This is a genomic window from Pseudomonas sp. 21615526 (assembly GCF_013386245.1).
GTDB lineage: Bacteria > Pseudomonadota > Gammaproteobacteria > Pseudomonadales > Pseudomonadaceae > Aquipseudomonas.
On record NZ_JACAOM010000051.1, the window covers coordinates 1 to 43530 of the forward strand.

At 63.3% G+C, this 43530-nt stretch carries 30 protein-coding genes; 13 read left to right on the forward strand and 17 right to left on the reverse strand.

The window, feature by feature from the left end; all coding sequences use genetic code 11:
- Positions 1-42: 42 nt before the first annotated feature.
- The 5 genes from HX786_RS15735 to HX786_RS15755 all read right to left on the reverse strand — a co-directional run bounded on the left by HX786_RS15735 (position 43) and on the right by HX786_RS15755 (position 6325).
- Positions 43-816 (reverse strand): enoyl-CoA hydratase/isomerase family protein, encoded by a 774-nt coding sequence (locus tag HX786_RS15735; protein WP_008431696.1) that lies wholly within the window; start codon positions 814-816, stop codon positions 43-45.
- On the reverse strand, positions 813-1970 hold the full coding sequence (gene atuD / locus HX786_RS15740) for a citronellyl-CoA dehydrogenase (protein WP_177081317.1): 1158 nt from the start codon (positions 1968-1970) through the stop codon (positions 813-815). Before atuD ends, HX786_RS15735 begins: the two co-directional genes overlap by 4 nt.
- A gap of 71 nt (positions 1971-2041) precedes the next feature.
- A complete protein-coding gene (gene atuC / locus HX786_RS15745) occupies positions 2042-3658 on the reverse strand; it encodes a geranyl-CoA carboxylase subunit beta (protein ID WP_008431693.1) in 1617 nt (538 codons plus the stop codon).
- Positions 3659-3661: 3 nt separating this feature from the next.
- Positions 3662-4534 carry an SDR family oxidoreductase gene (locus tag HX786_RS15750; protein ID WP_102605695.1) on the reverse strand — a complete coding sequence of 291 codons (873 nt, stop codon included), beginning with the start codon at positions 4532-4534 and terminating at the stop codon, positions 3662-3664.
- 12 nt (positions 4535-4546) lie between these two features.
- Entirely contained in the window at positions 4547-6325 is a 1779-nt protein-coding gene (locus HX786_RS15755; RefSeq protein ID WP_178912314.1) for an acyclic terpene utilization AtuA family protein, read from the reverse strand.
- A gap of 154 nt (positions 6326-6479) precedes the next feature.
- On the opposite strand from HX786_RS15755, the gene HX786_RS15760 reads away from it, so the two are divergent.
- The 3 genes from HX786_RS15760 to HX786_RS15770 all read left to right on the forward strand — a co-directional run bounded on the left by HX786_RS15760 (position 6480) and on the right by HX786_RS15770 (position 9071).
- Complete coding sequence (locus tag HX786_RS15760) at positions 6480-7103, forward strand: TetR/AcrR family transcriptional regulator (protein ID WP_087695088.1); 624 nt, start codon at positions 6480-6482, stop codon at positions 7101-7103.
- Between the two features lie 99 nt (positions 7104-7202).
- On the forward strand, positions 7203-7991 hold the full coding sequence (locus HX786_RS15765) for an ABC transporter substrate-binding protein (protein ID WP_083853176.1): 789 nt from the start codon (positions 7203-7205) through the stop codon (positions 7989-7991).
- A 66-nt stretch (positions 7992-8057) separates the two neighbouring features.
- Positions 8058-9071 (forward strand): GNAT family N-acetyltransferase, encoded by a 1014-nt coding sequence (locus tag HX786_RS15770; RefSeq protein ID WP_178912315.1) that lies wholly within the window; start codon positions 8058-8060, stop codon positions 9069-9071.
- A 138-nt stretch (positions 9072-9209) separates the two neighbouring features.
- Here the strand turns inward: HX786_RS15770 and HX786_RS15775 are convergent, their stop codons facing one another.
- Positions 9210-9761 carry an RNA polymerase factor sigma-70 gene (locus HX786_RS15775; protein ID WP_003209024.1) on the reverse strand — a complete coding sequence of 184 codons (552 nt, stop codon included), beginning with the start codon at positions 9759-9761 and terminating at the stop codon, positions 9210-9212.
- A 278-nt stretch (positions 9762-10039) separates the two neighbouring features.
- Between HX786_RS15775 and HX786_RS15780 the strand changes: the two genes are divergently transcribed.
- The 3 genes from HX786_RS15780 to HX786_RS15790 all read left to right on the forward strand — a co-directional run bounded on the left by HX786_RS15780 (position 10040) and on the right by HX786_RS15790 (position 26520).
- Entirely contained in the window at positions 10040-10798 is a 759-nt protein-coding gene (locus tag HX786_RS15780; protein ID WP_177023348.1) for a thioesterase II family protein, read from the forward strand.
- A 62-nt stretch (positions 10799-10860) separates the two neighbouring features.
- The gene (locus tag HX786_RS15785) at positions 10861-23799 is read left to right on the forward strand and encodes a non-ribosomal peptide synthetase (RefSeq protein ID WP_178912316.1); all 12939 of its coding nucleotides are present in this window, start codon (positions 10861-10863) and stop codon (positions 23797-23799) included.
- Between the two features lie 132 nt (positions 23800-23931).
- The gene (locus tag HX786_RS15790; protein WP_178912317.1) at positions 23932-26520 is read left to right on the forward strand and encodes a hypothetical protein; all 2589 of its coding nucleotides are present in this window, start codon (positions 23932-23934) and stop codon (positions 26518-26520) included.
- Positions 26521-26581: 61 nt separating this feature from the next.
- Here the strand turns inward: HX786_RS15790 and dsbG are convergent, their stop codons facing one another.
- Genes dsbG through dsbD form a run of 3 tightly spaced genes read right to left on the reverse strand, consistent with a single transcriptional unit; the run spans position 26582 to position 29918 of the window.
- Positions 26582-27343, reverse strand: coding sequence for a thiol:disulfide interchange protein DsbG (gene dsbG, locus HX786_RS15795; protein WP_003209017.1), 762 nt, complete (start codon positions 27341-27343; stop codon positions 26582-26584).
- Positions 27319-28188 (reverse strand): TlpA disulfide reductase family protein, encoded by an 870-nt coding sequence (locus HX786_RS15800; protein ID WP_087695093.1) that lies wholly within the window; start codon positions 28186-28188, stop codon positions 27319-27321. Before HX786_RS15800 ends, dsbG begins: the two co-directional genes overlap by 25 nt.
- Positions 28188-29918: a protein-disulfide reductase DsbD gene (gene dsbD, locus HX786_RS15805; protein ID WP_177081327.1), complete on the reverse strand. Its 1731-nt coding sequence runs from the start codon at positions 29916-29918 to the stop codon at positions 28188-28190. The genes HX786_RS15800 and dsbD overlap by 1 nt, the downstream gene beginning before the upstream one ends.
- Before the next feature lie 175 nt (positions 29919-30093).
- Here dsbD and HX786_RS15810 point away from each other — a divergent pair, with 175 nt between their 5' ends.
- The 5 genes from HX786_RS15810 to HX786_RS15830 all read left to right on the forward strand — a co-directional run bounded on the left by HX786_RS15810 (position 30094) and on the right by HX786_RS15830 (position 34846).
- Positions 30094-30774 (forward strand): response regulator, encoded by a 681-nt coding sequence (locus HX786_RS15810; protein ID WP_003209011.1) that lies wholly within the window; start codon positions 30094-30096, stop codon positions 30772-30774.
- On the forward strand, positions 30774-32093 hold the full coding sequence (locus tag HX786_RS15815; RefSeq protein ID WP_008431673.1) for an ATP-binding protein: 1320 nt from the start codon (positions 30774-30776) through the stop codon (positions 32091-32093). Before HX786_RS15810 ends, HX786_RS15815 begins: the two co-directional genes overlap by 1 nt.
- 123 nt (positions 32094-32216) lie before the next feature.
- Positions 32217-32990, forward strand: a complete 774-nt coding sequence (locus tag HX786_RS15820) for an N-acetylmuramoyl-L-alanine amidase (protein ID WP_003209007.1) — start codon at positions 32217-32219, stop codon at positions 32988-32990.
- Between the two features lie 150 nt (positions 32991-33140).
- Positions 33141-34541: an aspartate aminotransferase family protein gene (locus HX786_RS15825; protein WP_178912318.1), complete on the forward strand. Its 1401-nt coding sequence runs from the start codon at positions 33141-33143 to the stop codon at positions 34539-34541.
- 80 nt (positions 34542-34621) lie between these two features.
- Positions 34622-34846, forward strand: coding sequence for an MbtH family protein (locus HX786_RS15830; protein ID WP_003209001.1), 225 nt, complete (start codon positions 34622-34624; stop codon positions 34844-34846).
- 149 nt (positions 34847-34995) lie between these two features.
- On the opposite strand, the gene HX786_RS15835 is transcribed toward HX786_RS15830, so the two are convergent.
- From HX786_RS15835 to HX786_RS15870, 8 genes are read right to left on the reverse strand one after another with little or no spacing between them, the layout of a single operon-like run.
- On the reverse strand, positions 34996-35943 hold the full coding sequence (locus HX786_RS15835; protein ID WP_178912319.1) for a metal ABC transporter solute-binding protein, Zn/Mn family: 948 nt from the start codon (positions 35941-35943) through the stop codon (positions 34996-34998).
- Positions 35943-36842, reverse strand: a complete 900-nt coding sequence (locus tag HX786_RS15840; protein WP_003208998.1) for a metal ABC transporter permease — start codon at positions 36840-36842, stop codon at positions 35943-35945. The genes HX786_RS15835 and HX786_RS15840 overlap by 1 nt, the downstream gene beginning before the upstream one ends.
- Positions 36839-37585, reverse strand: coding sequence for a metal ABC transporter ATP-binding protein (locus HX786_RS15845; RefSeq protein ID WP_177036847.1), 747 nt, complete (start codon positions 37583-37585; stop codon positions 36839-36841). Before HX786_RS15845 ends, HX786_RS15840 begins: the two co-directional genes overlap by 4 nt.
- A complete protein-coding gene (locus HX786_RS15850; RefSeq protein WP_023659272.1) occupies positions 37582-38502 on the reverse strand; it encodes a metal ABC transporter substrate-binding protein in 921 nt (306 codons plus the stop codon). The genes HX786_RS15845 and HX786_RS15850 overlap by 4 nt, the downstream gene beginning before the upstream one ends.
- 26 nt (positions 38503-38528) lie before the next feature.
- Entirely contained in the window at positions 38529-39089 is a 561-nt protein-coding gene (locus HX786_RS15855; protein ID WP_178912320.1) for a DUF6162 family protein, read from the reverse strand.
- Positions 39086-39415 carry a hypothetical protein gene (locus HX786_RS15860; RefSeq protein ID WP_177047770.1) on the reverse strand — a complete coding sequence of 110 codons (330 nt, stop codon included), beginning with the start codon at positions 39413-39415 and terminating at the stop codon, positions 39086-39088. The genes HX786_RS15855 and HX786_RS15860 overlap by 4 nt, the downstream gene beginning before the upstream one ends.
- Complete coding sequence (locus HX786_RS15865) at positions 39412-39951, reverse strand: hypothetical protein (protein WP_008431660.1); 540 nt, start codon at positions 39949-39951, stop codon at positions 39412-39414. Before HX786_RS15865 ends, HX786_RS15860 begins: the two co-directional genes overlap by 4 nt.
- Positions 39948-41150 (reverse strand): PepSY domain-containing protein, encoded by a 1203-nt coding sequence (locus HX786_RS15870; protein ID WP_087695105.1) that lies wholly within the window; start codon positions 41148-41150, stop codon positions 39948-39950. The genes HX786_RS15865 and HX786_RS15870 overlap by 4 nt, the downstream gene beginning before the upstream one ends.
- Positions 41151-41401: 251 nt before the next feature.
- Between HX786_RS15870 and leuC the strand changes: the two genes are divergently transcribed.
- Together leuC and leuD are read left to right on the forward strand one after the other, a co-directional pair.
- Positions 41402-42823 carry a 3-isopropylmalate dehydratase large subunit gene (gene leuC / locus HX786_RS15875; protein WP_003208986.1) on the forward strand — a complete coding sequence of 474 codons (1422 nt, stop codon included), beginning with the start codon at positions 41402-41404 and terminating at the stop codon, positions 42821-42823.
- Positions 42820-43434, forward strand: coding sequence for a 3-isopropylmalate dehydratase small subunit (gene leuD, locus HX786_RS15880; protein WP_003208984.1), 615 nt, complete (start codon positions 42820-42822; stop codon positions 43432-43434). The genes leuC and leuD overlap by 4 nt, the downstream gene beginning before the upstream one ends.
- Positions 43435-43530 lie beyond the last annotated feature (96 nt).

Here is a 43530-nt window from a genome sequence, read left to right on the forward strand (position 1 = left end):
ACCCATAGTCGCCATTACAAAAATAACGGATATGCCCCCGATTCATCGCGCCCACCCCGGCCTGCGCTTCTGCACAAACGCCTGAGTCCCCTCAACCCCTTCCTCACCACAAACCGCCTCGGCAAACCACTCGGCAGCCTGGTCCAACAACGGCCCCAAAACCTGCTCACCACTGGCCAGCAGCAAAGCCTTGGTCCGCGCATTAGCCCCCGGAGCGCACCGCAAAACCTGCCCCAACACCTCATCCAGCCGCTCCGCCAACGCCTGCGGATCGTGCTCCACAAAATGCACCAACCCCAACCGCAGCGCCTCAACCCCATCAAACCGCGCCGCCGTCAAAGCCAGCCGCCGCGCCTGGGTCAGCCCGATACGCTTCACCACGAACGGGGCAATCTGCGCCGGCAACAACCCAAGGCCGGTCTCCGGCAACCCAAACTGCGCCTGATGATCCGCAATCGCCACATCACTGACACACACCAACCCAAACCCGCCGCCCAACACGGCACCCTCAAGCACCACAATCACCACTTGCGGCAGCGCCTCCACTTCCTGCAACAGCGTACCGAACGCCCGGTTCAACGCCTGCAAGCCACCCGCGGCTCCCGCGCGAGCCATGTCCTTCACATCGCCACCGGCCGAAAAATGCCCACCCGCGCCGCTGATAACCAACGCCCGCACGCTCTTGTCCCCAGCCACATCGGCCAGTACCGCACGCAGTTCGTTGACCATTTCCAGGCTCATGGCATTGCGGCTGTCCGGCCGATTGAGGGTCACATGCAGCACCCCGTTATGCGGTTCCAGCAACAACGTGTTCACGACTTCTTCCCCGGCAGGGTGCCCATCAATTTGCAGATGATCCCCAGCATGATCTCGTCCGCCCCACCACCAATCGACACCAGCCGCACATCGCGATAAGCCCGGGCCACCGGGTTGTCCCACATGAACCCCATGCCGCCCCAATATTGCAGGCAACTGTCGCTGACTTCCCGGCCCAGGCGGCCGGCCTTGAGCTTGGCCATGGAGGCCAGGCGCGTCACGTCCTGGCCCTTGATGTACTGCTCGGTGGCCTGGTACACCAGCGCCCGCAGGCATTCGATTTCGGTGGACAGTTCGGCCAGACGGAAGTGGATCACCTGGTTGTCGATCAGCGCCTTGCCGAAGGTCTTGCGTTCCTTGCAGTACTCGATGGTGCTGTCGATGCAGTACTCCAGGCCCTTGACCATATTGGCCGCGCCGAACAGCCGCTCTTCCTGGAACTGCAGCATCTGCATCATGAATCCCGCACCTTCATGGCCGATGCGGTTGCGCTGGGGGATGCGCACGTCGTCGAAAAACACCTGGGCGGTTTCCGAGCTGTGCATGCCGAGCTTTTCCAGGGGCGGGCTGACGCTGATGCCGGGGGTGTTCATCGGCACCATGATCAGCGACTTGTTGATGTGCGGCTTGTCGTCCGAGGTGTTGGCCAGCAGGCAGATGAAGTCGGCGCTCGGTGAGTTGGTGATCCACATCTTGCTGCCGTTGATCACGTAGTCAGTGCCGTCCTTGCGGGCATGGGTTTTCAGCCCGGCCACGTCGGAGCCGGCGCCGGTTTCCGAAACGCCGATGCAGCCCACCTGTTCGCCGCTGATGGCCGGGCGCAGGAATTCTTCGCGCAATTCATCGGAGCCGAAGCGGGCGAGGGCCGGGGTGCACATGTCGGTCTGCACGCCGATGGACATCGGGATGCCGCCGCAGCGAATGCTGCCGAACTCTTCGGCGGCGACGATCGAGTAGCTGTAGTCGAGGCCCATGCCACCGAATTTTTCCGGCTTGGAAATACCCAGCAAACCGAGGTCGCCGGCCTTGCGGAAGATCTCGTGGATCGGAAAGCGTCCGGCCTTTTCCCACTCATCCACATGCGGGTTGATCTCGCGCTCGACAAAGCCACGGACGGTGCGACGCAGTGCTTCGTGTTCCTGGGTGAAGATCATTTTTATTGTTCTCCCTATGGGGACGCGGGGCGTCCCGGGCTGCATTCCCACGCGGGGCGTGGGAACGATCATCAAAACCGCGCTGCACCAAAGCTGTTGGGCTGTAGTTGCCGCACCTCGGCCTCGTGGCAGATGTCCAGCAGAAACCCGAGCAAGGTTCGTGTATCCCGTGGGTCAATCAGCCCGTCGTCCCACAGGTTTGCGCTGCCGTAGAGGGCGGTGGACTGGCTGTCGAGTTTCTGTGCGGTGACCTGTTCGAGCATGTCGAGCACCTTGGGGTCGGGCACCAGGCCGTCTTTCAGTTGCTTGGCTTCGGTGACGATCCGCAGCACCTTGCCCGCCTGGGCGCCGCCCATCACGGCGGTGCGACTGTTGGGCCAGGCGAAGATAAAACGCGGGTCGAGCCCACGGCCGCACATCGCATAGTTGCCGGCACCATAGGAGCCGCCGACGACGATGGTCAGTTTCGGCACCCGGGCATTGGCCACCGCCTGGATCATCTTCGCGCCGTGCTTGATCACGCCTTGCTGTTCCGACTCGGTGCCCACCATGAAGCCGGTGGTGTTGTGGAAGAACAGCAGCGGTGTCTGGCTCTGGTCGCACAGCTGGATAAATTGCGCGGCCTTGCTCGCACCCTTCGGGGTGATCGGCCCGTTGTTGCCGATAAAGCCACAGGCGCGGCCCTGGATATGCAGGTGGCCGCAGACGGTGTGCGGGTCGAACTCGCCCTTGAATTCGAGGAAGTTGGAAGCGTCCGCCAACCGCGCGAGGATTTCGCGCACGTCGTAGGGCTTTTTCGGATCGTCGGGGATCAGCCCCAACAGCTCGTCAATCGGGTACAGCGGCTCGCTGTAAGCGCGCTTTGGCACAGGCGGCAAGCGGTCATCCCACGGCAACAGGCTGACAATCTCACGCACGATGCGCACGCCGTCAGCGTCGTTTTCCGCCAGGTATTCAGCGGTGCCGGCGGTTTGTGCATGCATCTCGGCGCCGCCCAGTTCTTCATCGGTGGCGACTTCGCCGGTGGCGGCCTTGAGCAGCGGCGGGCCGGCCAGGAACAGCTTGGCCTTGCCACGCACCACCACCACGTAATCCGAAAGGCCCGGCTGATACGCGCCGCCCGCCGTGGCCGAGCCATGCACCACGGTGATCTGCGGCAAGCCCATGGCCGACATCCGCGCCTGGTTGGCGAAGCTGCGTGCGCCTTCGACGAAAATCTCGGCGGCGTAGTTGAGGTTGGCGCCGCCGCTTTCTGCCAGCGTCACCACCGGCAGTTTGTTTTCCATGGCGATCTGTTGCAGGCGCAGGGATTTTTTCAGGCCCGAGGGGGAAATGGTCCCGCCCTTGATCGCGCTGTTGTTGGCCACCACCAGCATGCGCACGCCGCTGACGTAGCCGATGCCGGCGATCAACCCGCCCCCAGCGGCGCTGCCGTCTTTGTCATCGTGCAGTTTGTAGCCGGCCAGGCTCGCCAGTTCGAGGAACGGCGCGCCGGGGTCGAGCAATAAATTCAGGCGTTCCCGTGGCAGCAGTTGCCCGCGCTTGTCGAACCTGGCCTTGGCTTCGGCGGCCTTGCCCAGCAGGTTTTGCTCCAGCTGGCGCAATTGATTGACGCCCGTGAGCATCGCTTCGCGGTTCTGCGCGAATTGCGGGCTGTGGGCGTCGAGTTGCGAGTCGATCACCGGCATGGCTTATTTCTCCTCCTTGAGCACGTCCGGCAAGTAAGCCCGGTGGAAACCATTAAAGGACACGCTCGGCGGTTGCGCCTTGTGCAGCGGCCAGGCGCGGCTGCCCAGGCTGGCGGCGCCGTCGATGCGCAAGGTGCTGCCGCTGACGAACGCGGCGGCGGGGCTGAGCAAGAACACAATCGCCGCGCTGACTTCCGATTCGGTGCCGATGCGCTTGAGCGGTACATGCTCGCGCAAGGTCGGGATCACCGCCTTGAATGCGCCTTCGTAGGTGTCCATGCCGCTGGAGGCAATCCAGCCCGGCGCCACGGCGTTGACCCGCACCCCCGCGTAACCCCATTCAAAGGCGGCGGTCTTGGTGAAGTTGTCCATGCCCGAACGTGCCGCACCGGAGTGCCCCATGCCGGGCATGCCGCCCCACATGTCGGCGAGCATGTTGACGATGGACCCGCCGTGCTTGCTCATGCTCTGGTTGAACACTTCCCGGGCCATCAGGAAACCGCCCACCAGGTTGGTGCGCAACACGGTTTCAAAGCCCTTCTGGTTGATCGACGCGAGCGGCGAGGGGTACTGGCCGCCGGCGTTGTTCACCAGGCCATGAATCGGGCCGTGCTCCTGCAGGACCTGGCCGACCAGCGCCTTGACCGCTTCTTCATCACGAATATCGCAGGCCTGCCAGCTGGCGCGACCGCCGTCCTCACTGATCTCCGCGGCCACCGTTTGCAGTTTTTCCGGCTTGCGCCCCACCAGGATCACATGGGCGCCGAGGGCTGCCAGCTCGTGGGCGGTGCAACGGCCAATGCCACTGCCGCCGCCGGTAACGATGATGGTCTGCCCCTGGAACAGGTCGGCTTTGAAGATCGAGTCGAAGGCCACGGCGCGGGTCCTTTAAGTGAATTGATCGGCAATGTGCTGCGGCACGGCAATCGGGATTTCCAGCAGTTGCTGGGCGAAGGCCTTGCCTTGGGGATCGATGCGCAGGCTGGCAATCCCGCCGCCACCCAGGGCGTTTTCCAGCAGGAAGTTCAGGCTGTGGCTGCCGGGCAAATACCAGCGCTCGACGCGGCCGTGGATCGGGTCGAGCACGTGGCTCATCCAGTCGACGATCACTTCGGGCGTCAGTGCCTCGGCGATCCACGGCAAGTAGTCGGGCTCGCGGGCGATCACCCCGATGTTGCTGTGGTTGCCCTTGTCGCCGGAGCGGGCCACGGCCAGCTTGACCAGCGGCACGTTGGCGTCGGCGCGGCCTTGGGGTTTGGGCGGGTCGATCAATGCGATCGAGGTGTTCAGCGGTTTGGTGACGGGCAATTCGCAGGCATACCGTTCGCCAAGGAAGTCGACCTGCAATTGGCAGGCGCTTTTATCGATCAGGAATGAAAACAACCGAATCAGCGGGTACACCGTGGGTCGCCCGCCGACGATCCCGGTGAGCCCCGGCGCCATGCCGGTGGCCGCCTGGGCAATCTCCCGGGCGAACAGCACCAGCGCCTGTTTGCTGGGGTGACGCACCGCCAGTTTCACCACCACTTCGCGGCAGTCCTGGCGTTGGGCATGGGGGCCGTAGGTGGCTTCGCTGCCCAGCAGTTCGATGTTGATGTCGGTGTAGGGCGCCCAGCCGCGCTGGCTGAACAGCTCTGAGGTCTTGTTGATGATCGCCTGGCTGACCCGTTCGGCCTTGGCCACCGCGTCGATCCCGGCGATCAGGCAACTGGCGGTGCAGCGAAAACCATCCGGGTAGGTGGCGCTGACCTTGTATTGGTCGGTGGGCGGCAGGCCTTTGGCGCCGTGCAGGTGCACGCGGTTTTTGCCTTGTTGCCGGAGCTTGACCTGGCTGAAGTCGCAGATCACGTCGGGCAACAGGTAGGCGCGCGGGTCGCCGATTTCATACAGCAGTTGCTCGGCGACGCTCAGTTCGCTGATCAGTCCGCCGGTGCCCTCGACCTTGCTGACGGTGAACTGGCCGTCGGCACTGACCTCCACAATCGGGAAACCGATGTGTTCGTAGTCCGGCACCTCCCGCCAATCGGTGAAGTTGCCGCCGGTGCACTGCGCGCCGCATTCGATGATATGCCCGGCCAATGCCGCCTGGGCCAGGTGGTCGTAGTCCTGCCAGGACCAGTCGAACTCATGCACCAGCGCCGCGCTGACCACCGCGCTGTCCACCACACGGCCGGTGATGACGATATCGGCACCCAGCTCCAGCGCCTGCACGATACCGGGCGCGCCGAGGTAGGCGTTGGTGGATACGCACATCGGCGGAAAGGGCGCGCCGCTGAACATGTCGGTGACGCCGTGCAGTTGCTTGAACTGCGGTTGCAGGTCATCCCCCAGCAGTACGGCGATCTTCAACGGGATTCGGGCCTGGTCGCAGGCCGCCTGCAACGCGGCGGCGCAGGCCTGGGGGTTGATCCCGCCAGCGTTGCTGATCACGCGGATGCCCTGGCGCTGGATATCCGCCAGCAGCGGCGTCAGCACCTCGACGAAATCCGTGGCATAGCCGGCCTGGGGGTCTTTCATTCGCGCTCCGGCGAGGATCGACAGGGTGACTTCCGCCAGGTAGTCGAACACCAGGTAATCCAGCGTGCCGCCGTGCACCAACTGCGCAGCGGCGGTGCAGGTGTCGCCCCAGAAGGCGCTGGCGCAGCCGATGCGTACCGTCTTGTTCATGGGGCGTCCTTCCTCTGGTTTGCTGATACCAACACTACCAAGCAAGCGCTTGGTTTGTAAACTCTGGTCATAACTTTGCCCCAAGCGCTTGCTTGGTTGGCTGCCACGGCCTAAATTGCCGCCCAAGACGTAACCAGAAGTTAAGGAGAGCAGCATGGATGAGCAAAAAGCCCTGCGGGTGATGCGCACCATGGTCGACGCCGGCCAATTGACCGACCCCGACAGTGCCCGTGGCAAGCTGCTGCAAACCGCGGCCCACCTGTTTCGCAACAAGGGTTTTGAGCGCACCACCGTGCGTGACCTGGCCGGCGCGGTCGGGATCCAGTCCGGCAGCATCTTTCATCACTTCAAGAGCAAGGACGAAATCCTGCGGGCGGTGATGGAGGAAACCATCCACTACAACACCGCCCTGATGCGCGCTTCCCTGGCCGAGGCGAGCAACGTGCGCGAGCGGGTGCTGGCGCTGATTCGTTGCGAATTGCAGTCGATCATGGGCGGCAGTGGCGAGGCCATGGCGGTGCTGGTGTATGAATGGCGTTCCCTGTCGGCCGAGGGCCAGGCCCAGGTGCTGGCCTTGCGCGATATCTACGAAGAGATCTGGTTGCAGGTGCTGGGGGAGGCGAAAAACGCCGGTTACATCAAGGGCGATGTGTTTATCACGCGGCGTTTCCTGACGGGCGCCTTGTCCTGGACCACCACCTGGTTTCGCGCCCAGGGCAGCATGACCCTGGAGCAACTGGCCGACGAAGCCTTGCTGATGGTGTTGAAAGCTGACTAGCCCTTTCGCGCAAGCTATTAATTGTGTGGCAGAAAGTTGTCTCGATAGACAAAAACGCCTAGCTTAGCGGGATCAAAGTTTTCGACGGTGTGTGCCTTGATGTTTTCGCCTTGGCGATTGGCTGCAGGACTCTCAATATGGGCACTTGGCGCACTGTGGCTGATGCCTGCCTCGGCCGCCCAACTGGTGAGGGTCGGTGCTGCGCATTTCCCGCCATACACCGTGCGCCCGGAGCAGGGCGCCGACACCGGGTTACTGCCGCAACTGGTGGAAGCCTTGAACGCCCTGCAAACCGACTACCAGTTTGTGCTGGTACCCACCTCGATTCCCCGGCGTTTTCGCGACTTCCAGCAAGGTCGGGTGGACATGGCGATCTTCGAAAACCCCAAGTGGGGCTGGCAGGATATTGCCCACACCGATGTCGACATGGGCCTGGAGGATGCGGAAATCTTCGTGGCCCAGCAGGAGCCCGGTCGCGACCAATCGTATTTCGCCGACCTGACCGGCAAGCGCCTGGCGGTGTTCAGCGGCTATCACTACGCGTTCGCCAACTTCAACCCCGACCCCAAGTACATGGCGGAGCACTTCAACGCCACCTTGACCTATTCCCACGACAGCAACCTGCTGATGGTCGCCCGGGGCCGGGCCGACATCGCCCTGGTGACACGTTCCTACCTCAGTGATTTCCTGGTGCGCAATGCCGATACGGCGGGGCAGTTCCTGGTGTCCGAGCGGATCGACCAGGTGTACCACCACTATGCGTTGCTGCGGCCCAAGGCGCCGATCACGGGGCCGGCGTTCGCCGGGCTGCTCAAGCAGCTGAGGGACAACGGCCAGTTGCTGAAGATCTTCGAGCCTTACCGCATCGATGTAATGCCGGTACCGTGATCGTCTAAATTTTTGCCCTCGGCTCACGTCACTTGTTGAACTGTCGACGATTCGTGAGCCCATCCCATGTCCAATCTGAATGACCTGTCAGTGCTGTCCTTGCCGGCGGGACCCGCCCTGAATGCTGATGAAACTGATAGCCGCCTGAGCCTCACCCTTGAGGGCCAGCCGCTGATTCGCCTGCGCCTTGAGCGGGGTGATGAGGTGCAGGTGCATTTGCAGGAGCCCGCCAGTGTGCCGGCTGCCCGTGCCTTGTGGGCGGCGTGTTATTGGCTGTTTGCCAGGGAGCCCGGGCGTCAGCGACTGGTCTGGTGTCTTGAGCATGCGCCGGAAGATGCCTTGCGCAGTGGGTTGCTGGTGGCGACCGGGGTTGCCGGGCAGTTTCATTGCGAGCGCACGTTGTTCTGGCAGTTGCCGCAACCGTGGCTGGGGCAATCTCTCACGGGGACTTATCCGCAGCAGATGATCATCAGCGGTGGCAAGCGTCATCCTGCCCGTGCGCCGAAGCCGCGGGGCGAGGTGTATCGACGGTTTGATGCGCGGCTGGGGGCGTGGATTTCACTGCGTACGGTGGAGATTGATGTTGATCTGGCGCGCTTCAATCGTTGGCAGAACAGTGCGCGGGTGGCGAATTTCTGGCAGGAAACTGGCAGCCTGGAACAGCATCGGGAGTATCTGGACAAGCTGGAAGCGGATCCCCATGCGTTGACGTTGATTGGCTGTTTCGATGATGAGCCGTTTGCTTATTTCGAGGCGTATTGGGCGAAGGAGGATCGGATTGCGCCGTTTTATGATGCGGCGGATTACGATCGCGGGATTCATATGCTGGTGGGCGAAGAGCACCACCGTGGTCCGCACAAGGTAGCGAGCTGGTTGTCGGCGCTGGTGCATTACTTGTTTCTCGATGATCCGCGTACGCAGCGTGTGGTGGCTGAGCCTCGGGCGGATAACGGGAAGATGATTGGGCATATGCAGAATCAGTGTTTCCACTGTGAGAAGGAGTTTGATTTTCCTCATAAGCGGGCGGCGTTGATGATTCTGGGGCGGGAACGGTTTTTTGAGCGGTGTGGGTTGGTTTGACTGAGCAAAAAATCTGAGTGCACGAAGATCAAATGTGGGAGCGGGCTTGCTCGCGAAAGCGCAGTGTCAGTCAATGCATGTGTGACTGATCCACCGCTTTCGCGAGCAAGCCCGCTCCCACATGGGATGTGTGGCGCGTCAGGCCCGCCGCGCAAACGTGTCGCTATGGGTCCCGGAAACCTTCCGGCAATGCACCAGCGCATCGCGAATCATAAAGTTCACCAACGTCGGTGAAACCCCCAGCTCCTTGGCAATATCCTTCTGCGGCACCCCGTGCAGCCGGTACATCTCAAACGCGTAACGCGTGCGCTGAGGCAACTCGGTCAAGGCGTCGGCAATGTTCTCCAGCGTCGAAAAGTTGATGTGCGAGGTCTCAGGTGAAGCGCCGTGAATAACCACATTCAAGCCTTCCTCTTCCGTGCCGGAATATTTCAGCTCCAGCGCCTGCTTGCGGTAGTGATCAATAGCCAGGTTGCGCACGATCTGGAACAGGTAACTGAGCTGCGCCTTGAACGATGACGTGATGGTGGGGGCCGATTGCAACCGGAAGTAGGCGTCTTGCACCACGTCTTCGGCGCGGGATCGGCAGCCGGTAATACGCGCTGCGATCTTGACCAGGATCAGTCGATTGTCGACGAAGGCCTGGAGTAGGGGTGAGTCGCACCTGCCTGTGGATACTTGTTCCGTCATGGAAATCACCTTGTTGCAAGAGAAGGTTGGGGGAGGGCGTCCTTGCTGAGGCCTCCTACACATCGGGCAACAAATTATGCTTAATGATAATGATTGTCAAATGAGAAGACGAACTAATCTTATGCTTTATCGAGAGGTGTGAACGGCGTCTCGCTGACTAATTATTTCCCGGTGCCATCCGTTCTCATGGGTGAAAGGCCAGTTAACAAACCGGCCAAGGATCAGCGCCTGGAGGAGGACAAAATGGGTTTTTATCGTGTGAGCGGGAGTGGTCTGAAATGAACACGCCGGCTCGATTACGCCTGTTTTGCCTGCCTTACTCCGGCGCCAGCGCCATGGTCTACAGCCGCTGGCGGCGGGCGCTGCCGGAGTGGTTGCAGGTGCGGCCGCTGGAGTTGCCGGGGCGCGGCATGCGCATGGACGAGCCGTTGCAGCGCGATATCAAAAAACTGGCCGGGCAACTGGCTGATGAGATCCGCGCCGAGCTGGACGGCCCCTACGCCTTGTTCGGCCACAGCCTCGGCGGCCTGCTGGCCTTCGAACTGGCCCATGCCCTGCGCGAACGGGGCGCGCCGCCGCCATTGGCGCTGTTTGCCTCGGGTACCGCCGGCCCGGCCTGTCGCGATGTCAGCGAATACGCCATCGAGAAAAACGACGAGCAACTGATCGCCCGCCTGCGGGAACTCAAGGGCACGGGCGAAGACGTGCTGGCCAACGCCGAACTGATGCAGTTGATGCTGCCGATCCTGCGGGCCGACTTCCTGCTGTGCGGCAGTTTCGAATACGGCGAGCGTGAGCCGCTGAGCCTGCCCATCCATGTATTCGGCGGCAAGCAGGACACGGTGCGCGCCGATCAACTGCTGGACTGGCAGCAAGACACCGCCAGCGGTTTCTCCCTCGACATGTTCGACGGTCACCACTTCTTCCTGGTGCAGCACGAGAGTTCCGTACTGCGCTGTGTGCGGCGTTACGCCGACGAACACCTGGCCCGCTGGCGCAACGACGCCGCGCGGCAGATGGCCCGGGCAACCGGCTGAACAAGCCCCCCCGGCCACACATTCCCCGATTTCCCAGTAAGCCGATTTCAGGCAGGAACCCCATGATGGACGCCTTCGAACTTCCCCGCACCCTGGTTCAGTCCCTTCAACGCCGCGCCGCGCAAACCCCGGATCGACTGGCGTTGCGCTTCCTTGCCGAGACGGCCGAACAGAGCGTTGTCCTCAGTTACCGCGACCTCGACCTGCGCGCCCGCACCATCGCCGCCGCCTTGCAGGCCGACGCCGGGCGGGGCGATCGTGCGGTGCTGCTGTTCCCCAGCGGGCCGGATTACGTCGCGGCGTTCTTTGGTTGCCTGTACGCCGGGGTCATCGCGGTGCCGGCCTATCCGCCGGAGTCCGCCCGCCGTCATCATCAGGAGCGGCTGCTGTCGATCATTGCAGACGCCGAGCCGCGGTTGCTGCTGACCACGTCCAGCCTCGGTGATTCGCTGGCGCAACTCGAAGGCGCGCCGCAGTTGCTGTGCGTCGACAGCCTCAATGCCGAAATCGCGAGCCATTGGGTTGCGCCCAACTTGCAAGACGATGACATCGCCTTCCTGCAGTACACCTCCGGCTCCACTGCGTTGCCCAAGGGCGTGCAAGTGACCCACGGCAACCTGGTGGCCAACGAGCTGCTGATTCGCCGGGGCTTCGGCATCGACCTGAACCCCGACGACGTGATCGTCAGTTGGTTGCCGCTTTACCACGACATGGGCCTGATCGGCGGGCTGCTGCAGCCGATCTTCAGCGGTGTGCCGTGCGTATTGATGTCGCCGGCGTACTTCCTTGGCCGGCCATTGCGCTGGCTCGAAGCGATCAGCGAATACGGCGGCACCATCAGCGGCGGGCCGGACTTCGCCTATCGCTTGTGCAGCGAGCGAGTCAGCGAATCGGCATTGGATCGCCTGGATTTGAGCAAGTGGCGCGTGGCGTACTCCGGCTCCGAGCCGATCCGCCTCGACACCCTCGAACGCTTCGCCGAGAAGTTCGCCGCCTGCGGTTTTACCCCGAACAATTTCTTCGCCTCCTACGGCTTGGCGGAGGCCACCTTGTTCGTTGCCGGCGGCACCCGTGGCCACGGCATCCCGGCCCTGCGCCTGGACGAACAGGCTCTGGCCGCCAACCGCGCCGAGCCAGGGCAGGGCGCGGCGATCATGAGTTGCGGCACCAGCCAGCCCGAGCACGCGGTGCTGATTGCCGACCCCGCCACCCTGGCGACGCTCCCCGACAATGCCGTCGGTGAAATCTGGGCCACCGGCCCGAGCATCGCCCACGGCTACTGGCGCAACCCTGAAGCCACCACCAAGACTTTCGTTCAGCACGAAGGCCGTACCTGGCTGCGGACCGGCGACCTCGGGTTTATCCGCGAAGGTGAAGTGTTCATCACCGGCCGGCTGAAAGACCTGCTGATCGTGCGGGGCCACAACCTGTATCCCCAGGACATCGAGCAAGCCATCGAGCGCGAAGTGGAAGTGGTGCGCAAGGGCCGGGTCGCCGCGTTCGCGGTGAATGACCAGGGCCTGGAAGGCATTGGCATCGCCGCCGAAATCAGCCGCAGCGTGCAGAAAATCCTGCCGCCGGAAGCACTGATCAAGGCGATTCGCCAGGCGGTGGCCGAAGCCTGCCAGGAAGCGCCGAGCGTGGTGGTGCTGCTCAACCCCGGTGGCTTGCCGAAAACGTCCAGCGGCAAGGTGCAGCGCTCGGCCTGCCGCACACGCCTGGCGGACGGCAGCCTCGACAGTTATGCGCAGTTCCCTGGCGTGCAAGCGCAGGCGGGTGATGCGGTGCTGGCGTCCGAGCTGCAAAGCCGGATTGCCGCGATCTGGTGCGAGCAATTGCAGGTGACGCAGGTCGCCGCCGACGATCACTTCTTCCTGCTGGGGGGCAACTCCATCAGCGCCACCCAGGTCGTCGCCCGGCTGCGGGAAACCCTCGGCCTGGAACTGAACCTGCGCCTGTTGTTCGAAGCGCCCACCCTGGCCGCCTTCGCCACCAGCGTCGGGCAATTGCAGCAGGACGGCGGCGTGGCCCAAGGCGCAATCCATGGGTTGTCGCGCCAGGAAGACCTGCCGCAATCCCTCGCGCAAAACCGCTTGTGGATCACCTGGCAACTCGACCCGCACAGCAGCGCCTACACCATTCCCGGCGCCTTGCGGTTGCGCGGCGAGCTGGATGAAGACGCGGTGCGCGCAACCTTCCAGCAACTGATCCAGCGCCACGAAGCCCTGCGCACGCGCTTCTTCGAGCGCGATGGCCAGGCCTTCCAGCGGGTCGACGCCAAGGCTGATTTCGACCTGCAAGTCATCGACCTCAGCGATTTGCCTGCCGCCGAGCGGGAAGCCCGTGCCAAGCAGATTCGTGAAGACGAAGCCCGCACCCAGTTCGACCTGGAGAAAGGCCCGCTGCTGTGGGTAACGCTGGTACGCCTGGATGACGAAGACCACCAACTGCTGGTGACCCTGCACCACATCATCGCGGACGGCTGGTCGCTGAACGTGTTGATCGACGAATTCTCGCGACTGTACGCCGCTGCGTCCCAGGGCCAACCCCTGGAGCTGCCAGCGCTGGCCCTGCAATACGCCGACTACGGAAGTTGGCAGCGCCAGTGGCTGGCCGAAGGCGAGGGCCAGCGGCAACTGGCTTACTGGAAACAACAACTGGGCGACGAGCACCCAACCCTGAGCCTGGCCACCGATCACCCGCGTTCGGCGCAGCACCTGCGCAGTGCCTCGCGTCACAGTGTGCGTGTGAGCGCGAGCCTCGGCGAAGCCATTCGCAAGACTGCCCAAAGCCACGAATCCACGCCGTTCATGCTGTTGCTCGCGGCGTTCCAGAGCCTGCTCTATCGCTACAGCGGCCAGCGCGATATCCGCATCGGCGTGCCCAACGCCAACCGTCCGCGCCAGGAAACCCAAGGCCTGATCGGGTTCTTTATCAACACCCTCGTACTGCGCGCCGAACTGGATGCGCGCCTGCCCTTCGCCGAGTTGCTGACGGCAACCCGCACCGCAGCGCTGGGTGCCCAGGCCCATCAGGACCTGCCTTTCGAACAGCTGCTGGAAGCCTTCCCCCAAGCTCGGGAACAAGGCCTGTTCCAGGTGATGTTCAACCACCAGCAACGTGACCTCGGCGCCTTGCGCCGCTTGCCGGGCCTGCTTGCCGACGAGCTGGCATGGCACAGCCGCGAAGCCAAGTTCGACCTGCAACTGCACACTGAAGAAGACCGCAACGGGCGCCTGAGCCTGTCCTTCGACTACGCCGATGAGCTGTTCGACGCCGCCACCATCGAGCGCCTGGCCGGGCACTTCATCAACCTGCTGCAAGCCATTTGCGAGCAACCACAACAGGCCATCGGCGACCTGAAGCTGTTGCACGCCGACGAGCAGCGCCAACAACAGCAGTGGAGCGCTGCGCCGTGCACACCGGCGCAGCGCTGGCTGCCGGAACAACTTAACCAACACGTCTCGGAACGCACCGCAGTGGTGTGGCAGGACGGCAGCCTGACCTTCGCGCAATTGCACACCCAGGCCAACCGCCTGGCCCATTACCTGCGGGACAAGGGCGTCGGCCCGGACGTGTGCGTGGCCATCGCCGCCGAGCGTTCGCCGCAACTGCTGATCGGCCTGCTGGCAATCATCAAGGCCGGCGGCGCCTATGTGCCGCTGGACCCGGATTATCCCGCCGAACGCCTGGCCTACATGCTCAAGGACAGCGGCGTGCAACTGCTGCTGACCCAGACTTCACTGCTGGAACAACTGCCCACGGCGCAAGGCGTGTGCGTCATCGCCATGGACAGCCTCAAGCTCGACAGTTGGCCGACCCACGCGCCGGGTTTGCACCTCAATGGCGACAACCTCGCCTATGTGATCTACACCTCCGGCTCCACCGGCCAGCCCAAGGGCGTGGGCAACACCCATGCCGCGCTGGCCGAGCGCTTGCAGTGGATGCAAGCCACCTACCAATTGGATGAAACCGATGTGCTGATGCAAAAGGCGCCCATCAGTTTCGACGTGTCGGTGTGGGAGTGTTTCTGGCCGCTGATCACCGGTTGCCGCCTGGTGCTGGCCGGCCCCGGCGAGCATCGCGATCCCCATCGCATCGCGCAGTTGGTGCAGGAACACGGCGTGACCACGCTGCACTTTGTGCCGCCGCTGTTGCAGCTGTTTGTCGACGAACCGTTGGCTGCCGAATGCACCAGCCTGCGTCGCCTGTTCTCCGGCGGTGAAGCGCTGCCTGCCGAGTTGCGCAACCGGGTGCTGGCGCAGTTTCCGGCGGTGCAGTTGCACAACCGGTATGGCCCCACCGAAACCGCGATCAACGTCACGCACTGGCATTGCCAGGCCGAGGACGGCGAGCGTTCGCCGATTGGCCGGCCGCTGGGCAATGTGATTTGCCGGGTGCTGGATGATCAGTTCGAGCCGCTGCCGGCGGGTGTGCCGGGTGAGTTGTGCATCGGTGGCATCGGCCTGGCCCGGGGTTACCTCGGGCGTGCGGGGCTGACCGCCGAACGCTTTGTCGCCGACCCGTTTGGTGAGGCTGGCGCACGCCTGTATCGCACCGGTGACCGCGTGCGCTGGAGCACCGACGGTGTGCTGGAATACCTCGGGCGCCTGGATCAGCAGGTCAAACTGCGTGGCTTCCGTGTCGAGCCTGAAGAAATCGAAGCCCGCCTGCTGGCTCTCGACGGCATCGCCCAAGCGTTGGTGCTGGTGCGGGAAACCGCAGCCGGTGCGCAGTTGATCGGTTACTACACCGCCAGCGAACCGTTGGATGAACAGGACGTAAAAACCGCCCTGGCCGCCGAGCTGCCGGAGTACATGGTCCCGGCGCAATTGATGCGCCTGGACGCGATGCCCCTGAGCCCAAGCGGCAAACTGGATCGTCGCGCCTTGCCGGAACCGGTGTGGCAGGTACGTGAGCACGTCGAACCTGAAACAGCGCTGGAACAGCAAATCGCCGCGATCTGGCGTGAAGTCCTGGCGCTGCCACGCATCGGCCTGCGGGACGACTTCTTCGCCCTTGGCGGCCATTCGTTGCTGGCGACGCAAATCATCTCCCGCACCCGCCAGGCCTGTGACGTCGAACTGCCGTTGCGCACGCTGTTCGACGCCAGCGAGCTGGGGGCTTTCGCCGAGCAGGTCCGGCTGATCCAGGCCGCCGGGCAACGTAACCAACAGCTGGCCATCGGCAAGGTCGACCGCAGCCAACCGGTGCCACTGTCCTATTCCCAGCAGCGCATGTGGTTCCTCTGGCAGATGGAGCCCGACAGCCCGGCGTATAACGTCGGCGGCATGGCGCGCTTTCGCGGGGTGCTGGACGTGGGCCGTTTCGAGGCGGCGTTGCAGGCCTTGATCATGCGTCATGAAACCCTGCGCACGACTTTCCCGAGCATCAATGGCGTGGCGCAGCAGAAGGTTGCGGCGCAAACCGGCGTGCGCATGGATTGGCAGGATTTCTCGGCGTTCAGTGAGGCCGAGCGGCAACGGCGTGTGCAGCAACTGGCCGATCATGAAGCCCACACGCCGTTCAATCTGGAGACCGGTCCACTGCTGCGCGCCTGCCTGGTCAAGGCCGGCGAGCAGGAACATTACCTGGTGCTGACCCTGCACCATATCGTCACCGAAGGCTGGGCCATGGACATCTTTGCCCGTGAACTCAGCGCGCTGTATGAAGCGTTCATCGACGACCGCGAATCGCCACTGGCGCCATTGCCGGTGCAGTACCTCGACTACAGCGCGTGGCAGCGCCAGTGGCTGGAGTCCGGCGAACGCCAGCGCCAACTGGATTACTGGACCGCGCAACTGGGCACCGAACATCCGCTGCTGGAACTGCCGGCCGACCGTCCGCGGCCGCCGGTGCAAAGTCACCAGGGCGAGCTGTACCGTTTCGATTTGAGCGACGACCTCGCCGCCCGCGTGCGTGCCTTCAACGCCGAGCGTGGCCTGACCCTGTTCATGACCATGACCGCCACCCTCGCGGTATTGCTCTACCGCTACAGCGGCCAGACTGACCTGCGCATCGGTGCGCCGGTGGCCAACCGGATTCGCCCGGAAAGCGAAGGGCTGATTGGCGCATTTCTCAACACCCAGGTGCTGCGTTGCCAGCTCAACGGGCAGATGAGTGTCGGCGAACTGTTTGACCAGGTTCGCCACACCGTGATCGAAGGCCAGTCCCATCAGGACCTGCCGTTCGACCATCTGGTGGAGGCCCTGCAACCAACCCGCAGCGCGGCGTACAACCCGCTGTTCCAGGTGATGTGCAACGTGCAGCGCTGGGAATTCCAGCAAAGCCGCACCCTGGCCGGGATGACCGTCGAATACCTGGCCAACGATGCCCGCGCCACCAAGTTCGACCTCAACCTGGAAGTCACTGACCTCGATCATCGCCTGGGTTGCTGCCTGACCTACAGCACCGACCTGTTCGACGAGCCGCGCATTGCGCGCATGGCGGCGCATTGGCAAAACCTGCTGGAAGCCTTGCTTGCCGATCCGCAACAGCGCCTGAGTGAGTTGCCGTTGCTGGAGGCTGGCGAACAGCGCGCCCTGCAAGACAGCCTCGGTATTGAAGCCGGCGAGCATCGCCTCGACCAGTGCATCCATCACCTGTTCAGCGAGCAGGCCCTGGCCCGTGCCGATGCACCGGCGTTGACCTTTGCCGGGCAGACCCTGAGCTACAGCGAACTCGACAGCCGTGCCAATCGCCTGGCCTGGATGCTCCGCGAGCGCGGCGTGGGCCCGCAGGTGCGGGTCGGCCTGGCGTTGCCGCGTTCGCTGGAAATGGTCGTCGGCCTGCTGGCAATCCTCAAGGCCGGCGGCGCCTATGTGCCGCTGGACCCGGAATACCCGCTGGACCGCCTGCACTACATGATCGAAGACAGTGGCATCGGCCTGTTGCTCAGCGATGCCGCGATGTTCGACGCATTGGGCGAACTGCCTGAGAGTGTCGGCCGCTGGTGCCTGGAAGATGACCTGCTGACCCTGGCGGACTACCCGGCAAGCGAGTTGCCTTTCATCAGCCTGCCGCAACATCAGGCCTACTTGATCTACACCTCCGGTTCCACCGGCAAGCCCAAGGGCGTGGTGGTGTCCCACGGTGAAATTGCCATGCATTGCCAGGCGGTGATCGAGCGCTTCGGCATGCGCCCGGATGACTGCGAGCTGCACTTCTATTCCATCAACTTTGACGCTGCCACCGAGCGTCTGCTGGTGCCGTTGCTCAGTGGTGCCCAGGTTGTGTTGCGGGCCCAGGGCCAGTGGGACGCGGAAGAAATCTGCGGGCTGATTCGTCGGCACCGCATCAATATCCTGGGCTTCACCCCAAGCTATGGCAGCCAGTTGGCGCAATGGCTGGCCACGCAAGACCAGACCCTGGCGGTGCGCATGTGCATCACCGGCGGTGAGGCCCTGACCGGCGAACACTTGCAGCGCATTCGCGCGGCATTCAAGCCGGCGCTGTTTTTCAACGCCTATGGTCCGACTGAAACCGTGGTGATGCCGTTGGCCAGCCTGGCCCCGGAAGCCTTGGAAGAGGGCGCCGGCAGCGTGCCGATCGGCAGCATCATCGGCGCGCGTGTGGCCTACATTCTGGATGCGGATCTGGCGCTGGTGCCGCAAGGCGCGACCGGCGAGTTGTACGTCGGCGGTGCAGGCCTGGCCCAGGGGTATCACCAGCGTCCGGGGATGACGGCGGAGCGGTTTGTCGCGGATCCGTTTGCCACGAACGGCGGTCGCCTGTATCGCACCGGCGACTTGGTGCGCCAGCGTGCCGATGGCCTGGTGGAATACCTCGGTCGTATCGACCATCAAGTGAAGATTCGCGGGTTCCGCATCGAGCTGGGGGAAATTGAAACCCGCCTGCTGGAACACCAGGCGGTGCGTGAAGCAGTGGTGTTGGCGCTGGATTCCCCGAGCGGCAAACAGTTGGTGGCCTACCTGATCAGCGACGAAGAACACGGTGCACTGCGTGAATCCCTCAAGGCGCATTTGAAAGCGCAGCTGCCGGACTACATGGTGCCCGCGCACCTGATCGTTCTCGACAGCATGCCGCTGACTGCCAACGGCAAACTCGACCGCCGCGCCTTGCCGCAGCCGGACCCCGAGGCGAATCGTCAACAGTACGTGGCGCCGCGCAACGAGCTGGAGCAAACCCTGGCGGTCATCTGGTGCGCGGTACTGAACGTGCAACAGGTAGGCCTTGACGACAACTTCTTCGAGTTGGGCGGTGACTCGATCCTGTCGATCCAGGTGGTCAGCCGGGCCCGGCAGGCAGGGATTCATTTCAGCCCGCGTGATTTGTTCCAGCACCAGACCGTGCAAACCCTGGCCGCCGTGGCGACCCGCAGCGAGCAGGTCAGCGCCGAACAAGGCGTGTTGACCGGCGCGTCCGGGCTGACGCCGATCCAGCACTGGTTCTTCGACACCGACATCCCGGAGCGTCAACACTGGAACCAGGCATTGCTGCTGGAGCCGGTTCAGGCCCTGGAACCTCATCGCCTGGAGCAAGCGTTGCTGGCGGTGCTGGAACATCACGACGCCCTGCGCCTGAGCTTCACCCAGCGCGACGCCCAATGGCACGCCGAACACTTGGCTGTGCCGGAAGGCGGCCTGCTGTTGCAAGCCCAGGTAGCGGACATGGAGCAGTGCAGCGCGCTGTTCACCGACACCCAGCGCAGCCTCAACCTTGCCCATGGCCCGTTGTTGCGCGCGTTGCTGGTGGACGGCCCGCAAGGCCAGCGCCGGCTGCTGATCGCGATCCATCACCTGGTGGTGGACGGCGTTTCCTGGCGGGTATTGCTCGAAGATTTGCAAACCGTGTATCGCCAGTTGAGCGACGGCCAGCCGGTCAACCTGCCGGCCAAGACCAGCGCCTTGCGCGACTGGGCGGCGCGGTTGCAGGCGTATGCCGGCAGCGAATCCCTGCGTGAGGAGCTGCACGTGTGGCAGCAACAGTTGGCCGGCCCTGCCGTTGAATTGCCGGTGGATCGCCCACAGGGTTCGCTGCGCAATCGCGACGCGGATACCGTCAGCGTGCGCCTGGATGCCGAGCGCACCCGCCAGTTGTTGCAGCAGGCGCCAAGTGCCTACCGCACCCAGGTAAACGATTTGCTGCTGACCGCCCTGGCCCGTGTGCTGTGCCGCTGGAGTGGCCATGAATCGGCATTGATCCAGCTGGAAGGCCACGGCCGCGAACCGCTATTCGACGAGATCGACCTGACCCGCAGCGTCGGCTGGTTCACCAGCGCCTACCCGCTGCGCCTGACCCCGCTGCATATCGAAGAGGCCGCCGGGCAGGGCGCCTCGATCAAGGCGATCAAGGAGCAACTGCGCGGCGTGCCCCACAAGGGGTTGGGTTATGGCGTGCTGCGCTACCTGGCCGACGACCTGTGCCGCCAGACCATGGCCGCGTTGCCGAGCGCCAGTATCACCTTCAATTACCTCGGCCAGTTCGACCAGAGCTTTGGCGCCGACGCACTGTTCCACCCGCTGGACGAGTCCGCCGGGATCGCCCACGACCCGGACGCGCCGTTGCCCAACGCGCTGAGTGTCGACAGCCAGGTGTACGGCGGTGAGCTGGTGCTGCGCTGGACCTTCAGCCGCGAGCGTCACCACAGCCAGACCATCGCTGAACTGGCGGACGCTTATCTGGCGGAACTGCAAAGCCTGATCGAACATTGCCTCAAGGCAGACGCGGGCGGCCTTACGCCGTCGGACTTCCCGCTGGCGCACCTGACCCAGGGGCAACTCGATGCGCTGCCGGTGCCGGCCAATGCCATCGAAGACGTGTACCCGCTGACCCCGATGCAGGAAGGCTTGCTGCTGCACACCCTGCTGGAACCGGGCACCGGCCTCTACTACATGCAGGACCGCTACCGCATCAACAGCGCCCTGGACCCCGAGCGTTTCGCCCAGGCCTGGCAGGCGGTGATCGCCCGTCATGAAGCCTTGCGCGCCTCGTTCTGCTGGAACGTCGGCGAAGACATGTTGCAGGTTATCCACAAGCCCGGCAGCACGCCGATCGAGTACCTCGACTGGAGCCAGGAGCCGGAAAGCGAGCAGGAACCGCGCCTGCAAGCGTTGCTGAAAAGCGAGCGTGAAGCCGGTTTCGATCTGCTTAACCAGGCGCCATTCCACCTGCGGCTGATCCGCGTGGGCGAAGCCCGCTACTGGTTCATGATGAGCAACCACCACATTCTGATCGATGCGTGGTGCCGCTCGCTGCTGATGAACGATTTCTTCGACATCTACATGGCCCTCGGCGAAGGTCGCGAAGCGCAACTGGCGACGCCACCGCGTTACCGCGATTACATCGCCTGGCTGCAACGCCAGAACCTCGCCGAGGCGCGCCAGTGGTGGCAGCAGAACCTGCAAGGGTTCGAACGCACCACACCGATTCCGAGCGACCGGCCGTTCCTGCGCGAGCATGCCGGCCACAGCGGCGGCATGGTGGTGGGCGACTGCTACACCCGCCTGGATGTGCGCGACGGCGCGCAATTGCGCGAGCTGGCCCAGGCTTATCAATTGACGGTGAACACCTTCGCCCAGGCGGCATGGGCCCTGGTGCTGCGGCGCTTGAGTGGCGATCGCGACGTGCTGTTCGGCGTCACCGTGGCAGGGCGCCCGGTAGAAATGCCCGAGATGCAGCGCACCGTCGGGCTGTTTATCAACAGTATCGCCTTGCGGGTCAAGCTGCCGGAGGACGATCAGCAGTGCAGCGTGCGCCAATGGTTGAGCGGCCTGCTCGACAGCAATATGCAACTGCGCGAGTACGAGTACCTGCCGCTGGTGACCATCCAGGAGCACAGCGAATTGCCGAAAGGCCAGCCGCTGTTCGACAGCCTGTTCGTGTTCGAGAACGCCCCGGTGGAAGTCTCGGTACTGGACCGTGCGCAAAGCCTGAATGCCACCTCGGATTCCGGTCGCACCCACACCAACTTCCCGCTGACGGCCGTGTGCTACCCGGGCGATGACCTGGGCTTGCACCTGTCCTACGACCAGCGTTATTTCGATGAAACCACCGTGCAAGGCATGCTCGCTGAATTCAAGCGGCTGCTGCTGGCGCTGGTGCAGGGCTTCCATGGCGACATGGCCGACTTGCCGCTGATTGGCGAGCAGGAGCGTGAGTTCCTGGTGGACGGCTGCAACCAGAGCGAGCATGAATATCCGCTGGAGCGCAGTTACATCGAGCTGTTCGAAGCCCAGGTGGCACAGCATCCACAGCGGATTGCCGCCAGTTGCCTGGATCAGCAATGGACCTACTCTGAGCTGAACCGGCGCAGTAACCGCCTGGGTCATGCGCTGATTGCCGCGGGTGTCGGGCTGGATCAACCGGTGGCGTTGCTGGCTGAACGTAATCTGGATTTGCTGGGCATGATCATCGGCAGCTTCAAGGCCGGCGCGGGTTACTTGCCGCTGGATCCGGGGCTGCCGACCCAGCGCTTGAGCCGGATCATCGACCTCAGTCGTACGCCGTTGCTGGTGTGCACCGAGGCTTGTCGGGAACAGGCGGATCTGTTGCTGGAAGAGTTTGCCTGTGGCTCGCGACCGAGGCTGCTGGTGTGGGAGGAGCTGGTGGGTTCAGAGCAGAACCCGGGCATCTACAGCGCGCCGGATAACCTGGCCTACGTGATCTACACCTCGGGCTCCACTGGCCTGCCCAAGGGCGTGATGGTCGAACAGCGCGGCATGCTCAATAACCAGTTGAGCAAGGTGCCGTATCTGCAACTGACTGAGCACGATGTGATCGCCCAGACCGCCTCGCAAAGTTTCGATATCTCGGTGTGGCAGTTCCTTGCGGCGCCGCTGTTCGGGGCGCGGGTGGACATTGTGCCGAATACCATTGCCCATGATCCGCAAGGCTTGCTCGCTCACGTCCAGGCCCAGGGCATTACCGTGCTGGAAAGCGTGCCGTCACTGATCCAGGGCATGCTCGCCCAGGAGCGCATGAGCCTGGATGGCTTGCGCTGGATGCTGCCGACGGGTGAAGCGATGCCGCCGGAACTGGCGCACCAGTGGTTGCTGCGTTATCCGCAGATTGGCCTGGTCAACGCGTATGGCCCGGCGGAATGTTCGGACGACGTGGCGTTCTTCCGCGTCGACCTGGCGTCGACCCGTGGCACTTATCTGCCGATTGGTACGCCGACTGACAACAACCGGTTGTACCTGCTGGACGGCGCGCTGGAATTGGTGCCCCAAGGCGCGGTTGGCGAGTTGTGCGTGGCCGGGACGGGCGTGGGGCGTGGTTATGTCAGCGATCCGCTGCGCACGGCGCAAGCGTTTGTGCCGAATCCATTGGGTGCGGACCGGTTGTATCGAACAGGGGATTTGGCCCGCCGTCGCAGCGACGGTGTGTTGGAGTACGTCGGGCGCATCGACCATCAGGTGAAGATTCGCGGTTACCGGATCGAGCTGGGTGAAATCGAAGCGCGCCTGCATGAGCAGCCTGAAGTGCGGGATGCGGCGGTGGGCGTGCAGGAGGGCGTCAACGGCAAGCATCTGGTGGGCTACCTGGTGGCGGCGGATGCGCAGCTCAACCCGGGTGAGCGCCTCGATCGCATCAAGCAACGCCTGCGGGCCGAGCTGCCGGAATACATGGTGCCGTTGCATTGGTTGTGGCTCGACCGGTTGCCGCTGAACGCCAACGGCAAGCTGGACCGCAAGGCCTTGCCGGCACTGGAGATCGGCCAGTTGCACAGCCAGGAATATCTGGCGCCGCGCAATGAGCTGGAGCAGACGCTGGCCGGGATCTGGGCCGAGGTGCTCAAGGTCGAGCGCGTCGGCGTGCAGGACAACTTCTTCGAACTGGGCGGGCATTCGTTGCTGGCCACGCAGATAGCTTCACGGGTGCAGAAGACGCTGCAGCGGGATGTGCCGTTGCGGGCGATGTTCGAGTGCAGCACGGTGGAGGCGTTGGCGGGGTATATCGACGGGCTGGCGGCGAATGAGATCAGCGCCGAGAAGGTGGATCGGTTGAGTGATTTGATGGCGGAGCTGGAGGGTTTTTAACTCGGATCGCAACGCGCCACTCGTCGGGTGGCGCGGTTGTTAAGGTTCGAACTGTGAATTCTGACAGTAGGCAAGGGGGGCATTTCGGCGTGTGATGGGCAACACCATCACTCGTTGAAATGGAGTTCTATCATGCCCAAGTCATCACCGTTGACCCTTGACCTGCCCAAGCCACAGTTGGTCGAAGCCGAGGGAGAGCCCCGGGTTGACCCGCTCCAGTTGCTGGAGGGGGCTACTGTCCGGGTGTTCTACGAAGGGATGCTCAGCACCGACAGTATTGTGTTGCGCTGGCAGTCGACACCGGGGGAATACGCGCCGATTGCCTCCCAGGATGGCGTCGAAGCGGGCTCGGTCGAGTTCCACGTACCCCCGTATTACGTAGGGCTGCGCATTGATAACTTCGCGCTGTTTTCCTATGTCGTTACCCGCGATGGCGAGGAACATCCTTCCCCCGTTGCCGACGTGTTCATCAAGTTGCCGTCCAATTTGCCGCAACTGCAGATCTTTCAAGCCTCAGGCGGTGTTCTGGACCTGTCCTTGTTGTGCGGTGAAGACCCGGTTCTGCATGTCGACGCCTGGCCGTTCATCGACCCGGTTCAAGTGGCTCAGGTCTATATCGGGGGGATTTACCCTGATGGGTCCAAGGCCAGTCTCTACCCTTATGAAGATGCACCGGTAACAGACGAGGACGTGCGCCACGGCTGGACCCGAAAGTTGTCCCGTGCCGAGCTGGCCACGCTCAAGCATGACAGTGAGCTTTATATTGCGTTCTACGTTGAGTTTTTGCCGCGTGCGGGTTCCAGGCCGGTGTATCGGCTGATTTCTGGTTTGGTGTTGACGTTGCTCATCGAGCCTCATTTGGATCTCGTAGCGCCCACGGTGGTGGAAGCCACGCAAATCACACCTGAAAATCTCGTATTGAATCCGGTCAATACCCAGGACGGTGCGACCATCCGGGTCAGCTATGAGCATATGTGCCCTTGCGACTGGGTTTGCGCCTTCTGGGAAGGGACTGCCGGGGCAGGCACTCCGGTACTCGAGTGCAAGCAGGCCGACAATCGGGACGTTGTTGATTTTAATGTGCCGGCGTCAGCCATCAGCGCCAATTTCAATAAGCAGGTGTCGGTCCGCTACACCGTCCGACGGGAAGGGCAAACCTGGTCGGCGCTGCCGCGACCGGTAAAAATCCTGAATATCTCCGGCCTGCCCAAGCCGCAGGTGGAACAGGCCACGGGCAGTACGCTGGACCTCAATACGTTCCAGGGGGACGCGCAACTGACGGTGGCGGCCTATGCCTACGGCGCCTTGGGGCAGCCCTGCTGGATGTGGGTAACGGGTGAGCGGGAAGATGGCGCGCCTTATCGCTTCGATGTGCTGGACGGCGAGCCGCTCTCCGAGCAATGGCTGCAGGAGGGCGTCAGTACGCTGCTGTCCCGGCGCGACCTGCAAAAACTGGCCGATTGCAGCCGCTTTGACGTGCATTTTGCGGTGAACTTCGATGGCCGGTCCGACAGGGCCAGCGCCGAGCCGTTTCCTGTGCTGCACCTGGATATTCATCAGGAAGACCTGGTCCTGAAACCCTTGACCATTCGGGAGGCCGTGGGCTCGCAGTTGACGGTATGGAATGGCCGTGATGGCGTGACGGCACGGGTGGAATATGACCACATCAGTGCTCATGACGAGATCAGCGTGTGTTGGACACAATCGGACGGTAGTTGCCTGCCGTTGCCACCCAAGCCGGGTAACACTGATCCGAAGTACGTTGACTTCACCATTCCCCGCGAGGCTGTAATCGCTGGAAGCGGCAAAACAGTGCCCGTCAGTTACAGCGTCGCGAGCGCATGCAAGCACGTCACGTCAGCTGACCTGGAGCTACAGATCAGTGTCCCGCAGCGCTTGCCTGCGCCAGAGGTACCGCAGGCCACTCAATTGCCCGGTGGCCAGGGGACACTGGACTTGCGCACCTTTACAGGGGATGCCGAGATTACGCTGCAAGCCTGGTGGTTCATCCTGGCGGGGCAAAAGGGCTGGCTGGAATGTACGGGAACCTTGCTCGACGGGTCGTCCCATACCCTCAAGCTGCTGGTCAATGAGCCGATCACGCAAGAGCAGGCAAACCATGGGTTGTCGCACGTTCTGCCTCGTGAGGAACTGGAAAAGTTTCGCCACAGGTCCGTATTGAACATCGTGTTCAAGGTTACGGCGGACGGCAGCTCCCATGTGAGCGAAGCAATTGTGTTCCCTGTGCTGATGCTGCTGTTGCGCAAGCAGTACAGAGACCTGACGGATTTCAACGATCAGACCTTGGGTTTATGGACCGTAGGGTCAGGCGCACCCGATGCCAGGGATATCAGCATTGAATATATGGGGACGGGACCTGACGGCAAGTCCGATTACGCAGTCAGGAATTTCACATTTACCAATAACAGTTTCGGCCCGATCCTGCAGCGGCGCTTCTTGGATTTGGAGAGCGGTTTTACTTACCGGTTTTCCGTACGGGTTCGACGGTACAGCGTTGCGTTCGCGACGCCCAAGTTATCGTTGCGCAAAGACTCCATTCAACAAACACCGGTGGAAGAGTTGGTTGACCTGAACTGGCATACACTGAGCTTCACCTTTACGCCAGCCATCGCTCCCGTGCTGCTGGAAATCTATAGCCATGAAGGCGCTACGAGCGGCAACGATTGGTACATGGATGATTTCCTGGTAGAGGGGATTTAATCCGCGCTGAAAAGACAATGCCCGCTTCGATGCGGGCATTGTCTTTTCAGGCTAGGGCTGATTATTTCGGACCGAGAATCTTCACCAGCTTATCCGGCGACGGCGCTCCTTGCTGTTGCTGCAATCCACCCTTGTCATCCAGATAGAAAATTGCCGGCGTGGCCGACAACTCCAGCTCGTCCATCAGCTTCATATTCGAATCAAGCTTGGCCTGGATATCCGCCGGGATCTTTTCCAGCGCCTGCAACTTGCTGCCTTTACCGGCCGACTCATGGGCTTCCAAGGCCTGTTGCGGGTCCTTGGCGGCAAACAGCGCGGCCGACTTGCCCGGGCTGTCTTCACGGATAATCCCCACCATGATGTGCCGCAACTGCACCTTGCCCGACTTCACCCACGGCCGTGCCTGTTCCCAGAACATGTTGCAGTACGGGCAGTTTGGGTCGCTGAACAGGTACACGATGCGCGGCGCGTCCTTGTTGCCGTCCTGGATCCAGTTGCTGTGTTCCATCTTGGCCCAGACTTCCTTGGCCATCGGCGCATACACCAGTTTCTCCAGCGGCGCGGTGCTCAGGTCATTGCCGTCGGCGTCGTACAGGTTGCCGGCGATCACGCTTTTGCCGTCTGCGGTCAGGTACAGCGCCATGCCGCGGTTCTGGTATTGCGCCGCATAACCCGTGAGGCCGCTGGGCGCATCGAACTTGCCGATGATCTTGGCCCCCTTGGCTTCGATGTTCTTGATCGGCGCCGGCCAGTCTTCGGCGTGGACCAGGCTGGCGGCCAGGGTCAGGGGCAGGAGTGTCAGCAGGTGGCGGAGGCGGAGCATGGCGAATTCCTTGTGGTGGCCGGCAAGGCCGGTTTGGCGGGGGTCGGCTCGAAGCGCTCCATGGCGCGGGCCAGGCTGGCCTGTGAGAGTTCGCCCAGGTGGCTGTTGATCAGGCGACCATCAGGTTGGTAGAAGAGGGTGGTGGGCAAGGCCATGGAGCCGACGGCCTGGCCCAGGCGGCCGCTGGCGTCGAACAGCACGTTGTCCAGGTTCAGGCCCTGGGTCGCCAGGTAGGTGGCGACGCTTTGCATGCTTTCGGCCTGGTTGACGAACAGGAAGGTCACGTCCGGGCGCTGGCGCTGGGCACTTTCCAGTACCGGCATTTCGCGCCGGCACGGCGGGCACCAGGTGGCCCACAGGTTGATCACCAGCGGGCCGCCCTTGTAGTCGGCCAGTTGCACGGTTTCGCCATTGGCGTTGCGCAGGGCAATGTCCGGCAGGTGCGTGCCTTTTTCGTAGAGGGTCAGGGACAGGCTGGTCAAGGCCCAGAACGCCAGGCCGGTGATCACGCCGGCGCTCAGCGGCTTGCGCAGCAGCGGGCGGCGCCAGCCGTAGATCAGCGCGCCGATGATCAGCACGATCACGCCGGGCCAGGCGAGAAAACCGCCGTCGCGCAGGTCGACGATTTGCAGCGGGTCATTCTGGTAGTACGACCAGTACATCAATACGAAGCTGACGCGTGCGGCGAGCATACCCAGCAGAAACAGGGTGAACAGCACCGACTCGGGGTTCTCGCCGCCGCGCTTGGCCACCCGCCAGCCCACCAGGGTGGCGAGGATCAACGCCGTGATCAGCAGCAAGTGATTCAAGGCGATGGCGAAGGTGCCGATGGTCAGTGTCAGCATCAGAGGGCTTCCCGGGCTTGGGTCCAGCGTTGCAGGAAGGCGGCGGCGTCGACTTCGCCGGTGATGCGCTGGGCGCGGCGCTCTTCACCGTCGGGGCCGATCCAGACGAAGCTCGGCGGGCCGGGGACCTTGTAGCGGCCCAGCAGCTCGCGGCTGGCGGCGTTGTCGGCGGTGACGTCGAGGCGCAGCAGGCGCACATCCTTGAGGGCGTCCAGTACCTCGGGTTTGCCGAACACCTGTTTTTCCATGATCTTGCACGACACGCACCAGTCGGCGTAGTAGTCCACCAGCACCCATTGGCCCTGGGCCTTGGCACTGTCGAGCTGGCTTTGCAGCACGGCCGGGTCGTTGATGGTCATGAAGGCTTCGTGGGCGGTGGGAGCACCGGCTGCCCGCGAGCCGCTGTAGACCTTCAGCGGTTGCCACAGATCGTCGCTGCCGCCGGCCGCGCCGATCACCAATACGCTGCCCCAGAGGCCCAGCACCAGCGAACCGGCACCGAACAGCATGGCGGTACGCCCGAAATCGTGGGCCAGGCGCCAGCCGCAGTAGGCCATGACCAGCGCCAGCACACCCCACAAGCCGAGCCACAGGGTTTCACCGACCACCGGGCGAATCATCAGCACGGCGGTGGCGAGGAACAGGAAGCCGAAGATGCCCTTGAGGATGTTCATCCAGGTGCCAGGCTTGGGCAGGAAGCGGTTGCCCACGGTCACCAGCAGCAAAAGCGGCACACCGATGCCTATGCCCATGGCAAACAGGATCAGGCCGCCGTGCAAGGCGTTGCCGCTTTGGGCGATGTACAGCAGCGCGCCGGCCAGGGGCGCGGTCATGCACGGGCCCACCAGCAAGCCGGACAGGGCGCCGAGCACGCCGGCGCCTACCAGGCTGCCGCCGCTTTGGTTGCGGCTGACGTTGTCCAGGCGATCGCGCAGGAAGGCCGGCAGTTGCAGTTCAAAGAAGCCGAACATCGGCAGGGCGAGAATCACAAACAACGCAGCGAAGCTGCCGAGGATCCACGGGGTTTGCAGCAGGGCGGCGAGGTTGCCGCCGAGCAGCGCAGCCAATACACCGAGCGCGGCATACACCAGCGCCATGCACACCACGTAGCTGGCGGCCAGGGCAAAGCCGCGCCGTGGGCTGGCGCCGCTGCCGACCACAAGGCCGGCGAGGATCGGCAACATCGGCAGGGAACACGGGGCGAAGGCCAGCAGCAGGCCCAGGCCGAAGAACACCAGCAGGCTCCAGCCCAGGCTGCGTTGTTGCAGGCCGCTGGCCAGGCTTTGGTCCTGGGCCTGGCCGGTGGCGGCGACGGCAGGGTTGCCGCCCAGGTCCACGGTGATCGATTGCGGCGGGTAGCACAGGCCTGCATCGGCGCAGCCTTGCCAGCCGAGTTTGACCTGGCCGGTGGCGCCAGCGGGAATCTTCACTTCCAGGCCCTGGCGATAGACTTGCTGCTCGCCGAAGAACTCGTCGCTGTGGGCTTCGCCCTGGGGCAACGTCGGCTTTTCGGCCAGGCCATCGAATTTCATGCGCTGCTGGTACAGGTAGTAACCGTCGGCAATCTGCCAATACAACTGGGTTTCGCCGGAGGCCAGACGCTCGGAGGTAAAGGTGAAGGCTTTGCCTACCGGGAGGAAGTCGGGTTTGGTCTCGAATGGATTGTTGCCAGGCGCGGCCTGGGCGAATCCAGCAAACACTACCAGCAGAAAGATAAACAGATGCCGCATGATCAAGCCTTAGTTCGAAGCAAGTGGGACACACAATGTGTGGCGTTGATTAACCGATGATTAACCGGGCTATCCTAGAAAGAAGGGATTATCCGGGATTCTTGGCGTTGGCGGCATAATGCACGCTTAATCCACTGCCTTTTTAATCACCCTCACATTTTGCAAAGGGTTCACCATGCACGTACTGGTCTGTGAAGACGACGAGCTGATCGCCAGCGGTATTGTTGCCGGGCTCAGCGCCCAGGGCCTGACGGTCGAGCGCGTCGGCACGGCTGCGGCTGCCCGGGCGATGCTCAAGGTGGCGGAATTCGACGTGATGGTACTCGACCTCGGCCTACCGGATGAAGACGGCTTGAAGCTGTTGCAGCAACTGCGCAGCCAGGGCCTGGAGATTCCAGTGCTGATCCTGACCGCACGGGATTCGGTGACCAACCGCGTCGACGGCCTGCAGGCCGGTGCCGACGACTACCTGCTCAAACCCTTCGACCTGCGCGAACTCGCCGCACGCCTGCACACCCTGTTGCGCCGGGTGGCTGGGCGCAGCGTCAACCTGATCGAGCACGGGCGCCTGACCTACAACCCCAGCAGCCGCGAAACGTTGCTGGGCGGTGAGTCGGTGGACCTGTCCCGCCGCGAGCAGGCGCTGTTGCAGGCCCTGTTGCAGAACCGCGGCCGGGTGCTCTCCAGCGAGCAGCTCAAGGACAGCGTCTACGGCCTGAACGACGAACTGGAAAGCAACGCCCTCAACGTGCACATCCACCACCTGCGGCGCAAACTCGGCAACGGCATTGTCGAAACCGTGCGCGGCCTGGGCTATCGCCTGGGCCCGGCTGACGGTGGAGAGGACGCTTCGTGATGAGCCTGCGCCTGCGGCTGACCTTCAAGCTCGGCGCAGCTTTCGTGCTGATCTGGGTCCTGGCCGCCGCGTGGATGCTCAACGACCTGCGCAACCAGATGATGTTTTCCCTCGACCAGCGCCTGGTGGCGTCGGCACGCATGGTGGCGGGCCTGATGGAGCAGATGCCCGGCCTTTCCAGCACGGGGGAGGGCGCGCACTTCAGCGCCGAACAATTGAATGTGCCAGGCGGTATGGCGTGCCAGGTCAGTTCCTTGCGCGGCGTGGTTTTGGCCCGCAGCCACACCACGCCGGACCAGGGCCTGGAGTCGCGCAAGAGCGGCTTTCGCGACCAGATGATTGATGGCGTGGGCTGGCGCAGCTTTACCCTGTCCCGTGGCGATTTGTTTATCACCACCGCCGACCGGCAGGTGGAGCGTGAAGCGTTGAACCTGTCGATCCTGCTGGCCGCCTCGGTGCCGGTGGGCGTGGCATTGTTGGGCTGCCTGTGCCTGTTGTGGCTGGGGATCGGCCAGAGCCTGTTGCCGCTCAACCGCATGCGTGACGCCTTGATGCGCCGCAGTGCCGACTCCCTCGAACCGTTGCAGATCAGCCCGCTGCCCAGCGAACTCAAGCCACTGCTCGACACCCAGAACCAGTTGCTGCAGCGCATCGCCAAGACCATCGAACGCGAACGCCGCTTGACCGGTGACGCGGCCCACGAACTGCGCAGCCCGTTGACCGCGATCAAGACCCACCTGCAAGTGGCGCGCATGACCGAAGGCGCCGCCCGTGACCAGTCCCTGGCCCATGCTGAAGAGGGCGCCGACCGCTTGCACCGCACCCTTGAGCAGTTGCTGCTGCTGGCGCGGGTCGAAGGCAGCCTGTCGTTTGATGACGGCCTGCAATCGAGTGCCGAGCAAGTTGCGCAACTGGCGATCCAGGATGCCAACGGCGGCGACAATCAGCGTATTGACCTGATCCTGGCAGACGGTTTGTCCGAAAAACCTTTGGAAATGCCGGTGGGCCTGGCCGTCGCGGCCCTGCGCAACCTGCTGGACAACGCGTTGCGCCACACCCCGGCCGATACCCGGGTGGAGCTGAGTGTGTCCAGCGCTGGCGACAATGTGGTGTTCCGGGTGCGTGACCATGGCGCGCCGATTTCCAGCGAAGACTTGCAACACTTGACCCAGCGCTTCTGGCGCAACGGCAATAGCCCGGGTTGCGGCCTGGGGTTGGCGATCGTCCAGGCCATCGTGCAGCGCTGCTCGTGCTCCCTGAAATTCGACAGCCAGGCCGATGGCATGCGCGTCGACCTGGGCATGCCGTTGCGGCGCTGAAACCTTCTTTTCACAGCACACATAGCTACCGCCATCCTCAAGCGCAACGCTTCAGGATGGCGGTAATTTTTTTGTGTTTGAACCGGCTGAATGACTCGGCCTGTGTTGAAAAGGACAGCCCCTATGTTGGTTATCGATTCCACGTATCCCGCAAACGACTTCAATGAGCGCAATGGCCAGGCCGTGCGCCAGGTGATTGTGCATTACACCGCCGCGCCCTTTGCCTCGTCATTGCGTGCACTGACCCGCGACGGTTTCAGTGCCCACTACCTGTTGGCCGACCCCCATGACGCCAGCTACCGTGCCGCCGGCTATGACGAGTTGCGGGTATTTCGCCTGGTGGACGAAGCGCAACGCGCCTGGCACGCCGGCACCAGCCACTGGGCCGGGCGCGATAACCTCAACAGCCGCTCCATCGGCATTGAAATCGTCAACCAGGCCCGGGATGACGCCGGTGTGTTGACCTTCCCGGCGTATGGCGCAGAGCAGATTGACGTGTTGATCGCCTTGATTCGTGACATTCAGGTGCGTTACCCGGCGATCGGTCCTACCGACATCCTCGGGCATTCCGACATTGCCTATTGGCGCAAGAGCGACCCCGGCCCCCGCTTGCCATGGCGCTGCCTGTTCGAGGCGGGCGTGGGGGCCTGGTATGAAGAGGTGGCCAAGATGGCCTATCAACGTCGGTTCGACATCGGCCTGCCGCCAGAGGTTGAGGTAGAGCGGGCGTTCCAGCGCTACGGTTATGCCCCGGCGAAAAATCGCCTGGGTTTCCAGCAACGTGTCCGTGCGTTCCAGATGCATTTTCGGCCCTCTGACTACAGTGGGCGGCTGGATGCGCAGACCTGCGCGATCCTGTATGCGTTGAATGAAAAATACACCGGGGTGGCCGGGTAAATCCGCTAAAGCTGTTTTTAACGACCACAGGTGTAAATCCTCCCTTCGCTGATGCGTTTCCAGAACAGGAAATCCGTGCGCGGCCCTTGGGCCTGGCGCCAACGGGTGGGCAGTTTGGTCACCATCATCAGCGTATTGAGGGATCGAGAGATGTCAGTCGCTACCAGCCGTATCGAAGAGACCCAGGCGGTCCCTGCGGAAACGCTTTACCAGTTCGATGAAACCCCGCTGCTGGCCCGCCAGCGCCAGCAGGAATCCAATGCCCGCAGCTACCCACGGCGCATTCCCCTGGCGCTCAAGCGCGCCCGAGGGATCTATGTCGAGGACGTCGAAGGCCGCAGCTTTATCGATTGCCTGGCCGGTGCCGGCACCCTGGCGCTGGGGCACAACCACCCGGTGGTGATCGATGCCATTCGCCAGGTGCTGAGCGATGAATTGCCGTTGCACACCCTGGACCTGACCACGCCGGTCAAGGACCAGTTCGTGCAGGACCTGTTCGGCCTGCTGCCGCCGGCGCTGGCGCGGGAAGCCAAGATCCAGTTCTGCGGCCCCACCGGCACCGATGCGGTGGAAGCCGCGCTGAAACTGGTGCGCACCGCCACCGGGCGGAGCACGGTGTTGTCATTCCAGGGCGGTTATCACGGCATGAGCCAAGGCGCCCTGAGCCTGATGGGCAGCCTGGGGCCGAAGAAGCCACTGGGCGCGTTGCTCGGCAATGGCGTGCAATTCCTGCCATTCCCGTACGACTACCGTTGCCCGTTCGGGCTGGGCGGCGCGGAAGGGGTCAAGGTCAACCTGCATTATCTGGAAAACCTGCTCAACGATCCCGAGGCCGGTGTATTGCTGCCGGCGGCGGTGATCGTCGAGGTGGTGCAAGGCGAGGGCGGCGTGATCCCGGCTGATCTCGACTGGCTGCGCGGCCTGCGGCGCATTACCGAGCAGGCTGGCGTGGCGCTGATTGTCGACGAAATCCAGAGCGGCTTTGGTCGCACCGGCAAGATGTTTGCCTTCGAACATGCCGGCATTGTCCCGGACGTGGTCGTGCTGTCCAAAGCCATCGGCGGCAGCCTGCCACTGGCGGTGGTGGTGTATCGCGACTGGCTCGACACCTGGTTGCCGGGCGCCCATGCCGGGACCTTCCGTGGCAATCAGATGGCCATGGCGGCCGGCTCGGCGGTGATGCGTTACCTCAAGGACCACGACATTCCCGCCCACGCAGCCACCATGGGCGAGCGCCTCGGCGAACACCTGCGCATCCTGCAGCGCGACTTCCCGCAGTTGGGAGACATTCGTGGCCGTGGGCTGATGCTCGGTGTGGAACTGGTGGACCCCGCCGGTGCGCCTGATGCCCAGGGCCACCCGCCGGTGCATCGCCAACTGGCGCCGCTGGTGCAGCGTGAATGCCTCAAGCGCGGGTTGATTCTCGAACTGGGCGGGCGACACGGCAGCGTCGTGCGTTTCCTGCCGCCGCTGGTGATTACTGCCGCAGAAATCGACCGTGTGGCCGAGATTTTTGGTCGCGCCCTGGCGGCGTCAGTCACCAGCCTCTAATTTTTTATCGGGCTGGCACGTTCCTTCTTACATCAGCTGTGCGTGGTGCGCAGCCAGCCTTACACCGACGGAGAACAGCAATGACCTCAGTATTCGACCGCGAAGACATCCTGTTTCAGGTAGTGGTCAACCATGAAGAACAATATTCCATCTGGCCCGACTACAAGGCCGTGCCGGAAGGCTGGCGCACCGTGGGCAAGAGCGGGATGAAGAAAGAGTGCCTGGCCTACATCGAAGAAGTGTGGACCGACATGCGTCCGCTGAGCCTGCGCCAGAAGATGGATAGCCAGGCGCTGGCTGGCTGACCCGGACCTCGGGCATAACACCGACTCAAATGTGGGAGCGGGCTTGCTCGCGAAGGCGTTGTTTCAGTCACCGTATGTGTTGACTGTCACACCGCATTCGCGAGCAAGCCCGCTCCCACATTTACTGTGTTTCGCCGGTGAGAGGCGCGTTACAGCGCCTTGATCACCTGATCCACATTGCCTTCCAGTTCCGCCACCGGGTCGGCGCCATCGGTGCCCAGCACCAGCAACTTCGCCCCGCCCGCCGTGACCGCCGCCTGCACTGCATCGCTTGGCTTGCGGTGATGCAGCACCACGGCCACCTCATTCTCCTTCAAGCCTTCGCTCAGTTGCTGCAACGCCTCGGGTGTCCACTCGGTATCCGCCCTTGCATCGGTGCTGACCAGCTCCAGGTTCAAGCCACTGACGAGATAACCAAAGTGATCGCTCAAGCTGGCCACCGTCAGGTTATCGGCCTTGGCCAGTCGCGCTTCGCTGTCGGCGGTGAGCTTGAGCAGGCGTTGCTTGAGCGCGGCCAGGTTGGCTTCGATCTGCGGCTTGGCCTCGGGCGCCAGGCGGCTCAGGTCGGCGGCTATCACATCGGCCATGCGCCCCATGTTGTTGCTGGATTGCCACGGCTGGCTGTTCAGGCCGTCGGTGGCGCCCGGCTGCACGGCAATCCCCGGCAAGCCGCCGTCCACCGGGCGCGCGGCGTCGACTTCGACGATGCGGATATTGCTGCGCCGGGCCACCGGGTACAGCGGGTCGTCGGGCCACAGCGAGCGCAGGCCGATGGCCGCATCGGCGTCCAGCGCCAGAGTGTTCAGCGCCTGCGCGCCGCGTCCGGTGAAATAGGCGACTTGCCGCGATCCGGGCAGGTTGGCCGGTGCCGCGCGCTCAAGCTGTACGTCAGTGCCTTTGAGCAACACCTGCGCCAAGCCATAGGTGATCGGCAAGGCGGCGAGGACTTTTACCGGTTTTTTCGCCTTGGCCTGGTTCAAGGCAGCATGGCCAACGCCTTGGTTGGCGGTGATCTGTAGCGGCTTGACGCCGTCGGCGGCGAATGCCGGTGTGGCAATGGCCAGGGCCAGAAGCAGTGGTCGAAACATCGGGCGCATTATCCAAGATTCCCTTTCAGGCTGGGGACCGTGCCGCGGGCGATGGCGGCGAGGGCGAAGGCGATACCGGCTACCAGGATGATCGCGGCACCGGACGGAATCGGCAGGTCGAAGATGATCGGCAGCAGGATCCCGCACAGGGTGCTGACGGTGGCGATCACCACCGAGATCCAGAAGAAGCCCTTGAGCGACTGGCTCAACAGGCGTGCGGCGGCCGCCGGAATCACCAGCAACGCACCCACCAGGATCGCGCCGATGACCTTGACCGCCGCCACGGTGATCAGGGTCACCAGGATCACGAACAGGTAGTCCAGGGTCTTCACCGCCACCCCGCGCACCGCCGCCAACTGCGGGTTGAAGCTGGCGAGCATGATGCGGTTGTACAGTGGCAGGGCCAGGGCCATCACCAGCGCGCCGACAATCGCCAGCACCAACAGGTCATTGCCGTTGACGGTCAGCACCGAGCCGAACAGCACGTTTTCGAGAATGTGCACGTTGATCTTGCCCGCCAGAATCAGCAGCAGGCTCGCGCCCAGGGCCAGGGACACCGAGAGGAATACGCCGATCAGCGTGTCCGGCGCCAGGCCGGTGCGGTTGCGCAAGTAGTTGAGCAGGATCCCGAACAGCAGGCAGTAGCCGAACAGGCTGCCGTAAGGCCCGGTATACGGTTCCCCCAGCAGAATGCCCACGGCCACGCCGGTCAGTGCGGCATGGCCCACGGCTTCGGAAAAGAACGCAAAGCGCTTGACCACCACCAGGGTGCCCAAACCACCCAGCACCGGGCCGATCAGCAGGCCGGCGAGCAGGGCGTTGACTACAAATCCATAGGCCAGCGCTTCCGGCAGATACCCGGAAGACGCCCAGCCCTGGACCATCAGACGAAAGGCTTCATAGCTCATAAGGCCGGGCTCCGTGGGTGGGTGGAGAACAGGGTCAGCAGGCGGTCCGGGGTCAGTGCCTCTTTCGGCGTGGCGTCGAACAGCACACGGCGGTTCAGGCCGGTGACGCGATCGGCCAGGCGGCCGACGGCTTCCAGGTCGTGTTCGATCCACAGCACGGTGATCCCGGCCCGGCGCCAGTCGTTCAGCAGCCGCTCGAACACCTGGATCCCGGCTTCGTCCAGCGCCGACATCGGTTCGTCCAGCACCAGCAATTGCGGTGCCGGGATCAAGCCCTGGGCCAACAGCACCCGCTGGCGTTCACCGCCAGACAGCGCACCCATGCGCCGCTTGCGCTTGTCCTGCATGCCGACCCGTTCCAGTGCGTCGCCAATCGCGGCGGCGTAATGTTTGGACAGCCCGAGAAACGCCGGACGCCGCTGGCACATCGCGGCCATGAAATCGTCGACGGTCATCGGCAAGCCCCGGTCGAACTCCAGCGCCTGGGGCACGTAGCCGATGGTGCCGGGTGCATCCGGCCAATGCAGGCTCAACTGGCCCTGGTGCGGCGTTTGCCCCAGCAGGGTCTTGATCAGCGAGCTTTTGCCGCCGCCGTTGGGGCCCACCAGCGCATGGATGCTGCCGGGCTGCACCTGGAAACTCACTGCATCGAGGATCACCGTACGGCCCAGGGTCAGCGCGACGTTATCGAAGTCGACGGTCGGGCCAACGCTGGCCACACTCAGGTGTTCAGCCGCCGTCATGCCCCGGACTCCTGAATCGCCCGCACCACGGTGTTGAGGTTGCCGGTCATTTCCACTTCGTATTTTTCCGCGCTGTAGTCGCCATAGGAAATATGCGACAGCGGGTACAGCTTCACCCCGGATTCACGCTGGATGGTGTCGACGTAGCTGGACGGGAAATCCATCTCCGAGAAGATCACTTTCACGTCCAGTTCCCGCAGTTGGTCGATGGTTTTCTTCAACTGGCTGGGGCTCGGCTCGATGCCGTGGGCCGGTTCCACCACGGCGGTGACTTCCAGGCCGAATTCCCGCAGCAGGTAGTCATACGCCGCATGCACGGTGGCTACCCGCAGGTCGGGGTTGGGCGCGCTGGTGAGCTTGGCCAGGGCGTCGGCGCGCATCTGGCGCAGGCGCTTGCCGTAGGCGCGGGCGTTCTGGGTGTAGGTCTTGGCGTTGTCCGGGTCGAGTTTGCCCAGTTCCCGGGCAATGTTGTTCACCTGGGCAATCGAGGCGCTGATGGACAGGAAGGTGTGCGGGTTGACCACCTTGCCCGCACCGCGCGCAGCGTTGCCGGTGGCGGCCAGCAGCGGCACGTTGGCGTTGGCCTCGATCACCGGGATGTCCGGGCGCTCGCTGGTGGCGATCATGCGGTCGGCGAAATCGTCATGGCCGACGCCGTTGAGCACGATCACATCAAGGGTGCCGATGCGTTTGATGTCTTCGGCGCGGGGTTCGTAGGCATGGGGATTGAAACCGGCCGGGATCAGCGGGACAACTTCAGCCTTGTCGCCGACGATATTGGCGACGTAGCTGTAATACGGGTGCAGGGTGATGCCGATGCGCAGGCGTTTTGCCGGGTCGGCACTGGCGAACGGGGCCAGCAGCACGGTGATCAGGCCGACCAGCACCAGACGTAATAATGGAGATGAAATAGACATGGTCTTCTCTCGGCTGCAACGTGAATTCAGTGACGATGCTGGCGGGTGACACCGGCATCGAATTGCGCGACTACCTGCTGCCAGCCCGCGCTGATCAGCGCCTGGTCAGTGAGGTCGGTGGGGGCGGTGAGGTGGGCGCTGCGGTTGAACCAGATATCCGGCTCGGCGCCGCGGATGCGCATCAACAGCGAACCGCTGAGGTCCGGCGTCTGGCTCAGGCCCAGATAGGCCGCGTCCAGCAACTGCCAGCGGTGGTCGCCACGGCTCACCGAACTGGCGTCCTGGGCGAAGGGCGCGAAGCCCTCTTCGGCCAGCTGTTCAGGCGTCGGCAGGGCGCTGTGTTCCTCCTGCAGCAAGTGGATTTCATCCAGGGTCACCCGCAGGTCGGCATAGATGCCTTGCTCGGCGGCGCTGAGGTCGCGGCGGGCGTCCAGTTGGTGGCTGGGCACGGCGGCGATCTCCTGGCTTTCACCGCGCAAGGCCACCACCGTGCCGGCAACGGCGAGGATGATCAGGCACAACAGCAGGACATACAGGGTTTCGTGCCCGGCACCGGCCGGGCGCACGACTTGGGTTGTACGGCTCATTGGGGCTGGATATCCGCTTGGTCGATTTCCACCACGTGGCCGGGGCCGGCATCAAACAACACGTAGAACTCGGCGGAGGGTTTCTTGAAGGTCAGCTTCGAGTCTTCTCCCAGCTTGCCTGGCACCAGGATGGTCTCGTCGTAGCCGATCACATCCAGGGTCACGCCGGGGGCACCGCTGCCATCAGAGAAACCGCCGGTGCACTGGATCTGCTCGCCGGCGATTTCCTTGCATTCGCACATCGGGTTGTGGGCGAGGGCGGCGGTACTGAAACCGGCGCCGAGGATCAGCACGCCACAGGCGCGGGCCAATTGCTGCAAGGTCATGGTTTAACTCCTCGTTTTTTCAGCCAGTCGATGGTGGCCGGCGAAGCCTGGCTCAAGGGAATGGAGGCCTGGTGCATGGCGCCGTCCCAGCCTTCCATGGTGATCCACACTTCGGCGTCCAGCGGGGTGCGCTCAGGGATCGGCAACGCGGCGCCCATGCGGTATGGGGTGCCGAAGAAAATCACCCCGGCCGCCCGCAGGCTGCGGGGCTTGCCGATACGCAGGTAGGTCGCCTTGACCTGGTCGATGCACGTGGCACACAGGGCAGCGTTGAAGGATTTCATCGGGCCTGCCGGGTCCGGGCGCGGCGGCTCGTTGCGTAGTTCGGCGAGCTTCAGGCTCCAGGGGCCGACCTGTACTTCGCCGATCTCCCGTTCACCCAGGCCGCTGTCGCCGCGAAACAGTGCCGCGTCGGCAAAGTACTTGGGCATGAAGCCCAGGGGCACCAGCAACAGCAGGATATTGATGTGGAAGCGCCATTTGAGCCAGAAGGCCCGCAGGGGCGAGGGGGGTTGAACCGTCATGGCCTTGTTCATGGGTTGGCCTCCGTGGTCTCAGCCTGCAAGGCCTGGGTTTTCGCCGGTTGACGGGCTGCCTTGGCTTCGCGTTTCAGCGCATTGAGGGTGGCCAGGGCCGTGCGTTTGGTCCAGATCAGCAAGCCGCTCAAGACCATCATGCTCAGCACCAGGCCGAAGAAGGCCCAGATCAGCTTGATCCAGATCCCGCCAAAGTCCCCGGTGTGCAACGGGCGCATGGATTCGGTGACGAACTCCAGGGCCGAACGGTCGGACAGCAGGTGCGAGGCGGCGATTTCGCCGTTGTACGGGTTGATTTCCGCGGTCTGGAACATCAGCGGGTACCAGCCACGCCCGCCGATGCGCAGGTGGCTGTAGGCGTTGCTGGGCAGGCTCACGAAGCTGGCCTCAAGCCCGGGAATGCGCTGGGTGGCGATGTTGATCGCCTCGTCCAGGGGAATCATGGGCGCCGGTACGCCCGGGGCGGACATCGGCACTTTGTCGCGGGCAATCGCCGGGACGATCGGCTCGCTGGAAATGGTGATCTGGTTATCACCCAGGATCGCCTGGATCAGGAACCAGGTGCCTGTGATGGAAATCACCGCGATAAACCAGATCGACCAGATGCCGCTCAACCGGTGGAAGTCGCCCCAGAAAATCCGCGCACCGTGACGAATGCGCAGGGTCGGCCTGAAAAAACCTTTCCAGAAACGCTTGTAGACCACGAGGCCGGTGACCAGCGAAGCCAGCAGCGGCAAGCCCAGCAGGGAGACGAGGTACCAGCCCCAGCTGTAGCCATTGGTGAAAGGCACCAGCCACCAGCCATGCAGGGCACGGGTAAATTGCTGGAAGTTGAACGATGGGCTGATGCCCTGGATCACCCCGGTGTATGGGTTGACGTAGACCTCCAGCGAGCGCCCGTCGGGGTAGCTGAGGTCGGCGCTGAGGGCGAAGTGCGATTCGTCCGGGCGGCTCAGGGATTCGACGATCACCTGGGGTTCGGCGCGCTTGATGGCGCCGATCACCTGGTCGTAGGTGAGCGGTTCGGCATCGTCCGACGGCTTGCTGGCGCGGATGTCCGGGTTGGCCAGCCAGACGATCTCCTGGCTGACCACCGCCAGGGTGCCGGTGACACAGACGATCAGCACAAAGAACCAGATGGGCAATGCCAGCCAGCTGTGCACGAGAAACCAGAGTTTTGAGCGTGACTTCTTCGACATGTGAATGAGGGTCTTGATCGGAGGGAGGCGGTAAAGGCCCGGAAAACGCCACCCGTAGCTTTTGCTGACGCGAGCGGCTGTATCTAAGTTAAGACGGATGAGAAACACAAAACCCTAAGGCGGATATGAAAGTAAATGTTTCAGATACGCATTCATGCAACACGAAACATGTTCCGAGCCATCACCAAGGCGGGATTGATGGGGCGGGGGCGCTGCCTATGATGGGGGCATACCGTTGAGCGAGCCCCATAATGACTTCTGCCAGAACCCTCTACGACAAACACATCGATTCCCACACGGTGTGCCGCCTGGATGACCAGGGCCATGTGCTGCTGTACATCGACCGCCAGGTGATCAATGAATACACCAGCCCGCAAGCTTTCAGCGGCTTGCGCGAGGCGGGCCGTGGTGTGTGGCGGCCCGGTACGGCGCTGGCGGTGGTCGACCATGTGAACCCCACCACGCCCAAGCGCATCGCGACCATGCCGGATGCGGGCGGTGCGCGCCAGGTGTCGTACCTGGCGGAAAACTGCCGGGATTTCGGGATCGAGCTGTTGGATATCCTCGACAAGCGCCAGGGCATCGAACACGTGATCGCCCCGGAACAGGGTTTTATCCTGCCGGGCATGGTAATCGCCGCCGGCGACAGCCACACCACCACCTACGGTGCCTTGGGCGCGTTCGGCTTTGGCATTGGCACCTCGGAAATCGAGCATTTGCTGGCCTCGCAAACCCTGGTCTACAAGCGTCTGAAAAGCCTGCGTGTGACCGTGGACGGCGAACTGGCCCGTGGGCTGACCTCCAAGGACGTGATCATGGCGCTGATCGGCAAGATCGGTGCCTCGGGTGCCACCGGCTACGCCATTGAGTTTTGTGGGTCGACCATCGATGCCTTGAGCGTCGAGGCGCGCATGACCATTTGCAACATGGCGGTGGAAGCCGGCGCACGTGGAGCGTTCATGGCGCCGGATGAAAAAGTCTTCGCCTACCTCAAGGGCAAGCCACGCGCGCCGAAGGGCGAGTTGTGGGAACGCGCCCTGGTGGGCTGGCGCCAACTGCACTCGGATGCCGACGCGGTGTTCGACCTCGAAGTGCAGCTGGATGCCAGCGCCCTTGAGCCGATGGTCACCTGGGGCACCAGCCCCGACCAGGCCGCCCCCATCGGCGCCCGCGTGCCGGACCCGCAAGACATCAGCGACCTGATCCTGCGCCAGGACATGCGCCGCGCCTTGAACTACATGGGCCTGGAAGCGGGCATGCCGTTGAGCGACATTGTGATCAGCCACGCGTTTATCGGCTCCTGCACCAACGCCCGCATCGAAGACCTGCGCGACGCCGCCAGCGTGGTGCGCGGCAAGCACGTGGCCGACCATGTGCGGGCGATGATCGTGCCGGGCTCCACCGAAGTGCGTGACCAGGCCGAAGCCGAAGGCCTTGCCGCGATCTTTATCGACGCCGGGTTTGAATGGCGCCAGTCGGGCTGCTCGATGTGCCTGGCGATGAACGACGACGTGCTGGAGCCGGGCGACCGCTGCGCCTCCAGCACCAACCGCAATTTCGAAGGCCGCCAGGGCGCGGGTGCCCGCACGCACCTGATGAGCCCGGCCATGGTCGCCGCTGCGGCCATCACTGGCCGGCTGACGGATATTCGCCACTTTGGAGACCGCACATGAGCTTGCAACCCTTCACTCGGATCACCGGCAAGGCGGCGCCGATGCTGGCGGCCAATATCGACACCGACGTGATCATGCCCAAGCAGTTTCTCAAGGGCATCGACCGCAACGGGCTGGACCGCGGGTTGTTCTTTGATTTGCGCTTTTTGCCCTCGGGTGAGCCTGACCCGCAGTTTGTGCTGAACCAGCCGGCCTGGCAGGGCGCGAGCTTTATGGTAGTGGGGCCGAACTTCGGCTGTGGTTCCAGCCGGGAGCATGCGGTGTGGGGCCTGAAGCAGATGGGCATCCGCGCGTTGATCGGCAGCAGCTTTGCGGGGATTTTCTATGACAACTGCCAGCGTAACGGGGTGTTGTTGATCACGCTGGAGGAGGCGGTGTTGCAGCGGTTGGGGCAGATGGTGAGTCAGCCTGAGCAGGCGCAGATCAGTGTGGACCTTGAGGCGCAGGAGATTCTTTTGGCGGACGGGCAGGTGATTGCGTTCCAGATCGATACGTTGCGCAAGACTGCGTTGTTGTTGGGGTTGGATGCTATTGGCACGACGTTGCAGCGCAGTGAGCAGATCAAGGCGTTTGAGCGTGAGCATTTGGCGGCCAATCCCTGGCTCGGGTGATGGGGCTGTAGTTGCAGGTTGGCTGCTCTGCACTGCCTGCGTTCGGCCTCGGGCTGGATGGGGCAGTCAGATCAAAATCAAGAGCACAGCGGCCTC

Coding starts and splice junctions, on each gene's coding strand:
- HX786_RS15825 (WP_178912318.1), top strand. CDS start 33,141: ATGTCAGTCGCTACCAGCCGTATCGAAGAGACCCAGGCGGTCCCTGCG.
- HX786_RS15850 (WP_023659272.1), bottom strand. CDS start 38,502: ATGTCTATTTCATCTCCATTATTACGTCTGGTGCTGGTCGGCCTGATC.
- HX786_RS15860 (WP_177047770.1), bottom strand. CDS start 39,415: ATGACCTTGCAGCAATTGGCCCGCGCCTGTGGCGTGCTGATCCTCGGC.
- HX786_RS15755 (WP_178912314.1), bottom strand. CDS start 6,325: ATGAACAAGACGGTACGCATCGGCTGCGCCAGCGCCTTCTGGGGCGAC.
- HX786_RS15780 (WP_177023348.1), top strand. CDS start 10,040: ATGAACACGCCGGCTCGATTACGCCTGTTTTGCCTGCCTTACTCCGGC.
- HX786_RS15765 (WP_083853176.1), top strand. CDS start 7,203: ATGTTTTCGCCTTGGCGATTGGCTGCAGGACTCTCAATATGGGCACTT.
- atuD (WP_177081317.1), bottom strand. CDS start 1,970: ATGATCTTCACCCAGGAACACGAAGCACTGCGTCGCACCGTCCGTGGC.
- HX786_RS15800 (WP_087695093.1), bottom strand. CDS start 28,188: ATGCTGACACTGACCATCGGCACCTTCGCCATCGCCTTGAATCACTTG.
- HX786_RS15770 (WP_178912315.1), top strand. CDS start 8,058: ATGTCCAATCTGAATGACCTGTCAGTGCTGTCCTTGCCGGCGGGACCC.
- dsbD (WP_177081327.1), bottom strand. CDS start 29,918: ATGCGGCATCTGTTTATCTTTCTGCTGGTAGTGTTTGCTGGATTCGCC.
- HX786_RS15830 (WP_003209001.1), top strand. CDS start 34,622: ATGACCTCAGTATTCGACCGCGAAGACATCCTGTTTCAGGTAGTGGTC.
- leuD (WP_003208984.1), top strand. CDS start 42,820: ATGAGCTTGCAACCCTTCACTCGGATCACCGGCAAGGCGGCGCCGATG.
- HX786_RS15865 (WP_008431660.1), bottom strand. CDS start 39,951: ATGAACAAGGCCATGACGGTTCAACCCCCCTCGCCCCTGCGGGCCTTC.
- HX786_RS15815 (WP_008431673.1), top strand. CDS start 30,774: ATGAGCCTGCGCCTGCGGCTGACCTTCAAGCTCGGCGCAGCTTTCGTG.
- dsbG (WP_003209017.1), bottom strand. CDS start 27,343: ATGCTCCGCCTCCGCCACCTGCTGACACTCCTGCCCCTGACCCTGGCC.
- HX786_RS15790 (WP_178912317.1), top strand. CDS start 23,932: ATGCCCAAGTCATCACCGTTGACCCTTGACCTGCCCAAGCCACAGTTG.
- HX786_RS15760 (WP_087695088.1), top strand. CDS start 6,480: ATGGATGAGCAAAAAGCCCTGCGGGTGATGCGCACCATGGTCGACGCC.
- HX786_RS15810 (WP_003209011.1), top strand. CDS start 30,094: ATGCACGTACTGGTCTGTGAAGACGACGAGCTGATCGCCAGCGGTATT.
- leuC (WP_003208986.1), top strand. CDS start 41,402: ATGACTTCTGCCAGAACCCTCTACGACAAACACATCGATTCCCACACG.
- HX786_RS15855 (WP_178912320.1), bottom strand. CDS start 39,089: ATGAGCCGTACAACCCAAGTCGTGCGCCCGGCCGGTGCCGGGCACGAA.
- HX786_RS15785 (WP_178912316.1), top strand. CDS start 10,861: ATGATGGACGCCTTCGAACTTCCCCGCACCCTGGTTCAGTCCCTTCAA.
- atuC (WP_008431693.1), bottom strand. CDS start 3,658: ATGCCGGTGATCGACTCGCAACTCGACGCCCACAGCCCGCAATTCGCG.
- HX786_RS15820 (WP_003209007.1), top strand. CDS start 32,217: ATGTTGGTTATCGATTCCACGTATCCCGCAAACGACTTCAATGAGCGC.
- HX786_RS15845 (WP_177036847.1), bottom strand. CDS start 37,585: ATGACGGCGGCTGAACACCTGAGTGTGGCCAGCGTTGGCCCGACCGTC.
- HX786_RS15775 (WP_003209024.1), bottom strand. CDS start 9,761: ATGACGGAACAAGTATCCACAGGCAGGTGCGACTCACCCCTACTCCAG.
- HX786_RS15835 (WP_178912319.1), bottom strand. CDS start 35,943: ATGCGCCCGATGTTTCGACCACTGCTTCTGGCCCTGGCCATTGCCACA.
- HX786_RS15840 (WP_003208998.1), bottom strand. CDS start 36,842: ATGAGCTATGAAGCCTTTCGTCTGATGGTCCAGGGCTGGGCGTCTTCC.
- HX786_RS15870 (WP_087695105.1), bottom strand. CDS start 41,150: ATGTCGAAGAAGTCACGCTCAAAACTCTGGTTTCTCGTGCACAGCTGG.